This window comes from Flavobacterium sp. (genome assembly GCF_024305175.1).
Lineage (GTDB): Bacteria > Bacteroidota > Bacteroidia > Flavobacteriales > Flavobacteriaceae > Flavobacterium.
This window is the reverse complement of sequence record NZ_JAMWYY010000024.1, coordinates 1-40,923: the sequence shown is the minus strand read 5'-3', so window position 1 is coordinate 40,923 and position 40,923 is coordinate 1. Positions and strand designations below refer to the sequence as shown.

Genomic DNA, 40,923 nt, shown 5'->3' with positions numbered 1-40,923 from the left:
ATATTATATGCAGGTTTTGGTTACATAAATTTAAAACTTAACACCAAACTTGGCTGCAGCTGCTTTAGCATCCGGAATCTGGCCTTTAATATTGCGTATCCTTGTGCTGCTTGATGGGTGTGTGCTTAAAAATTCAGGTGGGGCGCCCCCTCCTGAGTTAGCCTCCATACGCTGCCAGAAAGCTATAGCATTTTCAGGGTTGTAGCCTGCAATAGCCATTAGTATAAGCCCGGCCTCATCAGCTTCGTTTTCGTGCTTCCTGCTAAAGGGAAGCATTGCACCAAACTGTGTTGTAATACCATATGCCTGCTGGTACAGCTGTTGTGCTGTTTCGCTTTTACCCGATGTAGCTGCTGCCACACCTACGGCACCAAGCTCTTGTATTGTGCCTGCACTCATACGCTGCCCGCCGTGGTTTAAAAGTGCATGTGCCACTTCGTGGCCCATTACTGTTGCAAGCCCTGCTTCATCCTGTGCTATAGGCATTATACCGGTATAAACTACTATTTTGCCTCCGGGCATGCACCATGCATTTACTGCAGGGTCCTGTACAAGCTTATACTCCCACTGGTAACCCTCCAGCGATTGCGATAGCCCCTGTGCTTTAAAATAGGTTTCGGCAGCATTCTTTATTTTTTGCCCAACCTTAGTTACCATAGCAGATTGTTGGGTGCCTGTTACTACTTTATTTTCCTGCAGGAACTGATCATACTGCTGAAAAGCAACAGGAAACAATTCGGCATTAGACACAAAATTAAGATTTTTCTCACCGGTAAAAGGGTTTGTTGAACAGGCACTTACCAGTACAAACAATATCCCTGTAAGTATTAGCACACTTTTTCTCATAGGTTATTTATTAAATTACATTCAAATTTACTAAATACCTTTAATATGTAATTCAGAAAAATCCTTAATAACCGTTAAACTATTGTGAATATTTAATTGTAAGTCTTCAAGCGAAACCACCTCGTTATCAACCTCTACCAATTTAATTTCAAAAGGCAGCCCTATAAGATTAATCTTAAAGCGGCTGTAAGGTGTAATATACTTACCCTCTTTATGCTGGCGTATTACAATTTCCTTTTCTTTTCCTGTAAAGGTAAACGTGCGGAGGCTGTATCGTCCTTTTGTATAATCATATCCATCCTGGGCGTCTTCAAACACTTTAGATACTTCTTTACCGTCTTTGTAATAGGCGTCAAGCGTAAGCTCATCAAACTGTAGCTCGCCTACATATTGCTGTACCGGATATTTTGGTATTACCGCACCGGCTTTTACAAAAATCGGAATCTGCTCAAAGCTGACATCTACCCACATTTCTTTTCCGCCTGAAACAATTTCATTGTTCCAGTAGTTATACCAGCTACCGCGTGGCACATACATCCTGCGCCCTACGGCGTTCGGCTCTAATATAGGGCAAACCAGTATCTGGTTACCAAAAATAAATTCGTCTGTACGGTAATGTGTTTGCGCATCTTCCTGGTCAAAATATACCAAAGGCTTAAGCATTGGTATACCCTCATCAATATACTGCCAGAACATAGTGTACAGGTAAGGCAGCAACTGGTAGCGCAGTTCTATAAACTTGCGGGTTACATTTATAACTTCTTCATCAAACGCCCATGGTTCCTGGTCGCCATGATGGCCCGATGAGTGCGTTCGGCAAAACGGGTGAAACACGCCAAGCTGAATCCAGCGTGCATATAGCTCTCCTGTAGGCTGCTCGGCAAAACCGCCAATATCACTACCGGTAAAGCCCATACCGCTAAGGCTCATGCGCTGCACCTGAACGTTAGCCACCCAAAGGTGCTCCCACGTTGCAATGTTGTCACCTGTCCATGATGATGTATATCGCTGTGCGCCCGAATAGGCAGAACGTGTTATGATAAAAGGCCTCTTAGGATAAGAAAAACGCTTAACACCTTCGTAGGTTGCGCGCGCCATTTGGGTACCATATATGTTATGGGCTTTGCGGTGGCTGCACGGGTGCCCGTCATAATCATGCCTTACATCCAGCGGGAATGTTTTGGTGGGTACTTCCATAACAGCAGGCTCATTCATATCATTCCATACGCCCTTAACGCCAATTTCAGATATCAGTTCCTTAAACAGGCCTGCCCACCACTCGCGCACTGCGGGGTTGGTATAATCGGGGAAGTTACATTCGCCCGGCCATACTTTACCTTTCATGTAAGGGCCATCGGCGCGTTTACAAAAGTAATCGTTAGCTATAGCCTCATTATATACCCAGTAATCTTTATCTATTTTTATGCCCGGATCTATAATAACAATAGTTTTAAAGCCATCCTGCGCCAGCTCATCAACCATTCGTTTCGGTTCGGGGAAATAATCTTTATTCCATGTAAAGCAACGGAAACCTTCCATATAATCTATATCAAGATAAATAGCGTCACATGGTATTTTAAGCTCCCTGAATTTTGAAGTTATTTCTTTTACCTTACTTTCCGGATAATAACTCCACTTACATTGATGATAACCTAATGCCCACATCGGCGGAAGTTCCGGCTTGCCGGTAAGGTCGGTATAAGATGTTACCACATCCTGCATTTGAGGGCCGTAGAAGAAATAATAATTCATTTCGCCGCCATCTGCCCAAAAGCTGGCAACATTTCGGCGCTCCTGGCAAAAATCAAAAAAGCTGCGGAAGGTATTATCAAAGAAAACACCATAGGCAATTTTGCCTCTTAGCCCTATATAAAACGGCACCGATTTGTAAAGCGGTTCCTGGTCTTTCTGAAAAGCATACTGGTCGGTAGCCCAGTTCTCAAGCCTCTTGCCTTTCAGGTTAAGGTGGGTGGCTTTATCGCCCATACCATAAAAATTTTCGCCATCAGGAGACAGCTTACTCATTTTTACAATATTACCTCCGTATTCATAGGTTTCTTCCCAATGAAAGCCTTGCTCATCTTCAAGCAGCACATTACCTTCAAGGTCGGTTATTTTAGAACGAAGGTCTTTACGGCTTATATAAACAACCAGCTTGCTGGTTATAACTTTATAAGAATCTTCTTCTTCTGTCAGTTCGAAATGATTAAACCCCCTGGAATGGTTTTCATCAATAGCATAAGAAAAATCGTCACTAAAATAGCCTTTGGCTGTAAAACGGAAACGGATAAGGCTATCGCGGAAAACAGTAAGTTTTAAAATAACATCGTTGGTAGTATAAAAACATACACTGTCAACTTCTTTTTTAAAACCGGTTACCTGTAACGGATACTGGTCGCCTTTAACTTCAAGTTCGGTATTTGTAATCATGGATTAAAACTATATACAAAATTTCAAATGTATGAAGTTACACCCATCTTACATCTATTATATGTACATATTTTTAACGCAAACGTTAGCGTGTTAATAAAAATAACTTTAATTGCCCAGCCACTCCCTGAAGGCATTAACACGTTCGCGGCTTACTATAACCTCATCTTCGGTATAAGTTGGCAGTACAACCTTTAAGCGCGAATTGGTGTAAACTACAATATCTTTCACCGCATCTACATTTATAATATGTTTGCGGCTTACCCTGTAAAACCGCGCCGGGTCAAGCTCGGCTTCCAGTTGCTCAAGGGTGGTTTCAAGCAGGTAATCCCTGTTATCGGTTGTATGGATGTATGTGCCTTTGTTTTCGCTGAAAAAGCACTCGGCATCATCAGTATTTATCATTTTAAGGTGCTGCCCCATTTTTATGGCAAAGCGCTTTTTATAGCTCTTCTCAATCGGGTTTACCAGCATTTTCTTTATTTCCTCAAAATCAAGCGAAAGGTTTTGCTGCTGCGGGCGGTGCTGCCTGTATTTATCAATAGCCAAGGCAAGCTCTTCTTCATCAATTGGTTTTAACAGGTAATCTATGCTGTTAAGCTTAAATGCTCGTAAAGCATATTCATCATAAGCTGTGGTAAATATAACTGCACTGTTAATGGTTATGTTGTCAAATATTTCAAAAGACAAACCATCTGAAAGCTGTATATCGAGGAAAATAAGGTCGGTGTGTGTGTTATTATTAAACCATTCTATAGCCTCCTCTACAGAGTGCAGCATTACCTGTGCCTGAATATCCAGTTTCTGTAACTTGCGTTGCAACAGCCTTGCGGCGGGTTTTTCATCTTCAATGATAATAACATTCATAGTTTTATAATTGGTGGTTTTTATGTGTAGTTAAAACAGCATTTGCTACATATTGTGCCGGGCTTTGCGCTCTTCTTCCTGCTGCATCAGTTTACGTATTTTGCGCTCTTCCCAATTATTCCCCAGAAAGAGGCTGGGGCCAAATGTGCCTATAGCATGAAACAAAAGGCCAAAGCCCCAAAAGAAAGCCGTACTGAAGGCCCCGAAGGTAAAGAAGCTCTCTCCTTCAGCAAGGTTAGCATAATGCAGCAACAGTAAAAAACTGTTTACAAGTATGTAAGCCATCAGGTGCATATAAAATCCTTTGATGTTGCGCACCTTTTTCCTGGCGCGGTCATATCTAATCTGTTCATCTAAATTATTTTCCATCTTACCTGAATTTTGAACGTTGTTGCTTTTCTTCTTCCAAAAACTTCTTCAGTTTCTTTTCTTCCCATTCCCTGCTCATAAAAGGCAGGTAGCCAAATGCTGCAAGGCCGTGTATCAGTAGGCCGCTGCCCCACCCTATCATAGAAAACAGGAACCAGTAGTATTGCGGGGTGTAGTACAGGTTTAGAAATACCAGTATGGGTATAACAATGCAGTAACACATCAGGTTGATGTAAAAGCCTTTGATATCTTTCACTTTTTTGCGGGCACGCTCATAAGTGAGCTTGTTATAATTACCTTCCATGCTTATTTCCATTTATTTTGATCCTGTTCCTGCTCCATATACTTTCTAATATTGCGCTCTTCCCAGTCTTTACCTAAAAAAGGAAGGAAGTTAAACACGCTCATGCCATGCACTGCAAGCCCCACCCCCCAGCCCAGTGCAGGGTATATAAACCACAAACTGCCCGGCGATGTTATAAGATTAATAATTGTAAGGCCTATATTTACTACAATAAAGGAGCTGAGATGCCCGTAAAAGCCCTTAATTTCTTCTACTTTTTTCTGCGCTTTAAAATAGCTGCTTTCTGTTTCTTCAAATTGTGGTGTTTCCATAATGGCTACTTGTTCTGTTAATATTGGTAGTTTTACCGTAAAATATTTTTCTGTCTGTTCTATTACCACCTGCCTTTTGGTGATTATGGCATAGCGGCTTATAATGTTTTGAAGGCCCACGCCGCGCCTGTCCTGCAATACTTCCTTCTTCCTGAAATCGTTCTGTACAACCAGATAGCCTTTCTCTATAAAAATCTTTATATAAAGCGGCTTTTGCTGGCTTACTATATTGTGCTTTATAGTATTTTCTAAAAGCAGTTGCAGCGATAGCGGCACTACCCAGGCGCTGTTATCAGGAACATCATCAGGCAGTTCAAAATAAATACTGTTCTCGAACCTCATTTTCAGCAGGTTCATGTAGGTTTTGGCAAAGGCAAGCTCTTCCTGCACACTAACCAGTTCTTTATCGCGCTGCTCAAGTACATAGCGGTACACTTTAGATAGTGAAGTTGTAAACCGCTGTGCACTTTCAGGGTCTTCCTCTATAAGTGAGCTTAGCACATTAAGGCTGTTAAAGAGGAAGTGCGGGTCTATCTGGTTCTTTAATGTTTCGAACTTTGCAGAAGCTGTACCGGCTATAATTTTTTCCTGCTTAACCCTGTTTTCCTGGTATTTTTTGTAAAAATGAAATGCATGTACAGCTATACTGATAATCAATGTAATGATAATGGCAACATAATAATTGGAAAGTTTTTCTTCGCTAAAAAACTGTTGCCAGGTTTCACCTTCCATTAATACATCTTCAAAAATGCGCAGCAGGAATATTATTGCAATAGACACTGCAAAAGAGCAGATAAAACCTGTTACAATACGCTTTGCGGGCATTTTACCGGGCGGAAACAGCTTTGCCATTACACTAAAAACAAAACTGTTTGCAGCATAGAGCGACAGGGTATAGAGCATGGTGTATAAAAATCTTGTAAACAGGATAAAATCCCATGCAAGCTCCTGCCCCGATGCAACAGCAATTATTGCCAGTACCAGAAAAATGATAACCCCAAGCCCAAATGCTCTTAAAACCTGCTTTACTGTTGCGTTAACCATTGCTTCCTGATTTATTTTTTACACTCTTCCAGTTTTTGCTGCGCCCTGTCCTGCCCCCAGTTAGGATGGAAAGGTGTTTGCGGCTTAAAGTTAGCAAAAAGTTCTGCGGCGCGGGCAATTTCGGCACACATTGGCGCAGTGTCATTACCAAAATAAGCTGCCGCACCCATATCAAATTCTGCTTTGCAGAATACTACCCGCGGATTATCCGGCGCTAATTTCATGGCTTTTGCATACAACTCATTTACCTTTCCTGAGAGCTTCATGCCATTAGTCATTGGGTCATAGGCTATCCATGCAGTGTGTATCATAGCCTGCATAACCAGCAGTTCTGCGTTGTCGGGCATAATCATCATGGCCATGTCCTGTGCCTCCTGTGCTTTAGCAAGCAGGGCCTGTACTTTTTGCTTGTCTTTGGTACGGAAAGCCTCTGTAGTATTAACAAGTGCTATATAATAAGATGGCAGCCAGTTTTGCTGTTCTGCAGCAGCAATACGCTCAAACATCGCCGAAGCCTCAGCAGGCTTGTCTTCGCTCCATAATGCAAATGCTTTTTGCATTCCTGTTTCAAACGGAGATTGTGCCATAGCAGTGCCGCAGGCAAGTACTAATAGAAAGTTGACAAATTTTTTCATGATTTATGATTTAGAGGTTGTTGATTATTTACATTACAAAGTTGCGGCATAAGCTACCGCTGTGAAAATGTATATTACCCAACTGTAGAATTTAGCGGATGAATTGTAAGTTATTTAAGTAACTTTGGCGCTCTAAACCAATAGTCATGAAAAAATGGGTGCGCAACGGGCTTTTATGGGGAGTAGCACTTTATATTTTAACCATAATTGCACTACCAATGCTGGAGGGCGAAAAGCTTAGCTACTATAAGATTATGATGGGTGTCCCGTTATGGATAGCCACAGGATTGGCAATGGGGTATTTATTTGACAAGAAAGGTACTGCCAGGAAGAAAAGCAGAAGGTAACTTATTTAAAAGAAGGATTTTCTATTTCGTACCAGACAGCCATTTCACTGCCGTTACTGCTTTTAAGATAATCAGATTCGAAGGTAGAAATATAGCGCAGCCCTGCTTTTTCCAAAGCCCTGCGCGATGCTTTATTATCAGCATCGGCATAAGCACATATCTTTTCCGCTTTTAATACATTAAAACCGTAATCTACAAACGCTATTGCCGATTCTGTAGCATAACCCTTGCCCCAAAATTGGGGTAACAGCCTGTAGCCAATATCATAAAAGGTATAATGCCCGTTAACATTGCGCTCCAGCTTTAGACCGACCCAGCCTATAAATTCGCCGGTCTCTTTAAGTATGGCAGCCATGCGCCCCACTCCGTTATCTATATACTGTTGCCTTACATAAGCTATAACCTTACGGGTTTCCTCTATAGACTTTGTGGGATTTTTACCGAGGTAACGATGTACTTGAGGATTGTTATCCATAGCAAACATAGCTTCGGCATCTTCAGGCAGAAGCTCGCGGTAATACAGGCGTTCCGATTCAAAAGGTGCTATAAGCATCATTATTATATTTCAGCAAGAATATCTTTTGCCCGTTGGGCGTCATTGTCATTTACATACAGTTCAACAGCCTGGCCTATGGGGCTTAGCCCAACAAGTGTGCCGGACTGAATATTGTTTTTGGTCATTACTGTAATACCTGCCTCTTCCAGCTTATTCTTAGCTGAAAGCGCCATTACCTCGCTACCTGAGAATACTTTTTCCATAATTATTGTTTTAGTCGGTTTCTTCGTCAAATTCTTCATCATCCATTTCAAAAAAAACAGGTTCTGTCATTATCCTGTCAGCAAAAAACTCCACCCTTTCGGTAATAACATCTGTAAAAAATATCCGTTGAGTTTTAGATATACTGTTGCTTATCCTTCCCAGCTTAGTCTCAAGCCTGATTTTCAGCATGGCTTCAGTGTCGTCAACAACAAACATCTTTAGGCGGTTAACATCATAACCTGCAGAGCTAAACATTTCATTAAGCCTGTTTGGGGTACCAATAAGCACATCTATACCTACAGAAATCTGGTTCTTATCATAATCAATATCGCCCTGCTCATACACGCCATATACACGCAAATTGGTATAGCTGCCGTATTGCCTGAACATTTCCTGCATTTCCTGCACGCGGGCTTTATCCTGCACTACTATAAGCGCACGCGGCGACTGCTCAAAAGCTTTTTCCAGCTTTTGTATAACATTAATAACTATTGCAGTGGTCTTGCCCTCGCCATCGGGTGCAGCCACAACACAGTCGGCACCACTCTTTATTGTACCAAAAGTTTCTATCTGGACTTCTGTAGGCTCTGTAAGCCCTGCTTCTTCAAGAGCCTTTTGCAGGCCGGGATTTATTTTTTTTAACTTCATTCTTTATACGGCTGAATTACAGCCACCATTTTTCAAATTCTTTTTTTCGTGCTGCTTTAGTTTTGGGTATATCAGGATCACAGCAATATGAATCATAATAGCTTTGCCAACCATTTTCCCGATAAGCAGAATCAATACTAAACTCTCCTGCACCTACATCTAAAGACCCGCTATCGGGTATGCGGAAATCGCCCCAGTTGCATTGCTTCGACTTACCTGTTTTGTAACTTGTCCAAATACCTTTAAACTGATTATTTGCAAAACCATCCGATACTAACATCAATGCGTCATATCCTGCTTTTCCATCTTCGCTAAATACAATATATGTAATCAGTTCACCACTTATAAAACCACTTCCTTTCTGAGTCCGGTCTTCAAAAATTTCAACTTTACTTGTAATTGTGCCTGTTGTGTATTTTTCTAATGTGGGTATAGCAGGATCAGAATAAACCGCCTTTATAACAGTAACAGTCCCTCTAAAATTACAAATGAAATTTTTCACCTTGGTATTACCCTCAACATCATATTGCAACGGGTTCGTTTTGTTTTTTGTAAATTTAGTAAGGTGTATCTGTAGCCTTTGATAGTTGTCTCCTATAAATCCAAGTATTTCCGGGCGGACAATTTCTCTTGACGAATCATCTTTTATCTTTTCCGCATTAAAAACCAGTGAGAGATCTTGCGACTGAAGTTCTTCTAAAAGACTTTGCTGTGCACAGACTTGCATTACTGAAAGGTAACCTACAAATAGTAGTATAAATAATTTTATCCTGTTCATTTGCGTAATTACTTACTTGCAAAAAGTTTTACATCTGTTTCAGATATTTCTGCGCCGCCTAATATAATAAGGCGTTCTACCACGTTGCGAAGTTCTCTTATGTTACCTGTCCAGTCATATTCCTGTAGCAGCTTAATGGCATCATCAGTAAACGTTTTTTGGGCAGTGCCCTGCTCGGCAGAAATTTTCTCTGCAAAGTGGTTTACCAGCAAGGGTATATCATCGCGCCTGTCATTAAGCGCGGGCACTTTTATAAGTATTACCGCCAGGCGGTGGTAAAGGTCTTCCCTAAAGCGGCCTTCCTCAATTTCCTTTTTAAGGTCTTTATTGGTTGCGGCTACTACACGCACATCTACCTTAATATCCTTTTCGGCACCCACACGCTGTATCATGCTTTCCTGGAGTGCGCGCAGTACTTTTGCCTGTGCCGGAAGGCTCATATCGCCTATCTCATCCAGGAAAATAGTACCTTTATCTGCTGCCTCAAATTTACCTGCCCTGTCTTTTACGGCGCTTGTAAAAGCACCCTTAACATGCCCGAAAAGCTCACTTTCTATCAGCTCGCTGGGTATGGCAGCACAGTTAACCTCTATAAAAGGTGCAGTGGCACGCTCGCTCTTTTCGTGCAGCCAGTGTGCCACAAGCTCTTTACCGGTACCATTTGGCCCTGTAATCAAAACGCGGGCATCAGTAGGAGCTACTTTTTCTATAATATCTTTTATATGGCCTATAGCGCTGCTGTTACCTACCATTTCATAATTCTTGCTTACTTTCTTTTTCAGCATTTTGTTTTCGGTAACCAGCGTTTTGCGGTCAAGTGCATTCCTTACCGTGTTTAGCAAACGGTTAAGGTCGGGTGGTTTCGATATATAATCATACGCACCCAAACGCATGGTTTGTATAGCAGTCTCTAAGTCGCCGTGCCCCGAAATCATTACCATCGGTGTTTCCGGCTTTATTTTTTTTACAGCCTCAAGCACTTCAACGCCGTCCATCTTCGGCATTTTTATATCGCAAAGCACAAGGTCATAATCTTCATTCTTTATCTTCTCAAGGCCTGCCAGTCCGTCTTCGGCTTCTTCAACAGTATAAGTATTGCTTTCCTCCGTCAAAATCTTGCCCAACACACGGCGTATGGCGGCTTCGTCTTCTATAATTAGTATCTTAGGCATTTAGGTACTGATTTTATTTTGTATTCAGATTTATTGCTGACTTCTAAGTTATGGCTTAAAATAAATGCCGACAACTTTCTATTTATTTTTTAACTTATTTTAGAACCTGTTTAGTACTTAAGCCACTTAAACATTTCTTTATACGTAGGCTTTTTGCCATACATCAGTATTCCTATTCGGTATATTTTGGCAGCAAACCAAACTACTGCAAAGAATGTAATGAACAATATGGCTACCGAAACCAACAATTCCCAAAGCGGTACACCAAACGGTATGCGCATCAGCATTACTATTGGCGAGGTAAGCGGTATCATACTGAAAACAGTGGCAACAGTGCCGTGAGGGTCGCTTATTACTGTAAAGAAACCTACATATACCCCAAGCATAAGCGGCATAATAATAGGCAGCAGGAACTGCTGCGAATCGGTCTCACTATCTACCGCCGCGCCTATGGCAGCATATAAAGAGCTGTAAAGGAAATACCCACCTATAAAATAAATAATGAATGAGAAAAATATGGTTAGCAATGGTAGTTTCCATATTTCGCTAAGGTAAAGCTGTATGCCCTCCATTGCTTCTTTAGAGGCTTCGGCGGCCTGTGGCTGTGCTGCAGCACCCACCTGAACGCCAAATAAAGAACTTAGCACAAATATAAGCCCAAGCCCCAGTATTACCCATATAATGAACTGTAATATACCGGCTAACGATGTGCCTATTATTTTACCCATCATCAGCTTAAATGGCTTTACAGAAGAGATTATAATTTCGATAATACGGTTGGTTTTTTCTTCTATAACACTGCGCATTACCATATTGCCGTATATGATTACGAACATCATGATAAGGTAACCGGATATACCGCCAATAATTATTTTTATGATACTGGCTTCTTTAAACGTTTCCTCTCCCGAAAATTTGCTCAGGTGTATTTTAGAACTGGACTTTGCCTGTTCTATCTTATCATAATCAAACCCCAGTTCTTTAAGGTTATGGCGCGTAAGTTTGTTATCTACCACATCTTCTATAGTAGACACAAACTCAAGGTTAGGCGAATCATTAGAAATATATTCAACTGAAGAAGCAAGCTGTGCCAGGCTGTCTATTACAGGCACGTAGATAAGCCCTTCATATGATTCGCTTTCAGATACTTCTTTCTTAGCCGCATCCAAAGGCATAGCCGAGAGATCTGTATATTTTACATTCTTGCCGTCTTTAAAATCTGATTTAAGCAAACCTGCCGAATCATGTATGGCTACCTGGTTTACCTGGTCGCTGTTAAGCGTAGCCAGATAGCCTACCAATGCACCCATAGCCACTAGCAGCAGTGGGCTGAGAAACGTCATTACTATAAACGACTTATTACGCACCTTTGCGTTAAACTCTCTTTTAATAATAAGGGAAAGGCTCATAATTACTGGCTTACGGTTTTAATGAATATATCGTTTACACTTGGTATCTTCTCTACAAAATAGGTTACATTACCGTGCTGCAACAGGTATTGCAGCAAATCGCGCGAGTTGCCGCCATCCGGCAGTTTAACCTCCAGTTTCAATTCGTCGTCAAGGGTTTTAAAGTTTGCCTGGCGGGTTTCATACTTAAGGTTAATATCTGCAAGCAGCGCCTGTAGGTTATACGGTATTATTCCCACTTCAAAAGTATTGCTGCGGTACTCGCGTTTTACATCGTGCAGCCTGCCTTCTATCAGCTTATTCGATTTATGGATAAGCGCAATATGGTCGCACATATCCTCTACACTCTCCATCCGGTGTGTAGAGAAAATTACCGTTGTGCCTTTATCGCGCAGCTCCAGTATTTCGTCTTTTATAATATTGGCATTTACAGGGTCAAATCCACTAAATGGCTCATCCAGTATCAGCAGCTTTGGGCGATGCAACACCGTAACCACAAACTGTATCTTTTGGGCCATACCCTTACTAAGCTCCTGTATTTTTTTGTTCCACCAGCCTTCTATTTCCAGCTTTTTAAACCAGTATTCCAGTTGCGCTTTCGCCTCTGCCTTGCTAAGCCCTTTAAGCTGTGCAAGATATAATGCCTGCTCGCCAACTTTCATCGATTTATATAGCCCGCGCTCTTCGGGCATATAGCCAATATGGCTAATGTGCGAAGGGTTTAGCGGCTCGCCATCAAGCAAAACCTCGCCACTATCTGGCATTGTTATCTGGTTAATTATGCGTATCAGTGATGTCTTGCCTGCACCGTTAGGGCCAAGAAGCCCGTAAATGCTGCCTTTAGGCACTTGTAAAGAAACATTGTTAAGCGCAGTATAATTGCCATATTGCTTAACAACATTATTAACTTGTAATATTGGTTCCATTACTATGGTTTGATTCGGTGTATTATTGACTATTTATCAGAAAAGTAAACGATGTTACTATAGTAACCCATACATTACCGCAAGGTACACAATTACCATAAATGTGGTAAATAAAAATACCAAAAGTAAATATACCATTACCATGCGCCATATAAAACCTGCAGGGGTATATTCCTTATAAAACACCTGTCCATATACGAGTACAGGGTATAAAAGGCAAACGTATGCAATTAACTCACTAATGAAAATAAATTCAGGTATAGTACTAAGATCCAGCAGAACGGCAAGAAGCAGAAAACAGAATATTGCTACAAATAAAAAACCCGCAATAATAAGATGTTCAGGGTAATTATATCGGCGCCTTCTAAATATAGTATAGCTGCTAAGGGCGAAAAGAGGAAGCATAACAAGAAATAGAACCTTGGGGTACTTCCCTATAAGGCGCAAAAAATTGCCATTAGTATCAGTACCTAAAGTTTTATCCTCACCGCCTAGAATACCGCCTTCAATGTCATTCCCCGCCAAGAGTGCAAACCCCAGGATTATGAGCAACAAATAAAATATGTTGTAGAACCGCACCCTTTTACCATATATATAATCGCGTGCGGCATTACCTGGCCGTGTAAAAACCTGCTTAAGAGTGTAGGGTATCCCCTTATCAAGATGCCACACCCCATGTGCAAGGTCGTGCAATAAAAAATGCCTTACAGTTATCCTGTGGGTATCGGCTTTTTGCCCGCACCCTGAGCAAAACCTGCCGGAAAGTTGGGTGTCGCAATTAAGGCAGTTATTATGTTGCATGGCTGATTACAGTTTTTCCAAATATAAAAAAACCCACCCTTATTTGCACAAGGATGGGAAAAATTGCTATGAAAAAGAAAAATCCACTAGTTAACTAGTGAATTCAAATTTATAAAATTATCTTAAATTATGAAAACATATCTTTAACTTTTTCAAAAAAAGATTTATCTGATTTTTCCGGGTGCGGAATAAAGTTTTCATCTGTAAGTGATTTCTCAAAAAACTGACGTTGTTCACGCGATAAAGTTTTGGGTGTCCACACGTTAACATGCACCAAAAGGTCGCCGCTGCCGTAGCTGTTTATGCTTGGTACCCCCTTGCCCTTAAGCCTTAAAATTTTACCCGATTGTATGCCTTCTTCCAGCTTTATGCGTACTTTACCGTTAACGGTTTCTATATCTTTACTGGTGCCAAGTGCAGCCTCGGCAAAGCTTATATACAAATCAAGGTGAAGGTTTTCGCCTTCACGCTTAAGTGTTTCGTGCTCAACTTCTTCTATTACCACTATAAGGTCGCCCGGTATACTGTTTCCGCCAGGGGCATCATTACCCTTACCGGAAACTTTTAATTGCATACCATCTGCCACACCCGCAGGTATTTTTATAGAAACGGCATCATCAGCCATAACCATACCCTGTGCATCTGCCTGCGGTGGTTTGCTTTCTATAATCTGGCCACTGCCCCCGCACACATGGCAGGTACTTGCTGTTTGCATGCGCCCCAATATAGTATTGGTAATTTTCATTACCTGACCGCTGCCGTTACAGGTAGAACAGGTTTTATAACTAACGCCCGGCGCCTGCACCTTACGCTTTACTTTTATTTTCTTTTCTACACCATTGGCAACTTCTTCCAGGGTGAGCTTCACTTTAATACGAAGGTTACTGCCTTTAACACGGCGCTGACCCCCGCCGCCGCCAAAGCCACCGAAACCGCCAAAGCCGCCGCCAAAAGCACTGCCGAATATATCACCAAACTGGCTGAATATATCGTCCATGTTCATGCCGCCACCACCGCCAAAGCCACCATTTTCAAAAGCGGCATGGCCATACTGGTCATAACGCGCTTTTTTATCAGGGTCGCTTAGTACCTCATAGGCTTCTGCAGCAAGCTTAAAATTTTCTTCGGCATCCTTGTTACCCGGATTTTTATCAGGATGAAACTCTATGGCCTTTTTACGGTATGCCTTTTTTATCTGCTCTGCGCTCGCACTTTTGTCTATGCCCAGTATTTCGTAATAATCTTTCTTCATCGCTTTTTCAGTTTCTGTATTCCTTATTAGTTGCCTAAAACAACTTTAGGGAAACGTATTATTTTATCACCCAGCTTATATCCTTTCTCTACCACATCTACTATCTTGCCTTTAAGGTCGTCTGCCGGGGCAGGTATTTGTGTTATTGCCTCTGCATAATCTGCATTAAAATCATCTCCTGCCTTAAGCTCTACCTGCTCTAACCCTTTCGATTTTAAGGTATCCCTAAATTTATTATGTATAAGCTCTACCCCTTTTAGCAATGCTTCATCCTCTGTTTTGGCAATTTGTGCCATAGCCCTGTCAAAATCATCAAGTACAGGCAGCAGGGCAAGCAAAACTTCCTGGTTGGCAGTCTTAAAAAGCTCTACACGCTCTTTAGATGTCCTTTTCTTATAATTCTCAAATTCTGCAAACAGGCGTAAAAATTTATCTTTCTCAGCAGCAAGCTCTTCTTTCAGTTTTTCTTCAGGGTTTAGTTCCTCTGCCGAAGGTATAGCCGCTTCGTTTTCATTTTCAATAACTTCCTGCTCTTGCTGTATATTTTCTTTGTTTAAATCTTTGTCTTTATTTTCAGAATTTTCCTGGCTCATATTTCTAAATATTTTCTTGAACATTTACTGTAAAATTGTCTGCTATCGAGAATGCAAAAGTATTGCCAAAAAAAGTAAAATGTCAAATTGTCACAGCCATATTTTGTAACTTTAGGTTCTATAACCCTTTTAGCTTATAATTATGACCGTGAGGCAAATTTACTTACTGCCCTTTATTGTTGTGGCAACCCTTATTTCATGCAAGAAAGAGGCTGATGCACCCGAAGCCGAAATTTCGGAACCTGTAGAGGCAAAAACGATACCACCTGCCTCTAAAAAATATAGTGTAGATACGCTTGCATCTGTAATAGAATGGACAGGCTCTAAGCCTACGGGCACGCACAGCGGTACGTTACACCTGCACAAGGGTACTATATTTATAAAGAATGATTCGCTGGAGAGTGGCAGCTTTATAATTGATATGGCTACTATTACTGTAACCGACCCAAAAGAAGGTAAAGAAAGGATTGACCTTGAAAATCACCTGAAGGGGCTTAAGGAAGGGAATGCCGATCATTTTTTTAATATACAAAAATATCCGACAGGGCAATTTGAGATTACAGGTATAACAATGAAAGACAGCCTTAACATGATTGAGGGCAACCTTACCCTGAAAGACATAACAAAGAACATAACCTTTCCGGCTAAAGTGGCTGTAACACCTGACAGTGTAAAAATTGAAAGTGAGGAGTTTACAATAAACAGGACTTTATGGAATATTAATTATTCGTCTAAAAGTGTTTTTGAAAACCTTGGCGATAAGTATATTAACGATGATATTAAGCTGAAAGTAAACGTAAAAGCGTTGAAGAACAAGTAATCAAATTAAATCATTTATATGAAGGCGATAAAGATAATTATTTCCTTAACGCCTCTTTTACGGCTTTTTCTAACGAAAGGTATTTAAACTGGTAACCTTCACCTATAATTTTACGGGCACTAACATTCTGGCTGCTAAGCAAAATCTGGTGCATTTCGCCTAAAACCGCTTCCAGCATAAACTTAGGGACGTTTGGCATAAAAAATGGCTTATTCAGTACTTTGGCAACCATCTTCATTAGTGTGGCATTGGTTACAGGATAGGGTGCAACAGCATTATAAACGCCATCCAGCTCTTCTTTAAGAATAAAATGGTATATATTAACAAGATCCTGAATGTGTATCCATGACTGCATTTGTTTACCAGTACCCAACGGAGAGCCCATACCTAGCCTAACCGGCTTTGCTATTTCTATAAGCGCCCCCCCGTTACCCGAAAGTACAATGCCTGTCCTTACTTTGGCAACCTTTATATCCAGCCTTTTTATCTGGTCAACAGCCTCTTCCCATTTTTTTACCACATTGCCTAAAAAAGAGTTGTCTACCTCTTCATTTTCTTCAGAATATACTTTATCAGTACTATCAGGATATATACCAATGGCAGAAGCAGATATAAACTGATATACTTTATTAGGCTTGTTTTTAAGGAGGCTGAAAAGAATATTAGTAGAAAGCACACGGCTTTCAAGTATTTCCTGCTTGTATGCATTTGTCCATCTTTTAGATACCGAAGCTCCTGCAAGGTGGATAATTACATCTACATCTTCAATACAGTTTTCATCAATGGTGCCATTATCAGGGTTCCAGTAAAACCCTCTGTACCGTTCTTCATTTTGTATTTTGTCTTCAGATGTTGTAAGATAATTAATATAAGTTCCGTTTTTAAGAAGGAGCGAAACAAGTTCATTGCCCACCAGCCCTGTAGCTCCCGTAACTAACACTCTCATGATTCCAATTTTTAACAAATATATACGTATGCCCTGTACTAAAGCTATAATTAAAAGTTAAATAAGTATACCTTTAACTAATGTTTTACAAAGTTGATGTAAATTATTTGGCTTTAATTGTCCATTCAAATTCCATAACCGATACCGTATCTCCACTCTCATCTTTACCCTCTGCAGTCATCCATAATGTCTGCCCCTCGCCCGTTGCAACAGCCTGCGCAATTGCATGTACTGCCAGTTCGCCCTGATTGCAGGTAAATGTTATTCGCCCTTTAGCTTTTTTAGTAAAGGCTGCTTTATTATTAGCAACCAGCATTGATATCTTTTTGCCACTCCGGTTTATATGATACATCATTAAAGCTCCCGTAGTCAGCTCAGCCGCCATTGCCTGTACTGCAAAATACATAGAGTTAAACGGGTTCTGGTTAAACCATTTATGCCTTACTGTAGCGGTACATGCCTCTCCGTTTATACGCTTAACACGAACACCGCACCAATATGCAGAAGGTAATTTGAAAAATAAAAATGTATTTAATTTTGATGGTGTAAACTGCATAATAGCCTAATTTTAAACGAATATACCCATAATTTTTTTAAACTACACATTATTTAAATTTGTTAAAATTTTGTTAAATATTAGTACTTTGTATTGCATAATACCTTTTTACAAACATATATTTGCATAGAATATTAATAGCTAATAACCTGTACTATGATAACAACAGCCGACAAAAACGCATCTATACTGCTTCAGATAAGCACCTTTACGCAGTATTTCTTTCCATTGGGTAACTATATATTCCCCGTACTAATATGGAGCATGAAAAGAAAAGATTCAGAATTTATAGACAGAAACGGCAGGGCAGCCATAAACTTTCAGCTAAGCCTGCTGGTTTACTTTGTTGGTATATTGCTTATTGCCATACCTGTACTGCTTTATAACATATTTAACAACACCAGCTTTACAATAAACAACTGTAACTGGATTGCAGAAGAGTTTACAGCAGGTAAAATAACTACTATAGTAATTATAAGCGTTGTAATCCTTTTATTATTTGCCGCCCTTAAAGTAATAGAGTTTTGCCTAGTTATTTATGCTGCGGTAAAAAACAGCAACGGCGAAGTATATAAATATCCGCTAACCATAAATTTTATAAAATAATCAGCCAGCGCCCGTAAGGGCAAAATCAATCATCAATCATCAATCATCAATCATCAATCATCAATTAAAAACGGACAGTTTATGAAAACAATGTTAGTAATTGCTGCACTAGCCCTTAGCGGTATGGCAGCCACAGCACAAAAGGCAGAAACAAGAAATGTTACAGGTTTCAATGCCATTAATGTTCAAAACGGTATAGAGGTAGTATATACCCACGGAGATACCGAAAGTGTAAAGGTAGAATGCAGCAGCCAGAACCTGCCTTATGTAGTAACCAGGCTAAAAAGCAACACATTGCACATTAGCCTTGCTAAAAATGATACTGATATTCCCGCAACCGGGCCGGTTAAGGTATATATTACCGATAATGACATGGCAAGTATAGAGGCTTCGGCAGGTGCAATGGTTAGGGTAACTAACGAAATTGATGTGCCGCAGCTTGTACTTGAACTTAAAACGGGTGCCATGTTTAGCGGCAATGTTAACGCTACTGAGAAAATGATATTAAAAGCAAAATCGGGCGCGGCATTTAAAGGCAGTATAGTTACCGGCGAGCTGGTTACCGACATTCGGGGCGGTGCCCATGCCAGGCTACTGGGACATGCAGTAGAAAGTGATATAACCTGTAGCGGCGGAACCCTGATAGCAGGTACTTTTACCTCTGAATCGGCAGATATACACGCTGTAAACATGTCTTCTGTTGCCATTAATGTTAAGCAGAAAGTTAAAGCAAATACCGATAATTCTTCTGCCATAAGCTACTCCGGTACTCCCGAAGAGGTTATTTTAGCAGACAATACCTTTGCAATGAAGAGAAATTAATAATTTGGTACTATATAAGCCATAAATAGTAATAAAGTGAACGACATTAAATATAAAGCCGATGAATATTGAGAACACTAAGGCACAAATGCGAAAAGGGGTACTCGAGTTCTGCATACTTTCTGTACTTAAAGAGAAAGATGCTTATACTTCAGAAATACTCGACACCCTTAAAAACGCAAAGCTGCTTGTTGTAGAGGGTACAGTTTACCCGCTGCTGACAAGACTTAAAAACGACGGATTGCTCAGCTACCGCTGGGAAGAATCTACCTCGGGGCCACCGCGAAAGTATTACGGCCTTACCGATGAAGGAAAAGAATTTTTAAAAGAACTTAGCATAACCTGGACGGAACTATCCGATGCAGTAAATATAATAACCAGCCAAAACGCATAGCCATGAACAAAACAGTCAGTATAAATTTAGGAGGTTTTTTCTTCCATATTGATGAAGATGCCTATCAAAAATTAAATCACTACTTTGATGCTATACGGCGCTCGCTTGCCCCTGACGGTAAAGATGAAATTATGAGCGACATCGAAGGCAGGATTGCAGAACTTTTAAATGAAAAGCTGAAGAATGATAAGCAGGTAGTAAGCATTCGCGAAGTAGAAGAAGTTATTACCATTATGGGCGAGCCGGAAGACTACAGGATAGATGACGAGGGCCCTGCACAAAAAAGTACATCAGGCAGCTACTACAGCACACCCGGATATATACCGCCCCGCACCAAAAAGTTTTACAGGGACGGAGATAAGGCCATGATTGGAGGGGTTTGTGCCGGCCTTGCCCACTACTTCAGGATAGATCCGCTTTGGTTGCGAATAATATTTGTGATATCATTATTTATATCTTTCGGAGCCAGCATATTTATTTACATTTTGCTTTGGGTACTTATACCTAAAGCAATAACAACTACCGAGAAGCTTGAAATGACAGGCGAACCCATAAATATTTCTAACATAGAACGAAAGGTGCGCGAAGAGTTTGAAGCCTTAGGCACAAAATTTCAGAATGTGGATTATGAGAAAATGGGTACCGACGCCAGGCGCGGTGCAGAACGTGTGGGAAACGGATTAGGCAAAGTTTTTACGGCAATATTTAAAGGCTTTGCCAAACTTATAGGTGCATTTATTACCATATTTGCAGCGGTATCTATAATAGGAGTTGTTATAATGTTCTTTATTGCTTTGTTCTCTTCATCGTTACCGGGCCGTTCTATATGGTTTCCGTATGCTGATGGGTTCAACTACACAGGTACACCTATATGGCTTATAGGGCTGCTTGGGCTTTTTGCCATAGCCATACCTTTGTTCGTGCTTTTCCTGTTAGGGTTAAAAATTTTGGTAGAAAATCTTAGGCCAATAGGCACAATAACAAAAACAACCCTGTTGTTATTATGGATAATCTCTATTGCAGGGCTTATTTATGTGGGTGTTGCAGAGAGTAGCGAAATAAGCCACAGGGGTAAAACATTTGAACGTAAAGAGCTTACCGTAGCTACTGCCGATACTCTTAATATTAAGTTTAAATATAACAGCTATTTCAGTAAATCGTGGTATAAAGAAGACGAATTCAGGTTTACGCAGGACATGAACGGTAATAATATAATATATTCTAACAACGTTCACCTGTATATAATGAAAACAGATGAGGCTGTACCCTACCTGCAAATAGAGAAAATATCTTTGGGTAATTCGGCTTCCGAAGCTCGTGAGCGTGCAGGTTTTATAGATTATAATTTTGTTACTGAAGGAAATACATTAATTTTAGATAATTATTTCACAACAGGATCAGAGCACAAATACCGCGGGCAAAAGGTAGAACTGTACCTATACCTGCCGGAAAGCACGGTATTTTACCCGGATGCAAGCGTTAAGGAATATGATGACACCGATAATAACTTTTTCGACCTGTGGTTTGACAGCGAAAATGTTTACCGTATGGAAGAGAACGATGTAAAATGCCTTACCTGCACTGAACAGGCCCATGAAGAAGGAGGTGAAACAGAAGAAAATATTAATCTTAGCGGCGCTTCGGGAAATATAAAAATAAACGGGGAGGAAATTAAGGTTAACCTTAAAGACGATAAAGACAGTCTTAACATCAGCATTTCAGGCACAAAAACTAACAACTAAAATAACAGCCATGATAAAAATGATTGTACAGGTAACTAAATTAATTATTACTGCCATTACAATATTACTTTTTGGGTCGTGCAGTTTTGTACAAAACTCTGTAACAGGTATTCCGGGCAGTGGTAATGTTATAACACAGGACCGCAACATAAACGGCGGCTTTACTTATGTATCATCCGGCAGCGGGCTCGAAGTAACAGTAGAGCAGGCCGATACATTTTCGGTTATTGTTGAAGCAGACGATAATTTACATAACCATATTACCACCGAAGTTAAGAACAACGAGCTAAGCATTCGCTGTGATGTTAACATCCGTAGCGCTAAGCGTAAAAAGGTAATGGTAAAAATGCCTGTTATAGATGGCTTATCGTCTTCATCCGGCTCATCATTAAAAGGTACTGCTACTGTAAAATCAGATAACCTTAACCTGTCCTCAAGCAGTGGCAGCAGCCTCGATGTAAGCATACAGGCGGCAAATGTTATCTGCGAAAGCAGCAGCGGAAGCCACCTGACTGTAAAAGGGGCAGCAAAAAAAGCGGAAACATCTTCGTCAAGCGGGAGCAGCATTGACGCCACAGAGCTATCTGCAGAATATGCAAAAGCAGATGCATCAAGCGGAAGCAGTATACGAATATCCGTTAAAGAATCGTTAGATGCAGAGGCTTCAAGCGGTGGTTCGGTAGTATATAATGGCAATCCTGCACATATTGATAAGCAAACTTCATCGGGCGGAAGCGTATCCCGCAACTGAGAACTTAAACCTGATTAGGTATATTTTAAAAACACCTGCCATGGCAGGTGTTTTTTTATATATTTGCCTTTAGCCAATATACAAAACACACATCCTATGAAAAATGTAATTGTATTGCTTGTAGCAATACTTTGCTGTGGCGTTGCCGTTGCACAAAAAAAGGAAAAGATTAAAGGCTCTAAAACCGTAACCGTTACGCAGCGGGAAATAAATCCGTTTGAAGCGGTTGAAATTGAAGATAATATAGAAGTATTTCTTGTGAAGGGAGATGTGCAGGGGCTGGAAATAGAAGCCGATGATAACCTGCATGAAGTTATCAGTACCGAGTATTACGGTAACACACTGCGCATCACTACAACAAAAGATGTATCTGCTTTTAAAAAATTCAGCATAAGGCTTACTTATACAGGTACGCTTACAACAGTAACTGCAAAGCACGAAGTAGTACTTAATGCGCTTATGGCGCTGGAGCTTGATAACATAACTATTACCAATCTTGACTATTCTAAATCATTTATAAATGTAAAGTCGAAAAATTTTACTTTGAAGATGAATGATAAAGCTAAGGCCGAAGCCAATATTCAGGCCGACAGCACCGTTATTGAATTAAGCAAAAATGCCGACCTGAAAGCACTTGTTGCAACACAATCGGCTAAGATAGATTTATACCAGAAAACCACCGCAAGCATAGAAGGTGATGCTGCCAGGGCGCAAATAAGGCTGGATAATAATGCCGAGCTTACTGCTAAAAAATTTACTGTAAAAGCGCTGGAATTGCTTGCTGAAAGCTATAGTACCTGTAATGTACTGGCATCTGAAACTATTGGCGTATCTGCAACAGGAAAGGCAGAAGTAGAACTATACGGAACTCCTAAAATAGACCTTAAAAAATTTGCTGATAATGCAACCCTATATAAGCGTAACGAAGAGAAACGATTATTTTAAATAAAAAAGCAGCGCCATATGGCGCTGCTTTTTTATTCTATATTGCTGATTAATGGCTCTCAAGCGTGTTTAGGTAACGCTCAGCATCAAGTGCTGCCATACATCCAGATCCGGCTGCTGTAATAGCCTGCCTGTATTCCTTATCCTGAACGTCTCCGCAGGCAAACACACCAGGAAGGTTAGTTTTAGCCGTTTTACCCATAGTAATAAGGTAGCCGGTATCATCCATATCAAGCTGGCCTTTAAAAATATCTGTATTAGGCTTATGCCCTATCGCAACAAATAAACCGGTTATCTTTATTTCCGATTTTTCCTGTGTTTTGTTGTTAACCATCCTTAGCCCTTCAACAACCTGGTCACCTAATACTTCATCAACTTCTGTATTATAAAGTACCTTAAGGTTAGGTGTATTTTCTACCCTGTGCTGCATAGCCTTACTTGCACGCATGTAATCTTTCCTTACAAGCATTGTAACACTTTTGCATATGTTTGCAAGGTAAGTAGCCTCTTCGGCTGCGGTATCGCCCGCACCCACTATGGCTACATCCTGCCCGCGATAAAAGAAACCATCGCAAACAGCACACGCCGATACTCCCCCGCCCCTAAGGCGTTGCTCACTTGGCAAGCCCAGGTATTTAGCCGTTGCACCTGTAGCAATTATAATGGTGTGGGCATGTACTTCTTTATTGCCATCTATAATTACTTTATGCCAGCCACCTTTTTCGCGGCTAAACTCGACAGCAGTAGCCATGCCTATACGTACCTGCGTGCCAAAACGCTCGGCTTGTTTTTGCAGGTGAATCATCATTGTGGGGCCGTCTATCCCATCAGGATAGCCCGGAAAATTGTCAACTTCTGTTGTAGTAGTAAGCTGCCCGCCAGGTTCCATACCAGTATAAAGCACAGGGTTCATATCTGCCCTGGATGCATATATTGCCGCTGTATAACCTGCAGGCCCGGAACCTATAATCAAGCATTTAATTTTCTCTATAGTTGTATCACTCATTGTGTTTAAGCTATTGTTTGTAGTGATGCAAATGTAAGTTTTTAATTAAATAACACCTACCGTTGATTATCAGTTTTGGCTATTTTAAAAATAAATTATACTTATGGCTTTGCAGTAAAAAATTAAGTACTATATTTGCACCCTGTTTATTAACAGCGCGGGGTGTAGCGTAGCCCGGTCATCGCGCCTGGTTTGGGACCAGGAGGTCGCAGGTTCGAATCCTGCCACCCCGACTTTGAAGTCTTTCAGTGGCTTCTGTTGGCCCGCAAATACTCAGTATTTGCGGGCTTTTTCGTTTTATACCCTAAAATGAAAACAGCATTTATATCAATATTTTTGTGAGTAATTAGGTGAGTAAATTTCAATTCAAAAAAATTTACTCACAAAAACAGGGTTAAAAAAATGAATAACAAATTGTTACATAGATTTTTTAACATTTATTACTGCCAAATGTAGCCTCTTGAAGCCGCTCACGATTCGCAAGCATTTTGAATCGGTACTTAATGTAATGTTTAATTTAAACCACATTTGGTATGAAGAGCACAAACACCTTTGGTATCCAGTTCATCATCAGGATTCCAAAAAATGAAAAGGCAACAGAAGCAACTGTCTATGCACGAATTACTGTAAACGGCCGAAGGTCTGAAATTTCACTTAAGAAAAAAATTGATCCAAAATTCTGGGATGAAGCTAAAGGACGGGCTAAAGGAAAAAGGGACGAAAGTGCCGGCCTTAACAACTATATCGAGCGAATCAGGAGTATAATAGCCGACGGCTACCATAACCTTATACAGGAAAGAAAGCCAATTAACGTTGACAGTGTCAAAGCGCTGTTTACAGGCCACGATGAAGATGCCATAACCATTAAGAAACTTTTTGAATACCATAACCAGGAGGCAGCTTATAAGCTCGCACCGGGTACTATGAAGAATTACGCGACGACACAACGCTATATCGGCAAGTTCCTGCGGGACAAATACCACCGCCACGATATACTGCTCTCAGAGCTTACCTACCGCTTTTTACTGGATTTTGAAAGCTATCTCAGGTCGTACGTACCAAAAGACCACCAGCAGCGGCTACACAACAATGGCATAATGAAGCACATTGAGAGGCTCCGTAAGATGGTGAACCTGGCCATTAAGCTCGATTGGCTCGAAAAAGACCCTTTTGCCAATTTTAAAAAACATTTCGATAAGGTAGAGCGCCAGTGCCTGACATCTGAAGAACTCTCGTTGCTTGAAAAAAAGGTATTTAAGATTGAAAGGCTGAAAAACGTTCGGGACATGTTCCTCTTCTGCTGCTATACAGGGCTGGCCTTTATAGACCTTGCCGGCCTGACGCCTGATAATATCGTTACGGGTATTGATGGGGGCTTATGGCTTTACACTAGCCGTGCAAAAACCGATACCAGCGTCCGTGTACCTATTTTGCCGCAGGCAAAGCGAATTATGGATCAGTACAAGGATAACCCCAAAGCGCAATCAAGCGGAACGGTTTTTCCCGTGCTTTCCAACCAAAGGATGAACGGCTATCTTAAAGAGATTGCGGACCTATGCGATATTTCCAAAAAGTTAACATTCCACATAGCCAGGCATACTTTTGCAACTACTGTGACGCTCAGCAATGGCGTACCGATCGAAAGCGTATCAAGGATGCTTGGGCATACCAGCATAAGGACAACACAGATATACGCAAAGGTCCTTGAGAAGAAAGTCAGCGAGGATATGGGCAGGCTTAAAGAGCGCCTATGTGGAAATGAAGCCGATAATTTAGCGATTGCCCAATCTTAAGAATTATGGAACCTACAGCAACAAATCAACTGGCGCAGAGGATCTCTGAGCTACTTACTGAAGCAAGGGGCAGGATTGTCCAGTCGGTAAACCATACAATGGTTTTGACTTATTACGAGATAGGCCGAATGATAGTTCATGAAGAACAAAATGGCAATGAGCGGGCTGATTACGGAAAGCAACTCATAAAAACGCTTTCAATAAAGTTAACGGCAGATTTTGGAAAGGGTTTTTCACAGCGAAATCTGGAGCAGATGCGCCAATTTTACCTTGTATACTCAAAAGCGCAGACACTGTCTGCGGAATTTGAGAGCGATGATAAACCTGTCAGAAAATTTCAATTAAGCTGGTCCCACTATCTAAAATTAATGCGTATTGAAGATGTATACGAAAGGAACTTTTACGAAATCGAATCTTATAAGAACAACTGGAGCCTTAGGGAATTGGAAAGGCAATATAATACGGCGCTTTATACACGTCTGTCGTTGAGCAGAAATGGATCGCAGGTTCGAAGGCTAGCCAAAGAAGGCCAACTATTGCAAAAGCCCCAGGATGCAATAAAGGATCCCTACATTTTAGAATTTATCGGCCTGCCGGAACGATCAACTTACTCTGAAAACGAATTGGAACAGAAGCTTATTGAGAAACTGGAACATTTTATGCTGGAACTTGGAACCGGGTTTACCTTTGTAGCAAGGCAACAACGCATCAGTTTTGATGAGAAGCATTTTAGGATAGACCTTGTGTTCTACAATCGGATCCTCAGGTGCTTTGTACTAATTGACCTAAAAATCGGTGAACTTAAGCATCAGGATATCGGGCAAATGCAGATGTACGTTAATTTCTACGACAGGAGAATGCGGCTTCCTGAGGAAAATAAAACCATAGGTATTATTCTATGTCAGGATAAAAGTGAAGCGGTTGTGGAATTTACCTTGCCTGAAAACAATCAGCGGATATTTGCAAGTAAATATACGACGGTGCTGCCCAGTAAGGAGAGTCTGGCTAAACTTATTAAAAATTAATTACGGATATTATTGCTAAGGTTGAAGTTAAATCGGAGACAGATGTTAAACTTGAAATCTGCGACAATGCTAACAATGTAAAATATTATTAAGCCTTCTCTCCGCAATCAAGAAGGCTTATGCTTAAATATTTTTTAATGTTCTATTGTTGGTAGTATAATACTCTCCAACAACCAAATTACTATTATTAAGTTCTTCTGTAATATATGATGTAGTATATATTACTTGATAACTTTTCGGATCAAAATTCATAAGTCTTTCTATCAATATTTTTTGAAAGTTCTGGGCCCGTTTTTCCTCTATCCCCTTATCTTCCATATTATCGGCAACAATAAATCGTGGATAACGCATTTGTGGAATCGAGAGTGATGCCAAGAATATTGCAAACCTTGCAGTAATCTTCAGGTAGAAATTTGAACTAGCTGAATACTTACCATATTTGCTGCTTAAAAATGCAATATTGTTGGAAAAGTCAACATGAAAGTCATTAGCATTTTTGAATTCGTCTTGCCGGTGAAGATCATTGTTAAGTAAGTAAAGTGCTTCTTGCTTAATCTTCAACTCAATTTTATTTTTAAGCAAATTTTGCTGTTGCTCCGTATGCTTGATGTACGCCTCGATTAGGTCTTTCTCGCGAAGCAATTTATCACGCTTTTCTAGCAAGCCAGCATAATACAGTGCATTTTCTAGAAGCGTACGATATTGAAGAATTTCACCTTCGAGGAACCCTTTTTCCACCGCAAGATTTTCTATCTCTTCCTGCCTACTACTTTTAACATCATTTACTTCTTCATCATACATTTTCTGTAAACCCTGTAACTTACCAATTTCCTTCTTTAACTTTGGTCCCAATATCTCCAAATCTTTTTTAAGTGCTTTTTGAATTGAACCTGATTCGGTAATTTGAAAACTTATTTCCTGTTCCATTCGCCTGCCCTGGGTTATGCCATAACTTGAATCAATAGTTTCTTTACACAGTTTACATTGTGCCTTTTCATCATGGTTATGAGCAATTTTAATTTCAGTTAGGCATTCAGGACAATAATTAATAGTGAAATTATTGAGAAACTCTCTCGTTACTAAAGAATTTTTTAAAGCTTTTAGTTTTTCTTCAAGGGTTGCAATGAAAAAGTCATTATCTGTAATTTCGTGATTTATACGATTATATTGATCCTGTAACTTGTTTATATTTTTTCGTTGCTCTGCAATTTCATTTATTAACTGCTGAAATCGGAACTTGCTTACTTTGATGCCTTTGTTCTTTACCGCACTTTTTAAAGAAATTATCTTGTCCTCTATTTGCGATATCTCACTTTGCGCATTATCAATTTTTGCTTCAATATTTGCGGGATTTAAAAGTAAAGGATCTGAAAAAAAACCTTTTGTTGCTTTAATTTCACTTTTACTTTCATCTATTTCCTTATTAACTTCAATTAATCGTCTTCTGTTTTGGTATAATTCATCATTATAGATGCCTAATAAAAGTTCTGCAGTAGTCTCCCTTGTAATTTGTGAATCAAATTGTTCATAAAGGAAAAGAGAACTTGTTGGAGACTCTTGATCGATATACATTAAACGCAACAATTGGTTAATTGTAATATTACTTTCGCCTCTAACAGTAGGAATATTTAAATTATCAAAAATTACATTTGAAAAACTTTTTACTTCAGGATAGGAATTGTAACCGAATTTTTGCCACTGCTTATCCGGTGGCGGGTTACGTGACTCTTCGTATTCTCCCCAATAAAAATACATAGGTGTTCTTGATTTAACCCTATTGGAATCATCAAAGATTATTTCTCTTTTTAGGGTAATTGTAGCTCCATTCATCTGTGTTTCAGCATACACCTCAGAACATCGTCGCGCTTCAGGCACAAAATCTGTGAAATCACCTCCTAATATGTAAAAGATAAAATTCGTTATTGTAGATTTTCCGCTACTATTGTCACCCCGAATAATATTAACCCCGTGATGAAATTCTTGATCGTAAGCAATTTCACCACTCTTAGCCAGTACTGCCAGTCTATTTATAAATAGCGTGTTATACATCATATCTGCTTACCATCAGCTGTGTTCTATTTTTAAGTCCATCTTCACCGAATAGAGATATATCTGCAAAATACAACGTCATTAACGCAATTACATTCTGCTCGGTGTAACTCATTTGTTCAAATTTATTGCTGTATTCATTCAGTAAGGTCTCAGATATAATTGAAACCCTATTTTGTCTTAGCAATTCTTTGTTTATTATTCCGTAGGATGCAAGGCATTGCAGTGCCGTTATCTGATAAGGACGCAGGCGCTCAAATATCTTTTTGTTATCAAAAACCTGGTTGTACGGATTATCCTTAGATTTAATAAATCGCTTTCTCAACTCTCTAATTTCAGTTTCTTCCCTTTTCAATGAAATCTTATGCACCTGCTCTGGAAAGAGAAAATAAAAATCCCAAATCCTAAGTCTGTCAAGCTCGATATAATCTTCGCGCTTAAAGTGCGTTAAGAATCGTATCATTCTATAGATTGCGTGGTAATAATCAAAGGCTCGATTATAGGTTATCATAGTTAGCCCAGTTTAAGTGGCATTTACCTGTTAAAAAAAATATCATCCCATATATGTCATCAACATTATAGTTTAAAAAGGTATCATCCTGACCATCCTGATTTATAAGGTCAAAAATTGGAATTATTATTTTTTCTCTGACACATTCTTTTATAGCGACTTTGGTGGCGCCCCCTTCAATAAGCGGTTCAATAAAAGTTTCGAAATTCAGGTTGATCATTGCAAATAGTTCAAGATCTATTAACTGCGCCGTCTCGTAAAGTTTATTTTTCTCTAACTTCTTACTATATTGATGTTTTTTGAGTGTCGCCCTTCGTATTTCCGTAGTACTAAAGCCCCCATCAGCAAGCTTATCTGGCATACTCCTTCCATCAAGCTCAGTATTATATCTGTTAAAATCATCTATAAATCCGCTGTACCGAATGTCCTTTTCAACCTCTTCTTTCAATTTTTTGAAACGTTGTCCTAAGCGGCTTGTTTTTGAAAAATCAATATTACCATGCAGTGTATTTACATTAACCTGCCGATCAACGGGACCAGTATTATTTACATCTTGATTCCCCATTTCCATTACATTGTAATATTTCCGGTATTGTGCTGAATGTTTATCTGTTTTTCAACAGTTCCCGAAGAGTTTATATTTTGGATAAAGTTGCCATTAACAATGCTGGATGCGTGCTGGACCGCTTTTAAAAGCTCTTCTGCTAATATAGGGTCATTTTCAAGTTCAACCCTTAGAGTGTCTGTAAATTCTTTCTCATTTTCAATGGCGAAATTTTCAATGTCCGTTTTTCCTTTCTTGGTGAAAGGAAGCTTAATTAAAGTCCATATGTCTTCACCTATTTTTTTTGCCGTTCCTTCCTGCAATTTCTCTAGAAATGGTTTCGACAAAGTATAGGCAGTTAATGCGAGAGTTGCTAAATCCATAATGTTTGATAAGGTTGATTTTAACAAATGTAGAAAAAAATATATTTAAACCTAATAATCGGTTGATTTTACAATATCATTATTAATAAGGGAAACTTTTCCCAAGATAAACCGGTAAAAGGCAGCTAATGTATTGCAGGTAAAGCCAGTGGTAAAAGCAAAAGACTACGGCATAATGGCTTTGCTCGCGCACTCACAAACCCACCCCTGGGACTTATTCCGTTTCCTTTTGTTTTCCCGCTTTACCCGCACTGTTTACCTGCTTTCTTTTTCCGGTTTTCTTTTGGGAAAAAGTTATGCGGAGCGCAAGCGAGGCAGGACTGTAACAGATTGGAGGACTGGCAGAAGATACAAAAACGATTGTATCATTTAAATAAGGACGATTATGACAATTATCGGAAGAGTGACAAGGGATGCGGAAGTGCGCAACCTGTCAAACAACAAAAGTGTAGTGAGTTTTTCGGTAGCCGTGAACCACGACTACAAAGCGAAAAACGGGGAGCGTGTAACCCAAACCGAATATTTCGACTGTGCGTACTGGTTTTCTACAGGCATAGCGCAGTACCTGACCAAGGGCAGCCTTGTAGAGCTTGCAGGGCGTGTGTCTGCCCGTGCGTGGATGGGCAACGATGGGCAGCCTAAAGCGGGGCTGAACTTCAACACCACCGACATTAAACTGCACGGGAGCAGCAAAGCCGAAACGCAGGCAGGACAGCCGCAAACTGAAAAACAGGCGCAGCCTATAAATCAATCCGCAGCAAGCGCAGCACCCGTGTACGAAGCAGAAGTACTAACCAATGGTACTGCCCCTGACGATGACCTCCCATTCTAAAACCGTGTAACCTTTAAATTTTAATATCATGGCACATAATATAAATTTCAATGAGCAGACAGGGCAACACGCATTTATGAGCGTAAAGCAGCCCGCATGGCATGGGCTTGGGCAGATAGTGGAAAACTACCCTACAAGCCGTGAAGCAATAGCCTTTGCAGGCTTGGACTACGAAGTAACCAAAGCCCCTATTTTCGCAAGGGGTGCAGGCGATTTCGACACCTACCCCGTACCCGACCAGTTCGCCACGATGCGCACCGATACCAAAGCCGTGTTTGGCGTGGTAGGCAAGGACTACCAAATCGTGCAAAATAGTGATGCGTTTGCTTTCTTCGATGGCATTGTAGGCGGTGGAGACGGCATATTGTATGAGACCGCAGGCGCACTCGGCAATGGGGAACGCATTTTTATAACCGCAAAGCTGCCCGGCTATATCCGTGTAGGCAGCGGGGACGATGTAACCCAAAAGTATATTTTCCTGACGACCTCCCACGATGGCAGCGGAAGCATTACCGCAGCCTTTACGCCTGTGCGTATCGTGTGCCAAAACACGCTTAACGCTGCGTTGCGCAATGCGACCAATGTAGTACGTATACGCCACACCGCAGGGGCAAAAGAACGCTTGGAACAGGCGCACAAAGTGATGGGCGTTGCCGATACCCTGTCGTTGCAGTTAGAGGGCATCTTTAACCAGTGGGCAAACGTGCGTATTGAAGATAAACAGGTAAAGCAATTGATACAGTTGGCACTCTGCCCGAACAAAGAAACCTACAACCTTTTAAAGAAAGGGGCTACCGAGGAACTTTCGACCATGTACAAAAATGCCTGTGATGCTGCCTTTGAGTATGCAATGGCAGACGATACCCAAACGATGGCAACCACCAAAGGCACCTTGTTTGGCGCATACAATGCTGTTACGGGCTACTACCAAAATGTTCGCAGCTTTAAGACGGGCGAGGACAAACTCAAAAGCATCTGTTTGGGCGGTACTGCGCAGGCACGGGGGCAAAAGGCCTTTGACCTGTGCGGAGACTTTGCCAAAGATGGGGCGGTTGCCCTGCAATTCAATTGATAGTTAACCGCTGCACCGCTTAGCGGTGCAGCATAAAATTCATTGTTATGAGCATATTAGCACAAACCACAGAACGCAAGGCAGTAACCACCCTAAAAAAAGTGCTGCCGATTATGGAAAGGCTTGACCACGTTGCCATGAGCGCAGCCGATGCCTTTGACATTGCAACCGCCCTGAACCTGATTAAAAGGGTAATCGAAAGCAACCCCGAACCGAAACGTAAACACAAAAAATAAAACGTTATGCCAGTTACAAATTTTTTCGCCCATATCGCAGCCATCCCGTTCGAGGGCTGCCTGAACATTACCGTTAAAAAGGACGGGGAACAACTAACTACCGCTGTACTGCTCCAAAATGATGGCTGCGGGGATGCCGCTAAAAACCATATACCGCCCCTGATACTAAAGGGCAGCGCAAAGGAATTGTGTGAGGGCTTTTTTGATGCCATTAGCACACCGCTAACTGAAACCTCCAAACTGCTCGTGAACATGGAGCAGTACCTTAAAGGACAGGAAACCGCCAGGAAAAATGCAGCGATGGAAAAGAAGAAAACCGAAAAGGCGGACAAAGCCGATAAACCTGACAAGCCCACCACGCCCGAAGAAATCAAAGAAATGAAATACAAAGGGATTATGGTGGAAGTCGATAAACTGGAAGCAGCAGGCAAATACAGGGAAGCATGGGTAAAAGTGCCACAGGCTTCAGAGTTCCCGGACAAAACCGAGGAAATCCAAAAGCGCAGGGCAAGCCTGTCGGCTAAATTCAGCAGCCCCGACCTGTTCGCAGCAGGGCAGCCTGCCACAGAAGTAATAGACGTTGAACCTAAAACCGAGCAAGATGCTACAGACCACACTACTGCCGAGGGTATTCCTGATCAAGGACAAGGGCAATGAGTTTGCCCTTACTGACCCCGACCCGAAATGGAGCGTAGAAGCTGTTATGAATTTCTATGCGAATACCTACCCGACACTGACCACTGCAAAGGCGGTAGGGCCTGAAATAACTAACGATACGATACAGTACCGTTTTGAAACCACAATGGGGACTAAAGGATAATTGTAAAACCTAATGTATGGAATATGCAACAAGTAGTAGCGGGGCAGTTACGGCTACCCCAAAACAAAAGGCAAAAGCTGCTGCACAAAAACGCAGGCGAGTTCCTGCTCAACCTGCAGCGCAGGAAAGACACCGCCGAAGTGCTTGCCGACCACCCGAGGTCAGCCCCGCAGGGGCTGCTGCCTATGGTTTTCTGAAAACCCGTTTTCTGCCCCACTACACGGGGCAGGCAGTCGCAGGCGGTAACGGGAAAGACAGTTTTTACCGCAGCTTTGCGTTGCTTTGCAACCATTATGGTATACACCCTGTCGACACCAAAGGGTATGTTTATCCCTATGGCAGGGAGGTTGCCCTGCACGAAGCAGGAAGGCTGCTCAACCAAAAGTACCCGCAGCATATTGAAACGGAAGTGTTGGAAGATAACGGAAATTTCATAGTACAGGCAACTGAAACCTGCTATACGGGCAATACCTTATTTTACATTCCTGTGCTGCCTGTGTATAACATGATGCAGGATAAGAAACACCAAAAAGCAGCACGGTTGCTGCTCTGTACTTTCAGCTACCTATACCACACAGCAAACATTCCTTATTACACAGAAGATAGCTTCCTGTACTGGCAGTATGAAATGGTATCGGAATGGGTAACAGGTGACCCCGAGGACTGGGAACAGAAAGATTACTACGACTATGTAAGCCAGTTACGGGCTGCCCTGCATTACGGGGAAACAATGCTGCGCAGGTTGTGGAATACGGTACACCTTGAACGCTTCGAGGACTGGCTCGAAGCCTTTACACCTTGTGATGATTTGGACATGGAAAGCCACCGCATAGCCCAAAAATTTTACGCCTTGTGGCAGGATTATCCTGAAACCTCAATTTATACGCATGCTGATACAGGATGCCTGCCTGATTTCGAGGATGACGGGTATGATGACTATGAGTGCATCACGATGGAAAAATATATCGGGTTTGTTGCCTGTACTGATGGGTGGCTGTATGACAACGTACAACAGTCGGTTAACGCCTACTTTAACGAAAGCGTGTCAAAACAGGAGCCTGTCCTGAAACGCTATTTTGACGGGCAACCGCAGGAAATCGACAACCTTGATTTTGAATGCCGCCTGTTCCCGCTTTTAAATGAATTGTGCTACCTCTTAAACAGCTATGATTATGGCAACGAACGTACAACTTTACCATCCTAAAGCCGCCCTTGTGGTATTTACCACAAATGGTGTTACTGCCCCGTATATCGAATATTACGAAATGGACGAAGCAGGTTCCCCTGTAAACCCGCACCCGCTTACGGTCAGGGAAGCGCTAAGCCTTGCCAAAGCCCTAGATACCCGTGAGCAGGCAGGCAAGGCTTTCCTGCGCCCCGAGGGCATACTGCCTGATAATGTGCTGCACCTTGACCCGTCCGATAACGGCAGTGTGGTATGGTACACCAAGCCCCAACGGCAAGCACTGTACTTTGCCGAAAGCCTTGGATTGGAAAACGGCACGGTTGCCCTGCCTGCATTGGTGTGGAAAGCCAATAAAAAAGAGCTGCAAATCTTTGCCCTCAACGGTAAAAGCAAGCCCAACGCCGATACACCATTATTCCACGCACCATTCTTTAACCTGTACCAAAAAGGCAACGTGTGTATGGGTAATGTAAACGTTGCCATTAAATCGGCTGCCACCTTAGAGGAATTTATTACCGCATGGCAGGGGTATTTTTTTGAAAGCTATTTTTCGCACCACATCAATGACCACAACCCCGTAGCAGTTAACCTGTTTAACCTTTACAAGGAACTGATGGCAGACCCTGAAAAAAAATTTCCGACCGATACCCTAAAACCTACACCGCTAACCCTTAAAAACCTGTTGTAATGGAAACGAGATTAAAAGCCCACTTTATAGCGCCCGAACTATTAAACCCCACCAACCCTATAACCGTGTGCCTTATCGGGGCAGGCGGTACAGGCTCACAGGTGCTGACGGGCTTGGCACGGATGTCCCACAGCCTGCAACAGTTGGGGCATGCAGGCTTTCAGGTCAGTCTGTGGGATGATGATGTAATTACCGATGCCAACCGTGGCAGGCAGTTATTTGCCGAATGTGAAGTCGGTTTATCCAAAGCCAACGTCTTAATTACACGTACCAACCGTTTTTTTGGCACGGCTTGGAAAGCCATAGAAAAATCGTTTACCACTGATACCGCAACGGGCAGGAACGCACTTTATATTTCCTGTGTGGACAGCGCAGCAGCCCGTTTCGGAATTGCCGAAGTGTTGAACGATTTGGATTTGAGTACGTATTGTTCCGATACGCCCCGCTATTGGATGGATTTCGGTAACAGCAGGGATACAGGACAGGTTGTCCTCTCAACCATTGGCAACATCAAACAACCTTCATCGGATAAGTTCGTGCCTGTGGGCAGCCTGCCACAGGTTACGGCAGAATATGCCGAACTGCTCAGGCAGGGTGACAGCGAAGACCTGCCAAGCTGTTCCCTTGCCGAAGCATTCGAAAAACAGGATTTGTTTATCAACTCCGTACTGGCGCAGATGGGGTGCAGCCTTTTGTGGCAGCTTTTCAGGCAGGGGTTTACCCTTGAGAGGGGGTTCTTCCTGAATTTAGCAAATTTTCGCAGCCAACCGTTAGCGGTTGGCTGATTAGCCCGCACTCCGGCGCAAAAAGGCAATCCCTCCCTTGTGGTCGGGAACGCCTTTTTGCGTTTTAAAGCGGATGCGACCGTCCGGCAACAGCATCGGGATAACCCTGCTGCATTTGCCGCTCGGGCGCGTTTTCTTTTGCCGCTGCTCCACCACCGGGTTTACCTACGCTACTTTTCATATAATTAAAACTAAGAAAAAGAGTTGTGAACGTCTGCAATTGGCTGCTAATTGCCAAATAGTGTACTGTTTCTGCTTATAAAGTATTGCTCTGCACCCTATACATTTGAAGGTATAACCATTAAAAAAATTTAGTATGGCTACACCAATTAATTTTAGGGGATTGAACCATTACGCAACCGGTAATGCAACCCTTCGAAGTGAAAAAGACGGGATGATCCTGGAAGGCTTTAAAAATTCCTTTGACGGGATTACCATTGAGACCAATGGTGCAAAAAAATGGGAACTCACCTTTAATCCGGTGGAGATTAAAAAAGACGATGTCTTTGGCATTTCCTACAATGTCCTGGATGGTTTAAAGAGGGTTAAAACCGTCGCACAATACGCTATAACCTACAGCCCTGATGGTAAATATGCCTATCTGGCGGTTAATAGCCGCCTGGAGGGAGACAAGATTGAACTGGTAGGTATGAAAGATGGCAAAGAAGTAATGAAGGAAGTATATGACAAACCCGAAGATTTGGACTGCAACTGGATAGTTGTGGCTATCTTAGTACTGGCAGCAGTTTCGGTTGTGGCATCCAACGTGGATTATGAAAATGAAAGGACGGTAGTAACCCATCCTAACGGCACGAAGACAGTGACGGTCAGGACCAAGAAATCATTTGGGGGTGGCGGCGTAGTGCAGCCCGTAGCCAAAGCAGCAGGTACCAACCCGGAGCCCGGAAAAGAGGAATTTCCCTTTGATCATCTCTATATAACGTCCGAGAGGTGCTACACTGAAGATTCGGTGGAAGAGTTGGATGGTAATATTTCACAGGTTATATTTACACCTAAAGTCTCAGAACAAATTTTTATTACCGATGAAGTATACACGATGTAACTCACAATTTTACAGCTTACGAGTTTTACCGCTGACTGCAGCCCTTGTAATTGTAACAGGGCTGTGGGGTTGCGGGCAAAAGAACACTACCCTCGAAGAGGGTAATTCTATTTATACAGATGGCAGGCAGTGGACGTACAATGTCACTTTTAGCGATTCCTCGGGTACTGTCCTGAGCAACTGCACACTAAAATTATCGGTCGGAGCTTCCAGTGTATCTTCGGTATTGGCCGGACAGAAAGGGATTACGTATACCTACAGCAACTGCGATTCCGCCCAATCATTCGAAGAAACCACCGGTGTGGACGAAAGTGCGGAAGGAATATTTTTACATCCCCCTAGGCTGGGAGCTTTTGCCTTTACCGAGGTAGTGCCGTTCCCCAGGATTACTTATCCTGCGGAACTGATCACGTCGTCCGAGGTGGAACTGACGGTCCGGAAATCTGCTTTTAAACTGGCTGAGAATAAAACTTTTCAGCATATTATTGAAAGGACTGTAACCGATACCCTTGAATTTAAAGATGCCAGGATCCCGTGCTATGTGATAGAGGGGCGAAATACCAACTATACAAAAGAGATCGGGCAGTATAAATGCAAATATTGGTTCAGCCCGAAATATGGCTTTGTCCGTCTGCTTTATTATAAACCCGATTTTTCTACCGTAGATTTACTTTTGGCAGATACTAATTTCTAGTATAAATAACAGTCGTATGGTAGATCAAATACGATAGGCATTCCTGCAGATGTGCTTGAAAAAATAGTACGGCATTACATTAAAAAGGTTTCGCAGCGTTGCTCAGGGATCACAGTCGGACACCCTGCGCCTGCTTTGACTCTATTTAGCAAAAATTAAAACACTTAAGTTATTTGCTTTATAATGTCTTTAATATTTTACTTGCCTTGTAAAATATAATCTACACTGTTGATTGCAAGCCTACTTCGTTTTTAGTTTTTCAATAATTTTTAAAAGAGCCGCCCTGTTTTTAGATTCGTGGTAAAACTTGGGCAGTTTTTCCAAAAGTGTAAAATGCGAACGGTCTTTGTGTTCACGCAATTTGGCGCCGATGTATTGTTCTAAATACAACAAATGGGCTTCGTTGTAAGCAAAAAAGAAGTCGTTTTTAAAAGGGGCACAATACCAGGTTTCCACATCAAAATAAGCACTAGCATCTGCTTTGTAATTGGCGGTATAGCCCAAATGGGTTAACAAAGTGTCTTTTACATCATGAAAACCACAGTGCGTGCAAGTTAACTTGGCTTTCTTTTCGTCATAGTTTACGGTTGTTACTGCTTTTTTATGGCATTTTGGGCAGGCCACAGTCACTTCTTCTTGGAAGTGAGTGAGACGGAAATTTTGGTCCTGAAAGCGGTTTTGCATTTCTTAATGTATTTTTTTCAAACGCTCTTCTTCCGCTAATTTACAATAATGGTAAATATCATCAACCAATCTGGGTATCCGGATGTTTAAAAATTCCAGGTCTTCTTGATTGGCTGGCTTTTGATCAGGATTGGCTTTTAAGTCGGAATTGTACAAGGCTAGCGTCTGTAAAATGAGTTTGAATTGCCTGTTTATTTCTTTGAAATGCAACTGTCTTCATGGAGGACGGTTTTGAGCCAAACATGAAATTGTTTTTCATATGTTTTCCCCTTCTCTAGGAGTTGCGTAACATCTGTTAGTTGCTGTGCTCCATTCCATTTTTTTAAATTTACAGTACTTCTGATGTCCAGTAAGAAGTTTTTTACTTGATACAGACTATCTATGTCGCTTTTATTTTGGGAGTATGAAGTACTAAATAGGAAAACTATCAAAAAAAGCGTAATATTTTGTTTCATTATTATTCCCTATTGATTTTAAATTCATCTGTATTTAAATCAAATTCAAAAATCATTAGTTTTTGGCTATTATCATTTGGGTCAGGCATCGGAAGAACGTGAAAATAATGTTTCACTTTGTGATTATTATTATTAGCAGAAACTACTACCGGATTATCAAAATAATTTATAAAATTGGTTTCTTCATATCCTAAACCATCAAGGTAGTTTAGTGTCTGTTCTAAAAGAGTTTCCGAAAATTTTAATACAATTTGTTCGGTAATGCAAACAAACTCATTTGAAGCATTTTTTTTAAACTCATAAATCTTAGTTTCTTGATTGGTTTTATAAACTATTGTAACGGAACTTTTTTCTTTATCATTTTTGTTGTAGTTGATATTGAGTTTGCCCAATTCTCCTTCAACTTGCTTCAATGAAGAACCTAACAGGTCTTGAGCGACAAGATTGCCAGCTGTAAAAATAAAAATGACTACTGCTAGGGTTTTAAGTTGATGGATTGTTTTCATTTTGATGTTTATTACTATTATAATGATTTATATTTGATGACGGTTTTATTCTCTTTTAAATTAGTCATACCAATATCCTTTTTCTATTTTATAACCTGCTTTTTTAAAAGCTTTTACCAAATCATCGGCTAAATATTCGTTCTGTTGAAGTGAAACAAAATGTGTGCGAAACAAATCAGTGGTTGTACTTGTTTTGATGTACTTCCCATCGTCATAATATTCTTTTTGGATCAAAATTACTTTATTGGGCTGGGTTTCAAAGAAAATCCCCACATCTTTTATTACAGATGTAATGTCATTTAGCGCTACAATTTGTTGTTCGAAGTAGTGTCCTTTTTCATAAGCAAATTTTTGTTTTGTCGTATAATATAGAGAGTCGTTTTTGATGATAAAAGGTTCGGTAACTACTAAGCTGTCGATATCCATTTTAGACATTCCTATTTCATTTCCAGAACTATCAATTTCTGTGTACACATGTTGGCGCATTTCGTTTTCCTGCTGAATTGTTTTTTGCAGGATTTGTGTGATGATTTTGGTTTTTAACGAATTACCAAAATTGTCTTGCGAATAAATTAAATTTATAGAAAGTAAAAAATAAAAAATAATTAGGTTAGAAATAAACTTCATAAGCAGTAATTAATTGAAGTTATATTAATCTTCAAATGGATCTTTTTCATCAGAATCTAATTCTTTTAGTCGCTCGAACGCTTTGGATAGTTTTTTTAATTCTTTACCATATAAATTTTCCATGGTTCCCATAGGAGTGGCAGAATCGGAATTAAGAGGAAAATAAATGAAGAAATAAGGAGCACTATAATTGTCTGAACTAAAATTTACCCTTGCCATCTCACTTACATTTCCTCCTCTATAAGAATCATCTCGTTTTACAATTTCAATGTTTTGATAATTTGAGAATTTTATTTTGTCATAATGAATTTCTTCTTCTAAATACCTTGTACCTCCTTCATAACTGGAAGAAAAACCATTTGAAGAATACTTAAACATGTATGACTTAGTTGAGTTATCATATGAGAGCAAGAGATTTTTATAAATGGTATAAAATGAAGTTTTTTCACTTCTTGAACCTTTACCAAATGCATAAAGATGATATAAAGGTCTATCGAATCGAATCAACTTGTTGATGTAATCTATAGTTTCTTCTCTCGTTAATTTTATCTTTTTTTCCTCTGCTGGGATTTGACTAAACAAATCATTTTCAGGAGTACATACTTGCCTTAAATGTCTAAAGGCTCTGGCTATTTTTTGAGCATCCGCATCAGTAGCAAAGGTAATGCCATAACCAGAAGAAACATTTAATCCATTAAAGTGAACTAAAAACTTATATGCTCTTATCCCGTCAGGATAATCTACTTTTTGTACTAAGTCAAATATATTAAAATTAATACTGAATTTATTGTCATCAAATTTTTGATCAGTGAATAATTCAATTCTTCCAGTTTTGTCAATCTTTACATCTTTTAGCACATATCCTTTTACTCTACTATATGGATCTAAAG

Annotated in this window: 48 protein-coding genes and 1 tRNA gene; 21 read left to right on the top strand and 28 right to left on the bottom strand. The window is 40.8% G+C overall.

Annotation, left to right across the window (positions count from 1 at the left end; genetic code table 11):
• Positions 1 to 30 precede the first annotated feature (30 nt).
• The 7 genes from Q0K96_RS07935 to Q0K96_RS07905 all read right to left on the bottom strand — a co-directional run bounded on the left by Q0K96_RS07935 (position 31) and on the right by Q0K96_RS07905 (position 6,806).
• The gene (locus tag Q0K96_RS07935) at positions 31 to 846 is read right to left on the bottom strand and encodes a M48 family metallopeptidase (RefSeq protein ID WP_297333470.1); all 816 of its coding nucleotides are present in this window, start codon (positions 844 to 846) and stop codon (positions 31 to 33) included.
• 30 nt (positions 847 to 876) lie between these two features.
• A complete protein-coding gene (locus Q0K96_RS07930; protein WP_297333469.1) occupies positions 877 to 3,276 on the bottom strand; it encodes a glycoside hydrolase family 31 protein in 2,400 nt (799 codons plus the stop codon).
• A gap of 108 nt (positions 3,277 to 3,384) precedes the next feature.
• Positions 3,385 to 4,143 carry a LytTR family DNA-binding domain-containing protein gene (locus Q0K96_RS07925; protein WP_297333468.1) on the bottom strand — a complete coding sequence of 253 codons (759 nt, stop codon included), beginning with the start codon at positions 4,141 to 4,143 and terminating at the stop codon, positions 3,385 to 3,387.
• 45 nt (positions 4,144 to 4,188) lie between these two features.
• Complete coding sequence (locus tag Q0K96_RS07920; RefSeq protein ID WP_297333467.1) at positions 4,189 to 4,512, bottom strand: 2TM domain-containing protein; 324 nt, start codon at positions 4,510 to 4,512, stop codon at positions 4,189 to 4,191.
• 1 nt (position 4,513) lies between these two features.
• On the bottom strand, positions 4,514 to 4,828 hold the full coding sequence (locus tag Q0K96_RS07915) for a 2TM domain-containing protein (protein ID WP_297333466.1): 315 nt from the start codon (positions 4,826 to 4,828) through the stop codon (positions 4,514 to 4,516).
• Positions 4,819 to 6,171 (bottom strand): 2TM domain-containing protein, encoded by a 1,353-nt coding sequence (locus Q0K96_RS07910; protein WP_297333465.1) that lies wholly within the window; start codon positions 6,169 to 6,171, stop codon positions 4,819 to 4,821. Before Q0K96_RS07910 ends, Q0K96_RS07915 begins: the two co-directional genes overlap by 10 nt.
• Positions 6,172 to 6,182: 11 nt before the next feature.
• Positions 6,183 to 6,806 carry a hypothetical protein gene (locus tag Q0K96_RS07905; protein WP_297333464.1) on the bottom strand — a complete coding sequence of 208 codons (624 nt, stop codon included), beginning with the start codon at positions 6,804 to 6,806 and terminating at the stop codon, positions 6,183 to 6,185.
• A 146-nt stretch (positions 6,807 to 6,952) separates the two neighbouring features.
• Here Q0K96_RS07905 and Q0K96_RS07900 point away from each other — a divergent pair, with 146 nt between their 5' ends.
• Positions 6,953 to 7,153, top strand: a complete 201-nt coding sequence (locus Q0K96_RS07900) for a hypothetical protein (protein ID WP_297333463.1) — start codon at positions 6,953 to 6,955, stop codon at positions 7,151 to 7,153.
• Between the two features lies 1 nt (position 7,154).
• On the opposite strand, the gene Q0K96_RS07895 is transcribed toward Q0K96_RS07900, so the two are convergent.
• From Q0K96_RS07895 to Q0K96_RS07850, 10 genes are all read right to left on the bottom strand, one after another.
• Entirely contained in the window at positions 7,155 to 7,709 is a 555-nt protein-coding gene (locus tag Q0K96_RS07895) for a GNAT family N-acetyltransferase (protein WP_297333462.1), read from the bottom strand.
• 2 nt (positions 7,710 to 7,711) lie between these two features.
• Positions 7,712 to 7,912, bottom strand: a complete 201-nt coding sequence (locus tag Q0K96_RS07890) for a DUF2007 domain-containing protein (RefSeq protein ID WP_297333461.1) — start codon at positions 7,910 to 7,912, stop codon at positions 7,712 to 7,714.
• Positions 7,913 to 7,922: 10 nt separating this feature from the next.
• Entirely contained in the window at positions 7,923 to 8,561 is a 639-nt protein-coding gene (locus Q0K96_RS07885) for a DEAD/DEAH box helicase (RefSeq protein WP_297333460.1), read from the bottom strand.
• 16 nt (positions 8,562 to 8,577) lie between these two features.
• Positions 8,578 to 9,339, bottom strand: coding sequence for a hypothetical protein (locus Q0K96_RS07880; RefSeq protein ID WP_297333459.1), 762 nt, complete (start codon positions 9,337 to 9,339; stop codon positions 8,578 to 8,580).
• A gap of 8 nt (positions 9,340 to 9,347) precedes the next feature.
• A complete protein-coding gene (locus tag Q0K96_RS07875; RefSeq protein WP_297333458.1) occupies positions 9,348 to 10,511 on the bottom strand; it encodes a sigma-54 dependent transcriptional regulator in 1,164 nt (387 codons plus the stop codon).
• A gap of 110 nt (positions 10,512 to 10,621) precedes the next feature.
• Entirely contained in the window at positions 10,622 to 11,923 is a 1,302-nt protein-coding gene (locus tag Q0K96_RS07870; protein WP_297333471.1) for an ABC transporter permease, read from the bottom strand.
• Positions 11,923 to 12,846, bottom strand: coding sequence for an ABC transporter ATP-binding protein (locus Q0K96_RS07865; protein WP_297333457.1), 924 nt, complete (start codon positions 12,844 to 12,846; stop codon positions 11,923 to 11,925). Before Q0K96_RS07865 ends, Q0K96_RS07870 begins: the two co-directional genes overlap by 1 nt.
• 57 nt (positions 12,847 to 12,903) lie before the next feature.
• Positions 12,904 to 13,647, bottom strand: a complete 744-nt coding sequence (locus tag Q0K96_RS07860) for a DUF3667 domain-containing protein (protein WP_297333456.1) — start codon at positions 13,645 to 13,647, stop codon at positions 12,904 to 12,906.
• A 127-nt stretch (positions 13,648 to 13,774) separates the two neighbouring features.
• Complete coding sequence (gene dnaJ, locus Q0K96_RS07855) at positions 13,775 to 14,899, bottom strand: molecular chaperone DnaJ (RefSeq protein WP_297333455.1); 1,125 nt, start codon at positions 14,897 to 14,899, stop codon at positions 13,775 to 13,777.
• 26 nt (positions 14,900 to 14,925) lie between these two features.
• Positions 14,926 to 15,516: a nucleotide exchange factor GrpE gene (locus Q0K96_RS07850; protein ID WP_297333454.1), complete on the bottom strand. Its 591-nt coding sequence runs from the start codon at positions 15,514 to 15,516 to the stop codon at positions 14,926 to 14,928.
• Between the two features lie 118 nt (positions 15,517 to 15,634).
• Here Q0K96_RS07850 and Q0K96_RS07845 point away from each other — a divergent pair, with 118 nt between their 5' ends.
• Positions 15,635 to 16,312 carry a YceI family protein gene (locus tag Q0K96_RS07845; RefSeq protein WP_297333453.1) on the top strand — a complete coding sequence of 226 codons (678 nt, stop codon included), beginning with the start codon at positions 15,635 to 15,637 and terminating at the stop codon, positions 16,310 to 16,312.
• A gap of 37 nt (positions 16,313 to 16,349) precedes the next feature.
• Here Q0K96_RS07845 and Q0K96_RS07840 read toward each other — a convergent pair whose 3' ends face one another.
• Both Q0K96_RS07840 and Q0K96_RS07835 read right to left on the bottom strand, forming a co-directional pair.
• Positions 16,350 to 17,258, bottom strand: coding sequence for a TIGR01777 family oxidoreductase (locus Q0K96_RS07840; protein ID WP_297333452.1), 909 nt, complete (start codon positions 17,256 to 17,258; stop codon positions 16,350 to 16,352).
• A 103-nt stretch (positions 17,259 to 17,361) separates the two neighbouring features.
• Positions 17,362 to 17,814, bottom strand: a complete 453-nt coding sequence (locus Q0K96_RS07835) for a DUF4442 domain-containing protein (protein WP_297333451.1) — start codon at positions 17,812 to 17,814, stop codon at positions 17,362 to 17,364.
• 156 nt (positions 17,815 to 17,970) lie between these two features.
• Between Q0K96_RS07835 and Q0K96_RS07830 the strand changes: the two genes are divergently transcribed.
• The 6 genes from Q0K96_RS07830 (at position 17,971) to Q0K96_RS07805 (ending at position 23,074) form a co-directional block, all read left to right on the top strand.
• Positions 17,971 to 18,420 carry a DUF4870 domain-containing protein gene (locus Q0K96_RS07830; RefSeq protein WP_297333450.1) on the top strand — a complete coding sequence of 150 codons (450 nt, stop codon included), beginning with the start codon at positions 17,971 to 17,973 and terminating at the stop codon, positions 18,418 to 18,420.
• An 81-nt stretch (positions 18,421 to 18,501) separates the two neighbouring features.
• Entirely contained in the window at positions 18,502 to 19,242 is a 741-nt protein-coding gene (locus Q0K96_RS07825) for a DUF2807 domain-containing protein (protein ID WP_297333449.1), read from the top strand.
• Between the two features lie 61 nt (positions 19,243 to 19,303).
• Entirely contained in the window at positions 19,304 to 19,636 is a 333-nt protein-coding gene (locus tag Q0K96_RS07820) for a PadR family transcriptional regulator (RefSeq protein WP_223052357.1), read from the top strand.
• Between the two features lie 2 nt (positions 19,637 to 19,638).
• Positions 19,639 to 21,378, top strand: coding sequence for a PspC domain-containing protein (locus Q0K96_RS07815; protein ID WP_297333448.1), 1,740 nt, complete (start codon positions 19,639 to 19,641; stop codon positions 21,376 to 21,378).
• Positions 21,379 to 21,388: 10 nt separating this feature from the next.
• Positions 21,389 to 22,129, top strand: a complete 741-nt coding sequence (locus tag Q0K96_RS07810) for a head GIN domain-containing protein (protein ID WP_297333447.1) — start codon at positions 21,389 to 21,391, stop codon at positions 22,127 to 22,129.
• A 96-nt stretch (positions 22,130 to 22,225) separates the two neighbouring features.
• Complete coding sequence (locus tag Q0K96_RS07805; RefSeq protein ID WP_297333446.1) at positions 22,226 to 23,074, top strand: DUF2807 domain-containing protein; 849 nt, start codon at positions 22,226 to 22,228, stop codon at positions 23,072 to 23,074.
• Positions 23,075 to 23,123: 49 nt separating this feature from the next.
• Here the strand turns inward: Q0K96_RS07805 and trxB are convergent, their stop codons facing one another.
• Positions 23,124 to 24,080 (bottom strand): thioredoxin-disulfide reductase, encoded by a 957-nt coding sequence (trxB, locus tag Q0K96_RS07800; RefSeq protein ID WP_297333445.1) that lies wholly within the window; start codon positions 24,078 to 24,080, stop codon positions 23,124 to 23,126.
• A gap of 158 nt (positions 24,081 to 24,238) precedes the next feature.
• Here trxB and Q0K96_RS07795 point away from each other — a divergent pair.
• From Q0K96_RS07795 to Q0K96_RS07785, 3 genes are all read left to right on the top strand, one after another.
• Positions 24,239 to 24,313 (top strand) — tRNA-Pro (locus tag Q0K96_RS07795).
• 300 nt (positions 24,314 to 24,613) lie between these two features.
• The gene (locus Q0K96_RS07790; RefSeq protein ID WP_297333444.1) at positions 24,614 to 25,873 is read left to right on the top strand and encodes a site-specific integrase; all 1,260 of its coding nucleotides are present in this window, start codon (positions 24,614 to 24,616) and stop codon (positions 25,871 to 25,873) included.
• Between the two features lie 5 nt (positions 25,874 to 25,878).
• The gene (locus Q0K96_RS07785; protein WP_297333443.1) at positions 25,879 to 26,898 is read left to right on the top strand and encodes a PDDEXK nuclease domain-containing protein; all 1,020 of its coding nucleotides are present in this window, start codon (positions 25,879 to 25,881) and stop codon (positions 26,896 to 26,898) included.
• Between the two features lie 123 nt (positions 26,899 to 27,021).
• Here the strand turns inward: Q0K96_RS07785 and Q0K96_RS07780 are convergent, their stop codons facing one another.
• From Q0K96_RS07780 to Q0K96_RS07765, 4 genes are read right to left on the bottom strand one after another with little or no spacing between them, the layout of a single operon-like run.
• On the bottom strand, positions 27,022 to 28,950 hold the full coding sequence (locus tag Q0K96_RS07780) for an AAA family ATPase (RefSeq protein WP_297333442.1): 1,929 nt from the start codon (positions 28,948 to 28,950) through the stop codon (positions 27,022 to 27,024).
• Positions 28,940 to 29,458, bottom strand: a complete 519-nt coding sequence (locus tag Q0K96_RS07775) for an ABC-three component system middle component 5 (RefSeq protein WP_297333441.1) — start codon at positions 29,456 to 29,458, stop codon at positions 28,940 to 28,942. The genes Q0K96_RS07780 and Q0K96_RS07775 overlap by 11 nt, the downstream gene beginning before the upstream one ends.
• Positions 29,445 to 30,029 carry an ABC-three component system protein gene (locus Q0K96_RS07770; RefSeq protein WP_297333440.1) on the bottom strand — a complete coding sequence of 195 codons (585 nt, stop codon included), beginning with the start codon at positions 30,027 to 30,029 and terminating at the stop codon, positions 29,445 to 29,447. Before Q0K96_RS07770 ends, Q0K96_RS07775 begins: the two co-directional genes overlap by 14 nt.
• Positions 30,029 to 30,385, bottom strand: a complete 357-nt coding sequence (locus Q0K96_RS07765) for a hypothetical protein (protein ID WP_297333439.1) — start codon at positions 30,383 to 30,385, stop codon at positions 30,029 to 30,031. Before Q0K96_RS07765 ends, Q0K96_RS07770 begins: the two co-directional genes overlap by 1 nt.
• 385 nt (positions 30,386 to 30,770) lie before the next feature.
• On the opposite strand from Q0K96_RS07765, the gene ssb reads away from it, so the two are divergent.
• From ssb to Q0K96_RS07715, 10 genes are all read left to right on the top strand, one after another.
• The gene (ssb, locus tag Q0K96_RS07760; RefSeq protein WP_297333438.1) at positions 30,771 to 31,217 is read left to right on the top strand and encodes a single-stranded DNA-binding protein; all 447 of its coding nucleotides are present in this window, start codon (positions 30,771 to 30,773) and stop codon (positions 31,215 to 31,217) included.
• 28 nt (positions 31,218 to 31,245) lie between these two features.
• On the top strand, positions 31,246 to 32,289 hold the full coding sequence (locus Q0K96_RS07755) for a DUF932 domain-containing protein (RefSeq protein WP_297333437.1): 1,044 nt from the start codon (positions 31,246 to 31,248) through the stop codon (positions 32,287 to 32,289).
• A gap of 47 nt (positions 32,290 to 32,336) precedes the next feature.
• The gene (locus Q0K96_RS07750) at positions 32,337 to 32,525 is read left to right on the top strand and encodes a hypothetical protein (protein ID WP_297333436.1); all 189 of its coding nucleotides are present in this window, start codon (positions 32,337 to 32,339) and stop codon (positions 32,523 to 32,525) included.
• A 6-nt stretch (positions 32,526 to 32,531) separates the two neighbouring features.
• On the top strand, positions 32,532 to 33,182 hold the full coding sequence (locus tag Q0K96_RS07745) for a prtrc system protein e (RefSeq protein ID WP_297333435.1): 651 nt from the start codon (positions 32,532 to 32,534) through the stop codon (positions 33,180 to 33,182).
• Positions 33,127 to 33,345, top strand: coding sequence for a PRTRC system protein C (locus Q0K96_RS07740; protein ID WP_297333434.1), 219 nt, complete (start codon positions 33,127 to 33,129; stop codon positions 33,343 to 33,345). Before Q0K96_RS07745 ends, Q0K96_RS07740 begins: the two co-directional genes overlap by 56 nt.
• A gap of 16 nt (positions 33,346 to 33,361) precedes the next feature.
• Positions 33,362 to 34,549: a hypothetical protein gene (locus Q0K96_RS07735; protein WP_297333433.1), complete on the top strand. Its 1,188-nt coding sequence runs from the start codon at positions 33,362 to 33,364 to the stop codon at positions 34,547 to 34,549.
• Positions 34,518 to 35,219: a PRTRC system protein B gene (locus Q0K96_RS07730; protein ID WP_297333432.1), complete on the top strand. Its 702-nt coding sequence runs from the start codon at positions 34,518 to 34,520 to the stop codon at positions 35,217 to 35,219. The genes Q0K96_RS07735 and Q0K96_RS07730 overlap by 32 nt, the downstream gene beginning before the upstream one ends.
• Positions 35,219 to 36,004, top strand: a complete 786-nt coding sequence (locus Q0K96_RS07725) for a PRTRC system ThiF family protein (RefSeq protein WP_297333431.1) — start codon at positions 35,219 to 35,221, stop codon at positions 36,002 to 36,004. Before Q0K96_RS07730 ends, Q0K96_RS07725 begins: the two co-directional genes overlap by 1 nt.
• 316 nt (positions 36,005 to 36,320) lie before the next feature.
• Positions 36,321 to 37,067: a hypothetical protein gene (locus Q0K96_RS07720; protein WP_159801794.1), complete on the top strand. Its 747-nt coding sequence runs from the start codon at positions 36,321 to 36,323 to the stop codon at positions 37,065 to 37,067.
• The gene (locus Q0K96_RS07715) at positions 37,048 to 37,761 is read left to right on the top strand and encodes a hypothetical protein (protein ID WP_297333430.1); all 714 of its coding nucleotides are present in this window, start codon (positions 37,048 to 37,050) and stop codon (positions 37,759 to 37,761) included. Before Q0K96_RS07720 ends, Q0K96_RS07715 begins: the two co-directional genes overlap by 20 nt.
• Before the next feature lie 240 nt (positions 37,762 to 38,001).
• Here Q0K96_RS07715 and Q0K96_RS07710 read toward each other — a convergent pair whose 3' ends face one another.
• The 4 genes from Q0K96_RS07710 to Q0K96_RS07695 form a co-directional block, all read right to left on the bottom strand.
• Complete coding sequence (locus Q0K96_RS07710) at positions 38,002 to 38,445, bottom strand: hypothetical protein (protein ID WP_297333429.1); 444 nt, start codon at positions 38,443 to 38,445, stop codon at positions 38,002 to 38,004.
• A gap of 457 nt (positions 38,446 to 38,902) precedes the next feature.
• On the bottom strand, positions 38,903 to 39,406 hold the full coding sequence (locus Q0K96_RS07705; protein WP_297333428.1) for a hypothetical protein: 504 nt from the start codon (positions 39,404 to 39,406) through the stop codon (positions 38,903 to 38,905).
• Between the two features lie 60 nt (positions 39,407 to 39,466).
• Complete coding sequence (locus tag Q0K96_RS07700; protein WP_297333427.1) at positions 39,467 to 40,033, bottom strand: hypothetical protein; 567 nt, start codon at positions 40,031 to 40,033, stop codon at positions 39,467 to 39,469.
• Positions 40,034 to 40,057: 24 nt separating this feature from the next.
• Positions 40,058 to 40,923 (bottom strand): hypothetical protein (locus tag Q0K96_RS07695; RefSeq protein ID WP_297333426.1); only part of this gene is annotated, 866 nt, incomplete at its 5' end.

Excerpts from the sequence above, each read along its gene's own strand:
- Q0K96_RS07925 (WP_297333468.1), bottom strand. The coding sequence starts at position 4,143 with ATGAATGTTATTATCATTGAAGATGAAAAACCCGCCGCAAGGCTGTTG.
- Q0K96_RS07765 (WP_297333439.1), bottom strand. The coding sequence starts at position 30,385 with ATGGATTTAGCAACTCTCGCATTAACTGCCTATACTTTGTCGAAACCA.
- Q0K96_RS07740 (WP_297333434.1), top strand. The coding sequence starts at position 33,127 with ATGCTACAGACCACACTACTGCCGAGGGTATTCCTGATCAAGGACAAG.
- Q0K96_RS07705 (WP_297333428.1), bottom strand. The coding sequence starts at position 39,406 with ATGAAAACAATCCATCAACTTAAAACCCTAGCAGTAGTCATTTTTATT.
- Q0K96_RS07805 (WP_297333446.1), top strand. The coding sequence starts at position 22,226 with ATGAAAAATGTAATTGTATTGCTTGTAGCAATACTTTGCTGTGGCGTT.
- Q0K96_RS07700 (WP_297333427.1), bottom strand. The coding sequence starts at position 40,033 with ATGAAGTTTATTTCTAACCTAATTATTTTTTATTTTTTACTTTCTATA.
- Q0K96_RS07880 (WP_297333459.1), bottom strand. The coding sequence starts at position 9,339 with ATGAACAGGATAAAATTATTTATACTACTATTTGTAGGTTACCTTTCA.
- Q0K96_RS07935 (WP_297333470.1), bottom strand. The coding sequence starts at position 846 with ATGAGAAAAAGTGTGCTAATACTTACAGGGATATTGTTTGTACTGGTA.
- Q0K96_RS07810 (WP_297333447.1), top strand. The coding sequence starts at position 21,389 with ATGATAAAAATGATTGTACAGGTAACTAAATTAATTATTACTGCCATT.
- Q0K96_RS07830 (WP_297333450.1), top strand. The coding sequence starts at position 17,971 with ATGATAACAACAGCCGACAAAAACGCATCTATACTGCTTCAGATAAGC.
- Q0K96_RS07865 (WP_297333457.1), bottom strand. The coding sequence starts at position 12,846 with ATGGAACCAATATTACAAGTTAATAATGTTGTTAAGCAATATGGCAAT.
- Q0K96_RS07720 (WP_159801794.1), top strand. The coding sequence starts at position 36,321 with ATGGCTACACCAATTAATTTTAGGGGATTGAACCATTACGCAACCGGT.
- Q0K96_RS07835 (WP_297333451.1), bottom strand. The coding sequence starts at position 17,814 with ATGCAGTTTACACCATCAAAATTAAATACATTTTTATTTTTCAAATTA.
- Q0K96_RS07915 (WP_297333466.1), bottom strand. The coding sequence starts at position 4,828 with ATGGAAATAAGCATGGAAGGTAATTATAACAAGCTCACTTATGAGCGT.
- Q0K96_RS07885 (WP_297333460.1), bottom strand. The coding sequence starts at position 8,561 with ATGAAGTTAAAAAAAATAAATCCCGGCCTGCAAAAGGCTCTTGAAGAA.
- Q0K96_RS07875 (WP_297333458.1), bottom strand. The coding sequence starts at position 10,511 with ATGCCTAAGATACTAATTATAGAAGACGAAGCCGCCATACGCCGTGTG.
- Q0K96_RS07710 (WP_297333429.1), bottom strand. The coding sequence starts at position 38,445 with ATGCAAAACCGCTTTCAGGACCAAAATTTCCGTCTCACTCACTTCCAA.
- Q0K96_RS07750 (WP_297333436.1), top strand. The coding sequence starts at position 32,337 with ATGAGCATATTAGCACAAACCACAGAACGCAAGGCAGTAACCACCCTA.
- Q0K96_RS07745 (WP_297333435.1), top strand. The coding sequence starts at position 32,532 with ATGCCAGTTACAAATTTTTTCGCCCATATCGCAGCCATCCCGTTCGAG.
- Q0K96_RS07735 (WP_297333433.1), top strand. The coding sequence starts at position 33,362 with ATGGAATATGCAACAAGTAGTAGCGGGGCAGTTACGGCTACCCCAAAA.
- Q0K96_RS07895 (WP_297333462.1), bottom strand. The coding sequence starts at position 7,709 with ATGATGCTTATAGCACCTTTTGAATCGGAACGCCTGTATTACCGCGAG.
- Q0K96_RS07845 (WP_297333453.1), top strand. The coding sequence starts at position 15,635 with ATGACCGTGAGGCAAATTTACTTACTGCCCTTTATTGTTGTGGCAACC.
- trxB (WP_297333445.1), bottom strand. The coding sequence starts at position 24,080 with ATGAGTGATACAACTATAGAGAAAATTAAATGCTTGATTATAGGTTCC.
- Q0K96_RS07785 (WP_297333443.1), top strand. The coding sequence starts at position 25,879 with ATGGAACCTACAGCAACAAATCAACTGGCGCAGAGGATCTCTGAGCTA.
- Q0K96_RS07815 (WP_297333448.1), top strand. The coding sequence starts at position 19,639 with ATGAACAAAACAGTCAGTATAAATTTAGGAGGTTTTTTCTTCCATATT.
- Q0K96_RS07755 (WP_297333437.1), top strand. The coding sequence starts at position 31,246 with ATGGCACATAATATAAATTTCAATGAGCAGACAGGGCAACACGCATTT.
- Q0K96_RS07900 (WP_297333463.1), top strand. The coding sequence starts at position 6,953 with ATGAAAAAATGGGTGCGCAACGGGCTTTTATGGGGAGTAGCACTTTAT.
- Q0K96_RS07725 (WP_297333431.1), top strand. The coding sequence starts at position 35,219 with ATGGAAACGAGATTAAAAGCCCACTTTATAGCGCCCGAACTATTAAAC.
- ssb (WP_297333438.1), top strand. The coding sequence starts at position 30,771 with ATGACAATTATCGGAAGAGTGACAAGGGATGCGGAAGTGCGCAACCTG.
- Q0K96_RS07825 (WP_297333449.1), top strand. The coding sequence starts at position 18,502 with ATGAAAACAATGTTAGTAATTGCTGCACTAGCCCTTAGCGGTATGGCA.
- Q0K96_RS07730 (WP_297333432.1), top strand. The coding sequence starts at position 34,518 with ATGGCAACGAACGTACAACTTTACCATCCTAAAGCCGCCCTTGTGGTA.
- Q0K96_RS07910 (WP_297333465.1), bottom strand. The coding sequence starts at position 6,171 with ATGGTTAACGCAACAGTAAAGCAGGTTTTAAGAGCATTTGGGCTTGGG.
- Q0K96_RS07920 (WP_297333467.1), bottom strand. The coding sequence starts at position 4,512 with ATGGAAAATAATTTAGATGAACAGATTAGATATGACCGCGCCAGGAAA.
- Q0K96_RS07790 (WP_297333444.1), top strand. The coding sequence starts at position 24,614 with ATGAAGAGCACAAACACCTTTGGTATCCAGTTCATCATCAGGATTCCA.
- Q0K96_RS07775 (WP_297333441.1), bottom strand. The coding sequence starts at position 29,458 with ATGATAACCTATAATCGAGCCTTTGATTATTACCACGCAATCTATAGA.
- Q0K96_RS07860 (WP_297333456.1), bottom strand. The coding sequence starts at position 13,647 with ATGCAACATAATAACTGCCTTAATTGCGACACCCAACTTTCCGGCAGG.
- Q0K96_RS07840 (WP_297333452.1), bottom strand. The coding sequence starts at position 17,258 with ATGAGAGTGTTAGTTACGGGAGCTACAGGGCTGGTGGGCAATGAACTT.
- Q0K96_RS07780 (WP_297333442.1), bottom strand. The coding sequence starts at position 28,950 with ATGATGTATAACACGCTATTTATAAATAGACTGGCAGTACTGGCTAAG.
- Q0K96_RS07930 (WP_297333469.1), bottom strand. The coding sequence starts at position 3,276 with ATGATTACAAATACCGAACTTGAAGTTAAAGGCGACCAGTATCCGTTA.
- Q0K96_RS07905 (WP_297333464.1), bottom strand. The coding sequence starts at position 6,806 with ATGAAAAAATTTGTCAACTTTCTATTAGTACTTGCCTGCGGCACTGCT.
- Q0K96_RS07850 (WP_297333454.1), bottom strand. The coding sequence starts at position 15,516 with ATGTTCAAGAAAATATTTAGAAATATGAGCCAGGAAAATTCTGAAAAT.
- Q0K96_RS07715 (WP_297333430.1), top strand. The coding sequence starts at position 37,048 with ATGAAGTATACACGATGTAACTCACAATTTTACAGCTTACGAGTTTTA.
- Q0K96_RS07770 (WP_297333440.1), bottom strand. The coding sequence starts at position 30,029 with ATGGAAATGGGGAATCAAGATGTAAATAATACTGGTCCCGTTGATCGG.
- Q0K96_RS07890 (WP_297333461.1), bottom strand. The coding sequence starts at position 7,912 with ATGGAAAAAGTATTCTCAGGTAGCGAGGTAATGGCGCTTTCAGCTAAG.
- dnaJ (WP_297333455.1), bottom strand. The coding sequence starts at position 14,899 with ATGAAGAAAGATTATTACGAAATACTGGGCATAGACAAAAGTGCGAGC.
- Q0K96_RS07820 (WP_223052357.1), top strand. The coding sequence starts at position 19,304 with ATGAATATTGAGAACACTAAGGCACAAATGCGAAAAGGGGTACTCGAG.